This window comes from Pseudothioglobus sp. nBUS_23, from assembly GCF_051201565.1.
Lineage (GTDB): Bacteria > Pseudomonadota > Gammaproteobacteria > PS1 > Pseudothioglobaceae > Pseudothioglobus.
Genome location: NZ_CP179200.1, coordinates 1086773 through 1144443, shown reverse-complemented (window position 1 = coordinate 1144443; position 57671 = coordinate 1086773). Strand labels below are relative to the sequence as shown.

The following is a 57671-nucleotide window of genomic DNA, read 5'->3' as shown; positions in this document are numbered from 1 at the left end:
ACAATAACAATCCAATAGGATTTGATGTCTTTATGAACCTAGCTTTATACCATCCAGAGTTTGGTTACTATCGTTCCAATAAAACAATCTTTGGGCATAAAGGAGACTTTATTACCTCCCCAGAGGTCTCAGACCTTTTTGGCTTTAGTCTCGCAAAGCAATGCAAGCAAGTCCTTCATGGAAGAGACATACTAGAATTTGGCGCTGGGACTGGCATTCTTGCAGCGCAGATACTATTTGAGCTAGGAAGATTGAAGTCTCTTCCAAAAAGATATTTTATTATTGAACTGAGTGCTCAGCTTAGGCAGAACCAAAAGGAAACAATCAAAAAAATCTTACCTGAGCTTCTTGGTCGTGTTGAGTGGCTTACCGAACTTCCAAAAAGATTTAAAGGCGTTGTGATTGCAAATGAAGTACTAGATGCCTTTCCAGTAAAGCGTATCAGCCTCATAAAAGATAACTTCTATGAATTGGGCGTTGGTTTTAAAGAGGGAAAGTTTGATTGGGAGAGATTTAATAAACCCTTTATGGATTCAAACGTTCCATCCTCTATGAATCTTCATGAAGGCTATACGACGGAAATAAACCTACAGGCAAATGCTTGGGTTAAATCGCTCTATGATTTCCTGGATGATGGAGTCGTTTTCTTAATTGATTATGGCATGACAGAATCTGAGTATTTTCATCCACAGAGAAGTCAGGGGACTCTCAAGTGCTTTTCTAATCATAAATCAAATGATGATCCATTTATTAATATCGGGAAACAAGACATCACTGCATCAATTAATTTTAGTCATGTCGCTCAAAGTGCTGAGGATTGTGGTTTTGAAGTTTCCGGTTATACCACACAGTCAATGTTTTTAATTTCATTGGGTATAGAGAAATATCTAAATAAAGAAGAGAATGAAGAAAAAAGAGTCAAAATTGCTCAAGAAATTAAGCAGTTAGTCTTGCCAGGGACTATGGGTGAGGTCTTCAAAGTCATGGCTTTAACCAAGAAACAATCAGTAAAATTGGATGGTTTTAAAGAGCTAGATTTAACGAATAGGCTTTAGCATTAATTTATGGATATTTTTCAAGCAGTCATCTTAGCTTTTATTCAAGGTTTGACGGAATTCTTGCCTGTATCCTCATCAGCACATCTGGTTATTTTTCCGCAGTTTTTTGATTGGCCTGACCAAGGACTTGCTTTTGATGTTGTTCTTCATTTTGCTTCCCTCTGTGCAGTGATAATCTATTACAAAGACTCGATTGTTTTACTCTCTCAAGATTTCTTTTCATCTGTCTCGACCAGAAAAATGCAAGGCGATTCATTTCTAGCTTGGGGCGTTTTATTGGGAACAATTCCAGTTGGTTTGGCAGGCCTCTTTTTTAATGACTTTGTTGAAATCAATCTCAGGAGCTTTCATGTTGTAGCCTACGCAACAATTTTATTTGGGATTCTGCTAGGTTTGTCAGATATAGTCCACAGAGCCAGAGACATTAATCGTGAGTTGATTCGGGGGAGCGATATTCTGATTATTGGGTGCTTTCAAGCCTTAGCATTGATTCCTGGAACTTCCCGAGCGGGCATTACAATTACTGCGGCACTCTTGATTGGACTATCTAGAAAACTATCCATTAAATTTGCATTTCTGCTCTCAATACCGGTCATAACTTTGGCTACCATAATGAAACTATTCGAGTTGACTAATGAGCCCCAACAGGTTAACTGGTTATTCTTATTGCTAGGTTTTGCTATTGCATTTCTAACATCTTATTTTACAATTGTATTTTTTATAAAACTGGTCGAGAGAATTGGCTTTCTTCCGTTTGTTGTATATAGAATTTTTCTTGGAGCACTACTATTTCTAATTTAATGCCGCAACCTATCTTTAGGAAAGACTATGAACCAAGCTCTCATTTAATTAAAACAACAGAGCTCGATTTCAATCTAGGGGATCACGAGACAATTGTCAGCTCTAGGATTATTTTTTATAAAAATCCTATCGTCACAAAGACCGTTGATGAGTTATTTTTGAATGGCGAGTCACTAGAGCTTTTATCAATCAAAATTGATGGATTGAATGCAAACTACGTATTGAAAGATAATGGAATTTTTCTAGTGAGTCCTCCTGAAAACTTTGTTTTAGAGGTCAAGGTTAAGATTCATCCGGAGAGCAAAACAGACTTAAATGGGCTTTATCAGTCCAGCGGTAATTTCTGCACTCAGTGTGAGGCTATGGGCTTTAGGCAAATCACCTATTATCTCGACAGGCCTGATGTTTTAAGTGTTTTTACTACCAAAATTAATGCCGATCGAGACCAATACCCTGTTCTACTCAGCAATGGAAACTTAATAGAGGAAACGAAAAATTATTCAACCTGGCATGACCCTGCTCCAAAGCCATGCTATCTCTTTGCATTGGTTGCTGGAAAGCTTGATTATCTTCAGGATGAATATAAAACTGCAACTGGAAGACTGGTAGATTTGAGGCTCTATGTGGAGCCTCACAATATGCACAAAACGGCTTTTGCAATGGAGTCACTAAAAAAGGCGTTTAGGTGGGATGAGGAGCGATTTAATCTGAGCTATGATCTAGATATTTACATGATTGTTGCGGTTGATGATTTCAATATGGGTGCGATGGAAAACAAGGGGCTCAATATATTTAATTCAGATTGCGTCTTGGCAAATAAAGAAACATCAACTGATTCAAGTTTCGTAAGAATTGAATCTATCATTGGTCATGAGTATTTTCATAACTGGACTGGCAACAGGGTAACCTGTAGAGACTGGTTTCAACTCAGCTTAAAGGAGGGCCTGACAGTCTTTAGAGATCAAGAGTTTTCTTCAGACTTAAGGTCTAGGGCAATTCAAAGAATCTCAGATGTCATTCAACTTAAAACTAGGCAGTTTGCAGAGGACTCAGGACCTATGTCTCATCCAGTCAGGCCTGAATCTTATATTTCAATGGACAACTTTTATACCTCAACGGTTTACGAGAAAGGGGCTGAAGTTATTCGCATGATTCATACTATTCTTGGAGAAGATGGCTTTCAAAAAGGAATGAAACTATACTTTGATAGGCATGACGGCGATGCAGTCACAATTGATGATTTCGTATCAAGTATGGCTGATGCCAACAACACTAATTTTGAAAGTTTTATGCCCTGGTACTCTAAGGCAGGAACCCCAGGGGTCACTGTGGAAGATGAATATGACTCAGAAACAAAAGTCTATAGCGCGACATTCACTCAAAAAAATCAAAACACTCCGTTTATGATTCCTAATGAGTTCGGGTTAATAGCAAAAGATGGCTCTGAGATTAAATCAGGCATGGTGGTTATTGATGAACTTATCAAGACGATTTCTTTTGAAAATATGCCGAGCAAGCCAATCCCTTCTTGGTTCAGAGGCTTTTCTGCTCCGATTAAGTTTAAAAACGGTTTGTCATCTGAGGAAAAGATTTTTTTGGTAACAAATGACTCTGACCCGTTTAATCGATGGGATAACGTGCAAAGCCTTTGGCTTAATTATATTCTTAGTCCAGAACTTATCTCTAAAATGGAAATATTTACTATGATTGAAAACCTTATGACTAAAGAGAGTGACCTTGCTCTTTTGTCAGAGATGATGAGTCTTCCTTCAGAGCAAATCATCCATCAAAATGTAACTGAAATCGATGTTGAGGATGTTCATAGTAAACGAAACAATACCCACCTTGAAATTGGCAGTAAATTTAAAGACGTCTTTTTGGATACCTATGAAAAATTAAACTTTAAGAAGGCTTTTGATTTATCTTCAGCCTCAGTCGCTGAGCGTGCACTTAAAAATACATGCCTTGCTTATCTCACAAGACTCGGTGAATTTGACATAGCATATAAGCAGTTTATGAACTCAGAGTGTATGACAGATCAGTTTGGAGCATTTCAACCCCTTTTAAACAATCCAAATCCATACCGAGATGAGGTAATAGAGCGCTTTTATAATGAACATCATTCAGATGTCCAGGTGATGGATAAGTGGTTCAGTGCTCAAAGTGTATCTTCTCTGACTTCAGTTGACGATGTCAAGAGTCTTATGAAGCATGAGTTATTTACGATGAAAAACCCGAACAGAGTTCGCTCCGTTATCGGATCCTTTAGTCAGAACACTAGTCAATTTCATTGCCAAGAGGGCTATGAGCTATTGAGTGAGGTTATTGTTGAGCTGGATGAACTGAACCCTCAAATTGCTGCAAGGTTTGCAGGTATTTTTAATCACTGGAGGCGATTTGCTCCAAGATACTCTGAGCTACAAGAGATCCAGATTCAATCAATCATTGATAGAGAAAAAATTTCAAAAGACGTTTTTGAAATTGTTCAATCTGCAATTTCAGGGAAGCATTGATGTCCTACCTAAAAGCTAAAAAATTAACTGAATTATTGACATCAAAAAATATGTCGATTGCTATTGCAGAGTCCTGCACTGGAGGCTCATTGTCAAGCTCCCTGACATCAATTCCGGGTGCATCGAGCTACTTTAATTGCGGATTTATTACTTACAGTAACGAGTCCAAGGTCAATATGCTAAACGTCGATTCTCAAACCATCGAACTCTTTGGCGCGGTTAGTGAAAAAGTTGCCTATGAAATGGCAATGGGTGCTGGTCAAAACTCTAAGAGTCATTTAGCTATTTCTGTTACTGGAATAGCTGGACCTTCTGGGGGTACACCAGAAAAACCTGTTGGAATGGTGTGCTTTGGATTTTATGTAGATGGGAATGTGACGACGACGACTCAATTCTTCTCAGGAGTTAGATCTGAGATTGTATCTGAGAGCATTGCTTTTGCTTTAACTGAACTGACATCCAAAATCGAATGAATCATTCCCTAGTCTCCGTTGCACCAATGATGGATTGGACGGATAAGCACTGTCGATTTTTCTACCGCCTCATTAGTAAAAATGTTCAGTTGTACACTGAAATGATTACGACAAAGGCCATTCTACGAGGAGATAAAAATCGATTATTAGATTTTAATGCTGGCGAAAATCCTTTGGTTCTCCAATTGGGTGGAAGCGACCCTAGAGAAATGGCTGAGTGCGCCTTAATTGCCCAGGAGTGGGGCTATGATGAGGTTAATATTAATGTCGGCTGTCCATCTGACAGAGTGCTCTCTGGAAGCTTTGGAGCATGCCTGATGAAAGAGCCTAACCTTGTAGCTCAGTGCGTTGAGACGATGATTGAAAGGTGTGATGTGCCTATTACTGTAAAGCATAGAATAGGGATTGATGATATGGAGAGTTACGAGCAGTTATCAGAATTTGTCGATCTTATCAGTCAAAAGGGCTGTCAACATTTCATTGTCCACGCACGCAAAGCTTGGCTTACGGGCTTGAGTCCAAAAGAAAACCGAACCATCCCGCCATTAAACTACCCTTGGGTTTATCAACTCAAAAAAGATTTTCCAAATTTAAAATTTTCAATTAACGGCGGTATAGATAGTTGCGAGGATATTGTAGGACATTTAGAGTATGTGGATGGCGCCATGCTTGGAAGATCAATCTACCACAATCCATTTTTGCTTGAGCAGATTGAATTAGAGATCTTTAAGAGTAATGAGCGATCATTGAATAGAGAGCTTATTCTTTCAAAATACATGTCCTATATATCAGCTCAGCTACAACAAGGCGTCCCAATCAGGTCTATGACAAGGCACATATTAGGTTTGTATCATGGCGAGGCAAATGCCAAGCTTTTTAGAAGATTACTAAGCGGAAAAGTTGTAGAGTTGGATCATTTAAATGAATGGCTAGATTTTAAAAAAATAGTTTAACTGAGATTAAAAGCGTTTAATAGTTTGGTAAAATTTTTGTAATACTTCTTGAAAAATACTATGGCAGGCAACCACTTTGTAGCAAGCATCGATATTGGAACTGAAAAGATTGCTTTACTGGTTGCTGAGAGAGAGGATGATGACCATCTGAGAATCATTGGACATAACGTTTGCCCATCAAAAGGAGTCAGAAGAGGGTCTATTTTTTCGATTGACTCTTTGTCCAGAGAAATTTCAAAACTAATCAAGAAGACTGAAGAAAGCTTTGGAATTAGTCTTGCGCTTTTTCGCGTCAATATTTCTGATACTCACCTCACCTGTATCGATGGAAAAGGCAAGGTCCCTGTCAATGAATTTGTAAGCTCTGAAGATTTAGATGCAGTGCTTGAATCAGCAATGGCGATTTCAACGCCAACCAACAAAGAAAAACTCCATATTATTAAAAAGAAGTTTACGATCAACGAGACCGTCGTTGTGGACGATCCGATGGATATGGAGGCTCAAGTTTTAGAGTCTAAGGTTCATATCATTACTGTTTCTAGTTCAAGCGTAAGAAATGTTGAAAACTGCCTCAAGCAGAGTGACCTTGAGGTCGATAAAATTGTACTCAATTCGGTTGCTAAATCTCAGGCATTGCTTACACAAGAGGATAAGAATAGTGGTGTTTGTCTTCTTGATATAGGTGCAGGTGTGACGAGTTATTCGGTTTTCAAAGAAGAAGGCATTATACAAAGTGGAATCATAGCAATGGGTGGTGACGAGGTTACGCAATCCATTGCATATGCATTTGATACCTCTCTTGAAGAAGCTAAAAGACTTAAAGAGAGCTACGGAGTAGCCAAAACTTTGCCTGAGTCCGATGATAAGTTTATTGATTTCACTCAGGCCAATAGCAAAGAAGAGCGACAACTCTCTAGCTTAGATTTGAGCGCTGTCATTGAGGAGTCTTACAGGGAAATTTTTGAGGAGCTCAAAAATGAGCTCAAGCATCGCAATTTAGATTCGATTATCAAGTCTGGATTTGTTCTTAGTGGGGGTGGCTCAGAGATAGGTTCTATTGAAGAACTGGTCCGCGATTGTTTTTCTAAGCGAGTAAAGCTTGGTAAAATTCAGAGATCAAGAATTTCAGGTCTTGAAGCTATTCTGACTGACTATCGCTATACTGGAAGTATCGGCTTACTTTTGCATGAGGGTGATTTGAATAAAGCTAAATTTATTGTTTCAAACGGAAACAAAGGCGTAATGGGTAAACTAAAGAATGCAATTGTAGGTAATTTCTAAATTATGGTCAAACAAAGAACAATTAAGAAAACGGTCAAAGCGCGTGGTGTTGGGATTCATAGTGGGAAAGTTGTTAACTTAACCTTAATCCCTGCTGCAACTGATCATGGCGTTGTTTTTAAAAGACTGGATGCTGGAGGCAGACAGGTTCATGCACATAGCGCATTCGTCAATGAGGTGGTTTTATCTACTGGACTAGAAAATCAAGGGGTAAAGGTTTCAACAATTGAGCACCTTATGTCAGCCCTCTCAGCACTAGGAGTTGATAATTTGTTAGTTGAACTCGACTCATTTGAGGTGCCTATCATGGACGGCTCATCTGCGCCATTTGTTTTCCTAGTTCAATCGGCCGGAATAGAGGAGCAAGAAGCGCCCAAAAGATTTATCGTGATTAAAGATAAAATTAGAGTAGAAAATGGTGAGTCATGGGCACAAGTCTCTCCACACAATGGCTTTAAAGTTTCATTAGAAATTGATTTTGAACACAAAAAAATAAAAGAAAGTGGGCAACAACTTACCATTGATTTTTCTGAGCAATCTTATTTAAAAGAAATATCCCGAGCCAGAACATTTGGTTACGAGAGAGATGTTGAGATGCTTCAAAAACAAAACCTTGCTCTTGGTGCTAGCATTGATAATGCAATTGCTCTCTCAGATGACGACATCCTGAATGAGGATGGTATGCGCTATCACAATGAATTTGTGAAACACAAAATTTTAGATATTGTTGGTGATCTGTTTCTTTTAGGGGGTAACGTTATTGGGCACTATGAAGGTTTCAGGACTGGTCACATGCTTAATGACCAACTTTTATCTGCCATTCTATCTCAGCCAAAAGCTTTCAGTATTGAAACTTTTGAGGAGAGTGATTCGCCAATACAATTCTATTCAGAAGATTGGCAAAATGATCTATAAGTTAGACTTAATTTTTAAAAATAAATAATCCTAAGCTTGCCTTCTTGTAGCCTGTTTTTAAAGCAAATTTTGCATCCAACGAAGTGTTTTGACCCCAAATTCTTTGGGTATAATCGAAAACTTTTAAATTACCGTATTAAGTGATGGAATTAAATGGTGCTGAAATCCTAGTAGATTGTCTTCAGAAAGAGGGCGTTGATCACGTTTTTGGATACCCAGGCGGCGCTGTCCTTCATATTTATGATGCGATAGAGGCTCAGGATAAGATTACTCATGTATTAGTTCGTCACGAGCAGGGCGCTGCTCATGGTGCTGATGGTTATGCTAGAGCTAATGGAAAGCCAGGTGTCGTTTTGGTTACATCAGGACCCGGAATTACGAATGCTGTCACAGGTATCGCAACCGCTCATATGGACTCAATACCTATGGTAGTAATATCGGGTCAAGTTCCTTCACCGCTGATAGGTATGGATGCTTTTCAGGAGGTTGACGCTACAGGAATTACGCGTTCATGTGTGAAGCATAATTTTCTTGTAAGAGATATTAAGGATATTGCCACTACTGTCAAAAAAGCTTTCCATATAGCGACTACTGGAAGGCCAGGTCCTGTTGTCATTGATATACCTAAGGACATTACCATTGCCAAAATGGAGCAAGAGGAGTATCCAGAGTCAATAGAGATACGCTCTTATAAGCCCACAACTAAGCCGAGTAATCGTCAAATTAGAAAAGCGGCAGAGCTCATTACAAAATCAAAAAAACCGATCCTTTATGCAGGTGGAGGATGTGTCATTGGAAATGCGTCTGAAGAGCTCAGAGAGTTTACAAGAATGCTTGGATTTCCAATTACTCAAACATTGATGGGGCTTGGTGCATATCCAATGACAGATAAACAGTCTCTTGGTATGCTAGGCATGCATGGAACCTATGAAGCCAACATGGCAATGCATGGTTCTGATTGCGTAGTTGCCATTGGCGCAAGATTCGATGACAGGATTACAGGCAACCTAGCAAAATTTTGTCCTACAGCTAAGTTTATTCATATTGATATTGACCCATCACAGATTTCTAAAAATGTGGTTGCCGATATTCCAATAGTTGGGCAAACTGCCCAAGTTTTGCAGGCACTTATCTCTGAACTAAAAGATAAAGATTTATCTGACATTTCTAAATGGTGGTCGCAAATTGAAGAGTGGAGAAAGGTTGACTCGTTAGCCTATAAAAAATCACCTGGCGTCATTAAGCCGCAGTCAGTTATTGAGGCATTGTACGAGGTCACTGAAGGTAAGGCCATTGTAACGTCTGATGTTGGGCAGCATCAAATGTGGGCTGCGCAATACTACTTGTTTGATGAACCAAGACAATGGATTAACTCAGGTGGTCTTGGAACAATGGGTTTTGGTCTTCCAGCTGCCATGGGCGCTAAACTGGCAATGCCAGAAAAAGATATCGCTTGTGTTACAGGTGAGGGAAGCATTCAAATGATGCTCCAGGAGCTTTCAACTATGCTCCAATATGCCACCCCAGTAAAAATTATTAACCTCAATAACGGCTATCTTGGAATGGTTAGACAGTGGCAAGAGTTTTTCTATGAAAAGCGATATGCAATGTCCTACATGGATGCTTTGCCTGACTTCATTAAGTTAGCTGAGAGCTATGGTCATTTGGGAATCAAGGTTGACAAAGAGGAAGATCTTAAGCCAGCTTTAATAGAGGCGTTTAAACAAAAAGATCGTACCGTTTTTCTAGATATCATTACTGATCCATCAGAAAATGTATTTCCAATGATTCCAGCAGGTGGCGCGCACTGCGATATGCTTCTTGCAGGAAGGGATGAGATGGTATCCAAAGATGAAACAGACTTTAACGCGGTATAGATTATGAGACATATTATTTCAGTTATATTAGAAGATGAGGCTGGAGCACTCTCAAGAGTCTCTGGACTCTTTACTCAGCGTGGCTTTAATATCGAATCACTGACCGTTGCGCAAACTACTGATCCAACTCTCTCAAGGATGACTATAGTCTCTTCTGGGAGTGAGAGAGTGTTAGAGCAAATCGTCAAACAGCTCAACAAACTAATAGAGGTTGTTAAAGTGACTGACTTGACTAGCCAAGATCACGTCGAGAGAGAGCTGATGCTTGCTAAGATTTCTTCAACCTCAAAAGAGGGTGTTGATTTAAAAGAGCTAGTGGAAATTTTTGGCTGTAAAGTTGTTGATGTTAAAGACAAGATCTACACGATTGAGGTATCAGGAAAGACCAAGAAGATTAATGCATTTTTGGATGCAATAGAGCCATCAAATATTATTGAAATCTCAAGAACGGGAGTAACTGGGATTTCAAGAGGAAAAAAATTAATATAAATTATAGGAAAAAAAATGAATAGATATTACGATAAAGACGCAGACCTTTCAATTATTCAAGGCAAAAAAGTAGCCATTATAGGTTATGGGTCTCAAGGACATGCTCATGCAAATAACTTAAAAGACTCAGGGGTTGAGGTAGTTGTTGGGCTTAGAGAAGGGTCATCTTCAGCCACAAAAGCTCAAGAGGCTGGATTGGGAGTTATGTCTGTAGAGGAAGCAAGTGGTTGGGCTGATGTTGTTATGGTTCTTGCACCAGATGAGTTCCAAGCGAGTATATATTCCGAAAATATAGAACCTCACTTGAAGCAAGGCGTTGCCCTAGCTTTTGCTCATGGCTTAAATATTCATTTTGATATGATTGTCCCTAGAAAAGATCTTGATGTCATTATGATTGCACCTAAAGCTCCAGGACACACTGTGCGTTCGGAATTTGTTAAAGGTGGAGGTATTCCTGATCTGATTGCGGTAGAGCAAAATGCAACTGGAAATGCTAAAGAGATTGCTCTCTCTTATGCCTCAGCAATTGGTGGTGGAAGAACAGGTATTCTTGAAACAAGCTTCAGAGAGGAAACAGAAACCGATCTATTCGGTGAGCAGGTTGTCTTGTGCGGAGGCACAACTTCACTTGTTCAGGCAGGATTTGAAACACTCGTCGAAGCAGGGTATGAGCCTGAAATGGCATATTTTGAGTGTTTACACGAGTTAAAACTAATTGTTGACTTGCTTTATGAAGGTGGAATAGCAAATATGCGTTATTCAATTTCTAATACAGCTGAATACGGTGATGTCACTCGAGGTCCAAGAATAGTGACTGATGAAACTAAGGCTGAGATGAAAAAGATTCTAAGTGAAATTCAAAGCGGTGCGTTTGCTAAAGAGTTCATTGGCAATGTTGGAGATTTGCCAGCTCGTCGTGATGTTCAGCGCAAACATCAAATTGAAACGGTTGGTGAAAGCCTTCGTTCAATGATGCCTTGGATTGCCAAAAATAAATTAGTTGACCAATCAAAAAACTAATTCAAACTGACCTGGTCTGCTTTGAAACTTAAAAGTAATGACTGAGAAAATACCAAGCAAAAGAGGAATTTATCTTCTGCCAAGCGTTCTAACAACGTTTGGCATGTTTGCTGGTTTTTATTCAATTATTTCTTCAATTAATGGTGATTTCACAATAGCTGCAATCTCAATTTTGATTGCCATGATGTGGGACACCCTTGATGGGCGGGTTGCTCGCCTTACAAATACTCAGAGCGCCTTTGGTGCTGAATATGACTCACTGGCTGATTTAGTGTCATTTGGCTTAGCTCCAGCTCTACTTGTCTATCAGTGGACTCTATATGAACTTGGCAGGTTTGGCTGGCTGGCAGCCTTTGTATATTTGGCTTGTGCTGCTCTTAGGCTTGCAAGATTTAATACTCAGGTTGGTACTGCCGACAAGAGGTATTTTCAGGGACTTCCCTCTCCCGCAGCAGCTGGCGTTATAGCTAGTATGATTTGGCTTAAAATATGGACATTCGCGTCTTTTGATTCAGATGTAATTTCAATGGGCTATTACCTAGGAGCGGGCATCACAATTTTGTGTGGCCTATTAATGGTGAGCAATATTCGCTACTATAGCTTCAAAGAATTTGATTCTAAAAAAGCTTCATTTAGATTCCTATTAATAGTAATTTTGAGCCTAATTATTTTGGTGTATAAGCCCAACATTATTCTCTTTACAGGCTTTTTTGTTTACTTATTGTCGGGTCCTGTCATAACCATCATTGGACTGAACAGAAATCGTCTAAAGAAAAAACAAGCTTAATCAGCTCAAGTTCCTCTATAATCTACCGCTATGAATAAGTTTCTTAATTTATTGACACTAACTTCACTGAGCAAGCTCTTTGCTTTGTTACGATTATTGCCGTAAGGCAATAATAATCATAGTAGACGAAAGTCTATCCATAAAACCTAAGTTAAAATGTGAGAAATAAAAGGAGCTAGCGATGTCCGAAAAACTAATAATATTTGATACAACTCTAAGAGATGGAGAGCAATCACCTGGCGCATCTATGACAAAAGATGAAAAGGTTCGAATTGCCAAAAGCTTAGAGAAAATGAAGGTAGATGTCATTGAGGCGGGTTTTGCTATAGCCTCTCAGGGAGACTTTGAGGCAGTTCAAGCTGTTGCAAAAGCAGTAAAAGACTCTACAATTTGCTCTTTAGCAAGAGCACTAGATAAAGATATTGATAGAGCAGGAGAGTCAATAAAAAAGGCAAATTCTGCTCGAATTCATACTTTTATAGCGACATCTGATATCCATATGAAGATGAAACTGGGGATGACCCCTGATGAAGTTGTTGATCAGGCAGTTAGGTCAGTTAAGAGAGCCACCAAATTTACAGATAATATTGAATTCAGTCCAGAAGATGCTGGAAGGTCAGATATTGATTTTTTGTGTCGAATAATTGAAGCTGCTATCAACTCAGGGGCTACAACCATTAATATTCCTGATACAGTTGGATACAATATTCCTCATCAGTTTGGAAAGACAATGAAAGAGCTTATTGAAAGAATTCCAAACTCTGATAAAGCTATCTTCTCTGCGCACTGCCATAATGATCTTGGTCTGGCAGTCTCTAATTCTCTATCAGCAGTTCTTAATGGCGCAAGGCAAATTGAGTGCACCATTAATGGTCTGGGTGAAAGGGCTGGAAATACCTCTTTAGAGGAGGTAGTAATGGCTGTAAGAACGAGACAAGATGTCTTTGGTTGTGACACAAATATAGATGCCACAGGAATTCTGGCTGCTTCTAGGTTGGTATCCTCAATTACTGGTTTTGTGGTTCAGCCTAATAAGGCGATCGTTGGTGCCAATGCTTTTGCTCATGAGGCAGGAATTCATCAAGACGGCGTCCTTAAACACAGAGAGACTTATGAAATTATGAAGGCAGAGGATGTTGGGTGGAATAATAATTCATTGGTCCTAGGAAAGCACTCTGGTCGAAACGCATTTAAATCTAGGCTGAGTGAGCTGGGCGTCGAGTTTGAGTCTGATGAGGATCTAAACGATGCTTTCTCAAGGTTTAAAACGCTTGCCGATAAGAAACATGACATCTTTGACGAGGACCTTCAGGCATTAGTCTCAGAAACTCAAACTGAGGATACTGAAATCATCCAACTAGTATCACTTAAGGTTTCTGCAGAGTCGGGCAAGGTGAATACAGCTGATGTGACTCTATCTATTAACGGAAGTGAGCATAGTGCTTCAGCAAATACCTCTGGCGCTGTGGATGCCACGTTTAATGCTATTTTGTCATTAGTCGACATCGAGCCAAAACTTCAGCTTTACTCTGTCTCGAACGTTACTCAGGGAACAGACTCGTTGGGTGAGGTGAATGTCAGACTTGAGCATGAGGGCAAGATTGTTAATGGCCAGGGAGTTGATACCGATATTATCACTTCTTCAGCTAAAGCATACGTACATGCACTCAATAAAGTTATGGCAAATGTAGAACGAGCTCACCCTCAGATTTGATGCGCCCAGATAGAAGCAATTATCTTGAGGCTCTTGGAATACCGGACTTTTTGTATTCCTCTGTCGGCTCTGAAGCAACAGAGAATGCTAAATTGTTGGTGCTTGAGGTAAGCTCTGAGGACTCGTTTTGTGAGTCTGGTGCTAGCCAAGATTTGTTATTCAAAATGTTGGCATCCATTGGCCTTAGTTTAAATGAATGTGATCTGATATCGATAGATAAATCTGATATTTATCTCTTTATACAAGATCACTCTTCGGATTTGATGTTAATTATGGACTCATCTCTTTCTGTAACAGGTGAATCTTTATTTGTGACGCATCATCCTAAAGAAATAATCAAAAATCCAATACTCAAGAGAGATTCCTGGGAGATTTTAAAGAAGGTCAAGTCATGTCTAAAGTAGATTATTCTCATGACTCCTATGAGAGGCCTAAGTTAAAAACCCCAAACGGCGAAAAGAAGCTTTTACTACATTCATGCTGCGCGCCCTGCGCAGGTGAAATTATGGAGGCCTTAGCAGCATCTGAAATTGATACTACGATATATTTCTATAACCCTAACATTCATCCTTTTGATGAGTATGAGCTCAGGAAAGAGGAGAATATTCGTTTTGCTGAAAAATTAGGCATGCCAATTATTGATGCTGACTATGATCGTGATGAGTGGTTTGCTAGAACCAAGGGGCAAGAGCATGAGCCAGAGAGAGGAGCAAGGTGTACAACTTGCTTTGATATGAGGTTTCAAAAAACTGCACAGTACGCTTCTGAAAATAATTTTGATATTATTTCCTCAACTCTTGGGATATCAAGGTGGAAGGATATGAGGCAAATTAACGACTCTGGTGCAAGGTCGTCAGAGCCTCATGATCTGCCTTATTGGGATTTTAACTGGCGCAAACAAGGCGGCTCATCTAGGATGCTAGAAATATCCAAAAAGGAAAATTTCTATCAACAAGAGTACTGCGGATGCGTTTACTCTCTGAGAGATACTAATAACTGGCGCATCTCAAAAGGCAGAGGCAAGATTGAAAGAGGTGTCAAATTTTATCAAGAGGCCAAATTAAAATTATCTCAGCTAGATTAAGCCTCAATTAGGTAAAGAAGCAGAGATTTTTGAACATGAAGGCGGTTCTCAGCCTCGCTCCAAACAACACTCTGACTCCCATCGATTACCTCAGAGCTGACCTCTACGCCGCGGTAGGCAGGAAGGCAATGCATAAAGACAGCATCATTCTTTGCATGATTCATCATCAACTGATTGACCTGAAAGCCACTAAAAGCAGTTTCTCGCTGTTTTTTTTCAGATTCTTGACCCATGCTGGTCCAAACATCAGTAACAACGATATCGGCCTCCCTGCATGCATCCATAGGGTTATTGAATAAAGTAACGTTTTTTTGATATTTTTGTATAAAAAGATCAGAGGGCTCATAGCCAACTGGGGTCGCAATTGATAACTCAAAATCAAATATCGACGCTGCTTGCATATAGGTCTGGCAAACATTGCATCCATCCCCAACCCAGGCAATTTTTTTACCTTGAATAGAGCCCTTTTCCTCTTGATATGTCATCAGGTCGGCCAGAATTTGACACGGATGTGATTCATCCGAGAGAGCGTTAATAACGGGTTTACTTGAATGCTTTGAGAATTCAACAATGTCTTCATGAGAAGAAAGCCTGAGCATTACTGCATCAACCATAGAGCTAATGACTATTGCGCTGTCAGTAATCGGCTCACCCCTGCCTAGTTGAATATCTTTTTCAGATAAAAATAGGGATTGACCGCCAAGCTGAGTCATTCCAGCTTCAAATGAGACTCTGGTTCTAGTTGAAGATTTATCAAAAATCATTGCCAAAGTTTTATTGTTTAGCGAGTCATTTATCTTTCCACTTTTATGTTCTTTTTTTAAAGTAATTGCGCGATCAATAATGCCTTGTAATTCCTTATGGCTTAGATCATCAAAATTAATAAAGTTTTTTGTCATGATTATTCCTAATTACCTATTAGTGTAACAAGTTTACCGATCAAGGTGTCTATTTCCTTTTTAGAGATTATTAATGGGGGTAGCATTCTTATTGAGGTTCCGGTAACGTTGATGAGTAGTTTATCTTGAAGTGCTTTTTTGACAAGTTGAGTGCAATCCACTTTGTCGCTATCCAGACCAATACCAATCATAAGCCCCTTGATCCTAATTTCCTTGACTGCAGGATTATTACTCAAGTGTTTATCAAATTCTGATTTAAAGTATGCGCTCATTTGATTGACATTATCAAGCACATCAGTATTCTGAAATACATCCAAGACGCCCAAAGCTGCAGCAGTAACCAACGGATTACCACCAAATGTTGACCCGTGCGTTCCTGGAGTAAGCATTTCAGATGCAACACCTTTTGCAAGGCAAGCGCCAATTGGGACACCATTGCCAAGTCCTTTAGCAAGACACAGTACGTCTGGAGTGATGTCGTTATGTTCGTGTGCAAAAAGTTTTCCAGTTCTTCCCATACAAGACTGAACTCCATCTAAGATGAGTAGCCAGTCATTCTTTTTGCAAATCTCTTGGACCTTATTGAGATAATCACTTTTCGGAATGATTACACCAGCTTCTCCCTGAATCGGCTCAACCATGACAGCAACTATGTCCTTGTTGCCTTTCAATTGTTGAATCCCTTCTAAATCGTCATACTTGACATGAATAAACTCACTCATGAGTGGAGAAAATCCTGCCTGAACTTTGGCTTGTCCCGTCGCTGACAAGGTTGCCATTGTTCTGCCATGGAAGCTTTGACTTGCAGTTATGATGACTGGATTTTCAATATTTTTGCTGCGCGCATACAGTCTTGCAATTTTAATTGCTGCCTCGTTAGCTTCTGCTCCAGAATTAGAGAAAAAGACTTTATCCATATTGGCCAAATTGCATAATTCTCTAGCTAGCTCCTCTTGGTTTTCAATACGATAAACATTAGAAGTATGCAGTAGCTTCTGTGACTGATCTACTAATTGTTTTGTTATTGTTGGGTGACAATGACCAAGGTTGACAACCCCAATACCAGATAAAGCATCAAGATATTCCACTCCGTTTGAGTCTGTTAGCCAGCAACCATCACCCTTAACAAAGGTGACATCAAGCGGAGAGTAGTTAGACATTAAGTTAGACATAAAATTATTAGGGTAGTTAAATAAAAAAAGCCCCAAATTGGGGCTTTTGAAATTAGGTATATTATTACATTCAAGACAAAACAGCCACCGCTTGGGTATAGGATTGAAGACAAGATCTTCGCGAATTAAGTCTTCTTTTTGTGCTTAATGAAACCATCTCTGTAAGAACTTATTTAAATAATAAACACAATATTATAACCTAATTTTGGTACTCATTCTTTCTGTAATTTAGTCAATATACAATATAAAAAAGTTAAACTATGAGTGCTTTTTATGACACAATATGGTTGCAAGAAAAACAATTTTATTTCATTAATCTAAGGAGTAAAAATGCAACTAAACCTTTCTGGTCACCATCTCGATATTACATCTGCCATCAGGCAACACACAAGCGATAAGCTTTCAAAAATTAAACACCACTTTGACAATGTTATGAACGTTAATATGATTTTAGAGGTACAAAAAGACGTTCAAACCGCAGAAGCAACAATTCACGTTAGGGGAGCTGACTTGTTTGCTAAAGCACAAAGTAACGACATGTATGTGTCAATTGATCAGTTAATTAACAAACTAGATACTCAAATAATAAAACACAAAGAAAAACTACATAACCACAGAGGTTAGTCCATATAAATTATAATATGTTGTAATAACTGCATAACAAGTCTTACTTGTTATGCAGGTCACGCAACGGATAAAAATTATGGCTGAGATAGAGCTTACTAGTTTCGAGGTAAGCCTTCAAAATTTAATGACTGCTCTAGAAGCATCTGACCATGATGAGGCCAAACATCAAATCAAAGAACTTCATCCAGGAGAAATAGCACTTCTCTTTGAGGCTATTCAGCCAAAAGATAGGTCCATCCTTTGGCCAAGCATTGAAATTTCTGTTCAGGGAGAAATCTTAAAGGAGGTCAACGAGGACGTACAGTCACAGCTGATTGCTGAGATGAGTGTGGATTCCTTAGTGAAAGCCACAGAGAAGTTAGATACTGATGATTTAGCTGACATTGTGCCAAATATGCCTGAGTCTGCAGTCCATAGTCTTTTATTAACCCTGGACTTTAAACATCGTGAGCGACTTAATAAGGTACTCAGTTATCCTGAAAATTCAGCTGGTGGACTTATGAATACAGACTTTATAACTGTCCGTCCAGATGTGTCTATTAGAGCAGTTATAAGATATCTAAGGCTTTTGAAAGAGATGCCAGTTGATACGGACCAGGTTTTTGTGGTTGATAGAAACTTTAATTACTTGGGCTCACTTCTCATCACATCACTTTTGACAGAAGAGCCAGAGCAATTGGTTGAAAAGTTCATCAGCAATGACTTTTCAAAACCGGTAAGCGCTGAGACAGATGAGTCAGAAGTGGCGCTATTGTTTGAACAAAGAAATCTAATTTCAGCGCCAGTTATCGATGAAGATAACCAACTGGTTGGAAGAATTACAATTGATGATGTGGTTGATGTTATAAGAGATCAAGCTGAGCACTCGGTGATGTCGATGGTTGGATTGGATGAGGATGAGGATGTATTTGCTCCTATCATTCACAGCTCAAAAAAAAGAAGTGTCTGGCTCGGCGTCAACCTAATCACAGCTCTCATTGCTGTGTATTTTATTGGGCTTTTTGAGGCGACACTGCAGCAGAAAATAGCGCTTGCAATACTTATGCCTGTTGTTGCCAGTATGGGCGGTATTGCTGGAACTCAGACGCTCATCATAGTCACTCGAGGTATTGCAACTGGAAAAGTCACAACAGCAAACATTAAGGCTTTAATCAATAAGGAGGTTGCTGTGAGTGGACTAAATGGAATTATTTGGTCCCTGGTAATAGGCCTTATTACATATTACTGGTTCTCTGACTTGCTTTTGAGTCTCATAATCGCGCTAGCAATAATCACTAATCTAATTGTTGCAGCTTTTTCTGGCGCATTTCTTCCATTGCTTCTCTCAAAACTGAGAATTGATCCAGCTCTTGCAGGTGGAGTTATTTTGACAACAATTACTGATGTCATTGGCTTTGTTGCATTTTTAGGACTAGCTGCGCTCTTTATCTAGAGAGGTTTGAGTTAGCAATGAGACTTATTTACACTAATGAAAATCGTATCATGGTTCTTAATGTTAAAAATGTACTCATGAGTCATGATATTGACGTGACACTGAATAACGAGTTTGCATCAAGTGCATCTGGTGGACTGGCCCCCTTTGACACCTGGCCAGAAGTTTGGTTGCTGAATAAGGATGACTTTGATAAAGCAAAACAAATCATCGACTCTATATCCCATGAAGGCAACTTAGAGAGCTGGCAATGCAACAACTGCAAAGAGGAGAACGATCAATCATTCGATTTTTGCTGGAGCTGTCATGCAGAAAATACTTAACTTTTTAAGATAACAGAACTATGGAACTTACTGTCTGGCTTGGGTTGTTAGCATCAGCTCTATTCATAAGCATTTCGCCTGGTTCAGGGGCTATATTTTCAATCAGTCAAGGAACCCAGTATGGATTCAAAAGAGCTATGTTTTCAGTTGCTGGACTACAATTAGGGCTAATCAGTCAAATTCTGTTTTTGCTATTTGGTTTGGGCGTTCTAATCAATCAATTCCCTTCAGTATTCATAATTATAAAAATATTGGGAATGCTATATCTAATAGTTCTAGGAATTATGCAGTGGCTAAAAAAAATTGAACAGATAGATACTAATGAAGATCACGGCAGCCTTACCTTTAATCCTATAAAGGCTCTTTTACAAGGCTTTTTTGTAAACTTAACTAATATCAAGGGCACTGTATTTTTTCTTGCACTAATACCATTATTTATCGACTTAACTGCTCTCAAGCTATCTACTTGCATTATCTTTACTGCAACATTAATTGTTATTGACCTACTCGTTATGGCTGGGTATGTAACCCTTGCTGAAATATCAAAGACTTTACTGGCTGATCCCAAAAAAATATTATGGCAAAATAGATTGACAGGTTCAACTTTAATTGTTGTTGGATTGATTATGGGTACCACTTAACACTCTGTATTTATGCAAATTTTTCATTTAGCTTTCACAGTCAAAGATTTAGATTCAACAAGACAGTTCTACGGAGAGTTGTTAGGTTGCGAGGAGGGTAGAAGTACGGATACCTGGGTTGATTTTAACTTTTTTGGTCATCAGCTCTCGCTTCACGTTGGTGGGGTCGTACAAAGATGTAAAACTAATTCAAGTGTTGATGATATCTCTGTCCCAATGCCACACTATGGGTGCGTTATAGAGTGGGGCATTTTTTATGACTTGGCGGCCAAACTTCAATCTAAAGGAATGACATTTATTGTTGACCCTCATGTCAGATTTAAGGGGCTTCCTGGGGAGCAGGCCACCATGTTTTTCGAAGATTATTCAGGGAATGCCCTTGAATTTAAAGCCTATCGAAACCCCTCTGAGGTTTTTACTTTTTAATAAATGAAAGAATTGAATGATGTTTGAGATCCTTGGTATAGAAACGATTATCGCATTTGTTATGGCTTCAGTTGTCCTAAGCCTTGTTCCGGGTCCAGATAATATTTTCGTCATGACCAATTCAGCACTAAAGGGCTGGAAGGTTGGTTTCTTCACCACATTAGGTTTGTGCACCGGGCTTATCGGCCACACAATCCTCGTTGCTATAGGTGTTAGCGTCATATTTCAAACCAGTGCACTTGCGTTCAATGGTCTGAAGATTCTTGGTGCATGCTACCTTGTGTATTTAGGTTGGCTTTCCCTTCAGAGTAATGAGTTAAAGATAGGTTCAAGTGGAGCTGACAATGTCAACCGATCCTATTATATTACTGGGATAGTGATGAATTTGACCAACCCAAAGGTTGCACTTTTTTTCTTGGTTTTTCTGCCTCAGTTTGTTAACCCTATAGATGGGAGCGTAACAATACAAATCTTTATTCTAGGGTTTCTATTTATTTTGAGTGCTTTATGCGTTTTTTCATCTGTAGCGTTTCTTGGAAGCTTCCTTGAGGACTATCTAAAGAAATCTAGCACCATAAATAAAAATATAAATAAGCTTGCAGCTTTGGTATATTTTGCTCTAGCAATTAATCTATTTTTTGTCTGAGCATAACTCAACTTATTAAATGAATACTAAATCAATTATTTGCAGCTATCAAGACAACGAAAAGGACATCTGTAAAATCAGGTTTGAAGTCTTTGTCGATGAGCAGAATGTACCTGAAGAGCTTGAAATTGATGGTCTCGATGATGAAGCAAAACATGTTTTGGTATATTTAGATAATGAAGCAATTGGTACGGGCAGGATTCTGAGTGATGGCCATATTGGAAGGGTTGCAGTGCTTAAGAAGCATCGAGGACTAGGTATTGGTAAATTAATGATGCAAGAACTCATTCAATGGGCAGAGGAGGCTAAATTAGAAAAGCTATGGCTTTCATCACAGTGGCATGCACACGGATTCTATTTAGATCTTGGTTTTGATTGTGAAGGTGATATATATGAAGAGGCTGGTATCGATCACATCAAGATGTCAAAAAAACTTAGTTAGATTGTCTATCTAGGTCTAGAATTAAATCGACACAATCCATTGTCTTTTTTCTAGAAAGAAAGTACTCTTCGCATTCTCCTATCTCTATGAAACCAAGTTTGTTAAGAACATTTGCAGATGCTTTGTTACCCTTAACGTAGCATGCAGTGATAGCTTTAAAGTTTGTTTCTTTTTTTATGTATTCAATTAAGCCCATTGATGCTTCAGTCGCAAATCCATAGCCCCAATAATCCTTTGCAATCCAATAACCAAGATCCAGTTGATTATGGTCTTCAAAACTTACCCCAACTCCCCCAACCAATATGTTGTCATAAAAGACACTAAATCTTAAATCATCAGGGCTTGACCTTTTTATAAATTTTTCAGCATGCTTCTCGGTATAAGGATAGGGCACATCAGATAACCATTTAGCAATATCCCAGTCGCCTACAAGAGAAGCAAAAAGAGCATTCTTAATTGACCTGTCAGGTCTTTTTAATACCAGTCTGGCTGTATTAATTGCTAGCAAATTATTTTTTACTAGCCCAATTACAAAGCTCAATGAGAACTGGGATTCCAGATTTTCCAAAAGCAGTTAAAGAGTATTCAACTTTAGGTGGAATGACTTCATAAACCTTTCTTTTGATTAGATTGTCTTTTGACATTTCTTTTAATTGCTTCGAGAGCATTTGTTGAGTAATGTCACCAACAGCTCTTTGTAGCTCTCCAAAACGCATTTTCTTTTGTGATAATTGCCAAAGAATACAGAGCTTCCATTTTCCTCCAATAAGCTTAATAGCAGCAGTTGTAGGAGATTCATTTTCATTAATTTTACTCATTATAGTATGTTTTATATTAGTAGTATAAATTTCGTGTGTACTTGTAATTATAGTACATACAACTAAAATAATCATTTTTTTTAATTTAGTTAATTTAGAGGCAAATATGAAATCATTAATGATCACAAAATACGGAGACATCAATTCAAGCCTAGAGGAGCAAGATATTCCAAAACCATTAGTAGAAGCAAATCAAATTTTAATTAGGACTTATTCTTCAAGCTTCAACCCTATTGACCACATGATAGTTAAAGGTGATTATAAAGCCATGGGCAAGGTTTCCTTTCCAGCAGGAATTGGGAGAGATGTAAGTGGCATCGTTGAGGAGGTCGGCAAAAATGTAAGAAAATTTAAGATTGGAGACAAGGTTTATTCGAGAATCAACGAGAGCTTTGTTGGAACTATGGCCGAATATGTTCTGTCAAATGTTAAAGATACTGCACTAATACCATCAAACCTAAGCTTTGATGAGTCTGCAAGTATTCCACTTGTTGGTCTTACAACTTACCAGGCACTTGTAGATATAGCAAAACTCTCAAAAGGAGAAAACGTATTAATTCATGCAGGATCTGGAGGAATTGGTACTTTCGCTATTCAGCTCGCTAAGCATCTTGGGGCAAATGTGACTACCACAACCAGCACTAAAAATATTTCATTTGTGAAAGAATTAGGGGCTGGTAAAGTGATTGATTACACTTCACAAAACTACCTCGATGAAGGTTCTGTTTTTGATGTGGTCTATGACACTCTTGGAGGAAATCACACTATGGATTCTTTCAAGGTGTTAAAAGATGAAGGAAGGGTGGTATCTATTAAGGGTACTGTTGATAGTATTACTGCTAAACAATTAGGATTAAATAAGCTAATTCAGATGATCATAGCTTTTCAAGCAAGAAAAGTATTTAAAGCAGCATCAAAAATGAATGCATCATATAGGTTTTTGTATATGTCTCCAAATGGTGAGCAGTTAAAGAAGATTGCAAAGTTGTATGAATCAGGTGCAATCAAGCCGATAATAGATAAGACTTATAAATTTTCTGAAAGTATTCAAGCTCTTGAATATCTATCTAAAGGGCACGCAAAAGGTAAAGTAGTTGTAAAAATTCGTGAATAGACTTCATTTATGACCAGTAATTTTGTATGGGTATAAATTAAACTATTTTGATAGAATAAGAGGCTAAGGTTAAATTATCATATATATGAAAACATATATATCTATTTCTAGATAGTATGATAAAATTCTATTGTGTTGCTGAAAAAAATAAGTGGCTGAAATGGGATTGTTAATAAAAATTCTATTGAGTATCTAATAGAAACATTTTAATACGGTGAAAGACCGCGTCATAAAAGGACGAAAATTATGAAAATTGGGGCTTTAAAAGAAACTACTAAAGGTGAACAGCGCGTTGCCCTAACTCCTGAAAGTGCAGCACAGCTGCAAAAGCTTGGCCATAACTGCCTAATTGAGAAAGGTGCAGGACTATCAGCTGGCTTTAGTGATGAAAAGTACAAAGCTGAAGGCGTTGAAATTTTGACTTCTGCAGATGCGCTCTCTGAGGCAAGTGATTTAATTGTTAAGGTTCGTTCTCCAAGTGAGCATGAGCTAAGCAATCTCCCTTCCAAAAAAACCCTTATTTCATTCTTTAATCCATCAGCAAATGAATCACTGATGGATCTGGCAAAGTCCAAACAGATTAGTGTCATCGCCATGGACATGGTTCCTCGCATTAGTAGAGCACAAAAAATGGATGCGCTGTCATCTATGGCAAATATCGCAGGGTATCGCGCTGTGATTGAGGCTGGTAACAACTTTGGTCGATTTTTCACAGGTCAAGTGACCGCTGCGGGTAAGGTGCCACCGGCAAAGGTTTTGGTTGTTGGAGCCGGCGTTGCTGGACTTGCAGCGATTGGAACTTCAACGTCACTTGGGGCAATCACTTATGCATTTGACGTAAGACCAGAGGTCGCTGAACAGGTTGAATCTATGGGCGCTGAATTCGTTTTCCTTGAGTTTGAGAGTGAACAAGAAGATGGTGCATCGACTGGTGGATATGCCTCTGTATCATCACCTGAGTTTTCAGCAGCGCAATTGTCAAAGTTTCGTGAGATCGCGCCTGAAATAGATATTGTCATTACAACAGCATTGATCCCAAATCGAGAGGCGCCTGAGCTTTGGACACCAGACATGGTTGCTAGCATGAAGCCGGGTTCTGTAATAGTCGATTTAGCTGCTGAAAAAGGCGGCAACTGTAAGCTTACTGAGATGGATGAGCGCATCGTTACTGATAATGGCGTAGTCATTATTGGTTACACCGACTTTCCAAGTCGAATGGCTGAGCAAGCCAGTATGCTTTATGCTAGCAATATTAGACACATGATTGCAGATTTAACTCCAGAAAAAGATGGCGTGATTGTGCATAACATGGAGGACGACATTATCCGCGGGGCTACAGTAGTTCATGATGGTGAAATTACCTATCCACCGCCTCCACCAAAAGTTCAGGCTATTGCAGCAAGGCCAAAAGAAAAAATCCAAGAAAAAACCCCAGAAGAAATTCGTGCTGAGGAAGTTGCCGCCTTTAAAAAACAAACCAAAAATCAAGTCGCCTTATTGACTATTGGAGGCATCCTAATATTCCTGGTTGGTATCTATGCACCGGCTAGCTTTATGCAACATTTTATTGTATTTATTTTGTCAGTTTTTGTGGGATTTCAGGTGATCTGGAATGTCAGCCACTCACTGCATACCCCTCTTATGGCTGTCACCAATGCCATTTCGTCAATAATTATATTGGGAGCACTTCTGCAAATAGGATCAACAAGCTATACAGTTTTCATACTCGCAGCAGTTTCTTTATTTTTAGCTGGCATCAATATATTTGGTGGTTTCTTAGTAACAAAGCGTATGCTTGCCATGTTCCAAAAATCTTAACGAGAGCGATATTATGGAAATGGGATTCACTACAGCTATTTACGTTATTGCAATTGTGCTGTTCATACTCTCACTTGGTGGGCTCTCTGGTCAAGAAAGCGCAAAACGTGCGGTTTGGTATGGCATTGCTGCTATGGCATTGGCTGTTTCTGTGACCTTGGTTGGCCCTGGATTTGGATTATGGTGGCTATCCCTTATACTCATCGCTTCGGGTGGCCTTGCAGGTTATCAGTTAGCCTCAAAAGTCGAAATGACTCAAATGCCAGAGTTAGTTGCTGGGATGCATGCACTTGTGGGCCTTGTTGCAGTATTTGTTGGATTTAATACACATTTTGAACTCATCAATGTAGCGTCAATGGATGATTCGATTCAAAAAACACTTGAAGGGTTCTCCGCACTTCTTGCTAAAAAATCAGATGTTGAGATTAGCATACTCCGAGTTGAGTCTTCATTGGGTATCTGGATTGGTGCTGTCACATTTATGGGTTCAATCATTGCTTATGGTAAGTTGGCAGGCAAAGTAACTTCAGCAGCCACTAAACTGCCAGGGGGTAACTATCTAAATGCAACTGCTGCTATTGTGTCAGTAATAGCAATGATTTGGTACTTAAATTCAGGCGGACTTTTGCCAATAATTGTCTTAACGATTCTTGCGATTTTTATTGGTTATCACCTGATCATGGGAATTGGTGGCGCAGATATGCCAGTAGTTGTATCAATGTTGAATTCCTATTCTGGATGGGCCGCTGCTGCAATTGGATTTAGTCTTGGAAATGATCTTCTGATTGTTGTAGGGGCTCTTGTAGGATCATCTGGTGCTATTTTGTCTTATATTATGTGTAAAGCTATGAACAGGTCTTTTGTGAGTGTTATTCTCGGTGGATTTGGAGAGTATTCGGGCCCACAAATGGAGATTGAGGGTGAACAAAATGCTATTGAGGCTGATGAAGTGGCTTCTGTTCTAAATGATGCTGACAGCATCATAATAATTCCAGGCTATGGTATGGCTGTAGCACAAGCCCAACAGTCAGTCTCTGAATTAGTGCGTAAGTTAAGAGCTCAAGGCAAAGATGTGCGTTTTGCCATTCATCCAGTTGCTGGACGTTTGCCTGGTCATATGAATGTTCTTTTGGCAGAGGCGCGAGTGCCATATGATATTGTTTTGGAGATGGATGAGATTAATGATGATTTCCCTAACACAGATGTAGCTATAGTAATTGGATCAAACGATATTGTGAATCCTGCCGCTCAAGATGACCCAAACAGTCCTATAGCTGGAATGCCTGTTCTAGAATGCTGGAAGGCTAAGCATGTGTTTGTCTCTAAAAGAGGTCAGGGAACTGGATACTCTGGGATTGAAAATCCTTTATTCTTTAAGGAGAATACAAGAATGTTTTATGGGAATGCTAAAACATCCATTGACAAACTCTTACCAATGATTAGTTAATTATGGTTTTAGTTCTAGATATAGTAATTTATTATTCCGAACGAATATAACCCAGTAAAGATTATATTGATCCATTTCAATTGCTTCTCAGTATGAAGCCAAGCACAATAGACCCATATTAAGCAAAAAGGGAGCCCAATAAACATTGTGTAAGGATATAAGTCATTGATAATAGCTATGGTGCTAAGGATACCAAGGAATAGCGCGAACCACTTTAAGTGTTGTTCATATTTAGCGAATCGCATCAATTTAGTTCTTCCTGCTAAATTAATTAAAGGGAATCGAAGTCACTTTTGCAGATCTTAAACCCCATGGTGTTTCAACAGTGACCTCGGAGTCAATTGCATTATGACCACTATCTATTGTCGCCATAGCCATATTAATTTTTAATCTTGGAGAGTAAGCAGCACTAGAAACTTTGCCACACATTTGATTATCACTCATGACCTGCCATGGGCTGGCACAACCGCCAATAAATGGATCGCCATCGACAATCAGTCCAACAAGTTTTTTGGTGACACCTTCAGAGCGTATCTTATGAAGAGCTTCCCTGCTTAAGTAATCAGCCTCTTTATCCAGTTGACAAAAATTACCTAATGGGAGCTCTAACGGGTTACTATTGATATCCATATCATTTCCCCATGAGAATAGTCCCGACTCTACCCTTTCGATATTATTTGGGGTTCCTGGCTTAATGTCATATTTCTTTCCTGCACCAGCAACGATGTCCCATAACTTATCACCTTGTGATCCGTCACGAAGATAGAGTTCAAAGCCTCCTTGTTTGCTCCAGCCTGACTTTTGAACAATAAGAGGGATTCCCTCTAGCTCACACTCTTTAAAAAAGAAATACTTAACATCTTTAACCCATTCACCAAATAAATCAATCATTAAAGGCAAATGGTTAGGGCCCTGAATTGCTAAAGGAGAAACATCTGGCTCACAAATATTAACGTCCCATCCAAGTCCACAGGCAAGCCCACGTGTCCAAAGGAGTACGTCGCTGTCTGCAATCGATAGCCAAAAATGACTTTCGCCTAGTCTTAAGATAATAGGGTCATTAATAATCCCTCCATTTTCGTCTGTAATGAGGGCATATTTTCCTTGGCCAATCTGAAGTTTTGAGAGGTCTCTCGAAGTAATATATTCTACAAACCTGTAGGCGTCACTTCCAGTAATCTCAACCTGGCGTTCAGCAGCAACATCCCACATGGTGACGTTATTCATAAGGTTCCAGTAATCCGCTTCAGCTCCCTCATAAGAGGTGGGCATAATCATGTGGTTATAAACTGTAAAGGTTTTGGCTCCCGCTTTCAGCGTAGATTCGTAATAGGGCGACTTTCGTAAGCGATCCGATAGCGTAAAGTTGACATGTCCTTCCATCTACAAACTCCAAAAAAAATGAACTGAACAGGCAGTATCTGTTCAAGGATAAAAAATTCGTATTTTATACCTATTTTTTTAGAATTTCCAACTATAAATTCTCTGCTGGAATGCCGCTCCCCTCAAGCCATTTTTTAAATCTTTCTTGGATTTTGTTGAGTTCAGCTACACCAATTCCTTCAAAGCGCAATACCAGGCAAGGGGTGGTGTTTGATGGCCTAACGAGACCCCAACAATCCTCATAGTCCACTCTGAAGCCATCAATAGTGTTAACGCTTGCATCAGGGAAGTCTATGTTGTTTGATAATGATTCCATCGCTTCATATTGTTGACCGTGCTTCTCAAAGTTGATATTAATTTCAGGCGTGCTCAGATTGACAGGCAATTCATCAAAAATCTCAGAGCATGTCTTGTCACTATTTGAGACTATCTCTAACAGTCTTGCGCCAGTATAAAGGGCATCATCAAAGCCATACCAACGCTCTTTAAAAAAGATATGGCCTGACATCTCTCCAGCAAGCTCAGCATTGGTTTCTTTGAGTTTCTTTTTGATAAAGCTATGACCAGTTCTAGATAGGATTGGATTGCCACCATTCTCAGAAATAAGCTTTGGGAGAAGAGAGGTGCATTTAACATCATAAATTATTTGTGCTCCCTTATTCCGGCTGAGAACATCCTTTGCATAAAGCATCATTTGATGGTCAGCCCAAATCACCTTTCCCTTGTTGTCTACAACGCCAAGTCTGTCACCATCGCCATCAAACGCAAGCCCTAAATCAGCATTCGATTCGATGACTTCTTGGATCAGATCCTCCAGGTTTTCAGGCTTTGAGGGGTCAGGATGATGGTTAGGAAACCTGCCATCAACAAGGCAGAATAATTTAGACACTTTCATTCCTAAGGCTTCGAAGAGTTTAGGTGCGATACTACCTGCAACACCATTTCCACAATCAATGACTACCTTGAGCTCTTTCTTTATCTGTATGTCTGACTTGATGGTATCAATATAGTCTTGATCGATATTGATAGAGGTCGATGTTCCGTGACCATTCGAAAAGTCACTCTCTATGATTCTTGAGTACAAATCTTGAATTCTTTCTGCTGAAAGTGTTTCCCCAGCAATCATAATCTTTAATCCGTTATATTCAGCTGGATTATGGGACCCAGTAATCATGACTCCTGAAGAAGCTGCCTTTGTATGAGTCGCGAAATAAACAACTGGAGAGGGCACCATACCAATATTTACAACATGGCAACCACTCTCGATAAGACCGGAAATAAGGGCCTCAGAGAGTTCAGGGCCAGATAATCTTCCATCTCTTCCCACAACAACACCTCTTTCACCTTTTTTGATCGATTCGCTGCCAACTGCTCTGCCTATGAGCTTTACAATTTCGGGCGTTAATTCAGTTTCTACAATACCCCTAATATCATAGGCTTTAAAGATTGAACTTGGAATTTTCATGAATAATTTTATTGATTGAGAAGAACAATATTTTACAGTATCTAAACTTTAAAAATATAGCTCGACCTGATTGGTTTTTTGGGTCTTTTTAAGGGATAATAAGATTCTTATTTTTTACAAAAAATGATATTTTATGTCTGAAAAAGATATTGACCCCCAAGAAACTATTGAGTGGCTAGAAGCATTTAGATCAGTGGCTCGTTTTGGGGGTGAAGATAGAGCTAAATACATTCTGCAAAAGCTGATGGACATGGCACATGAGGATGGCATGGATCTGCCTCAGGGAGTCAATACAGCCTATTTAAATTCGATTCCTGTTGAAAAGGAGAGCGAACTTATTGTTAAGCATGATGTTGAGCACCGTATTAAATCTATTATTAGATGGAATGCAATGATTATGGTTGTTAAGGCAAATCAAGTCTCTTCAGAGCTGGGTGGTCATATTGCCTCGTTTGCCTCCAGTGCGACTTTATATGAAGTTGGCTTTAATCATTTTTATCGTGGCAACGATTTAGACCAGGGCGCAGATCTTATATTTTTTCAGGGACATATCGCTCCTGGTATTTATTCAAGGGCTTTTCTAGAGGGGCGTATATCTGAAGATCAAATGTTGAACTTTAGACAAGAGGCTAACAAAGAAGGTTTGTCTTCATACCCGCACCCATGGCTCATGCCAGATTTTTGGGAATTTCCAACGGTTTCAATGGGTCTTGGTCCAATTATGTCTATATTTCAAGCGCGATTCATGAAGTATTTGCAGCACCGAGATATTGTTAAAACTGACAAGAGGACCGTATGGGCTTACTTGGGAGATGGTGAAACTGATGAGCCTGAGTCGCTTGGAGCTATATCCCTTGCAGGAAGAGAGAAGCTTGATAACCTCATATTTGTTATTAATTGCAATCTTCAGCGTCTTGATGGACCAGTCAGAGGTAATGGCAAAATTATTCAAGAGTTGGAGGGAATGTTTCGCGGCGCAGGTTGGAACGTGATTAAAGTTATATGGGGCAGAGGATGGGATAAATTACTCGCAAATGATACATCTGGACTTCTTAAGCAAAGAATGGAAGAGGTAGTAGATGGTGAGTACCAGGCCTACAAAGCGAAAGATGGTGCTTACGTAAGAAAACACTTTTTTGGGAAATATCCAGAAACCCTCAAACTTGTTGAACATATGTCAGATGATGAGATTTTCGCCTTAACTCGGGGAGGGCATGATCCAAATAAAGTTTACCAAGCCTATAAGGCTGCTAAAGAGCATAAAGGTCAACCTACTGTCATTCTAGCTAAGACTGTTAAGGGTTATGGAATGGGTGAGGCTGGAGAAGGAAAAAACACGACTCATAGTCAAAAAAAATTAGGTGTAGATGCGCTAGTTAAAGTGGCTCAAAGATTTGATATTCCAGTTACCAAAAAAGATGCTGAAGAGTTAAATTTCTATAAGCCAGCTGAGGACAGTGAGGAGCTAACTTATTTAAGAGAGAGAAGAGAAGCTTTGGGAGGTTTTCTTCCTACCAGGAGCTTCCAGCTTGAGTCTTTTAACATCCCCCAATTAAACACCTTTGAGCCTCTTCTAAAGTCGACCGAAGAAAAAGAAATGTCTAGTACCATGGCTTTTGTTCGTTTCTTATCGTTATTAATTAGAGACAAGGAAATTGGACCAAGAGTTGTTCCTATTGTTCCTGATGAAGCTAGGACTTTTGGAATGGAAGGCCTTTTCAGGCAAATGGGTATTTACTCATCGTCAGGTCAGCTTTACGAGCCAGAGGATTCTGACAAAGTAATGTGGTACAAAGAGGACATTAAAGGTCAAGTTTTACAAGAGGGTATTAATGAGGCTGGAGCAATATCAGATTGGATAGCTGCAGCAACTGCCTATGCATCCCATAACGTTACTATGATTCCTTTTTATATTTATTACTCTAAGTTTGGCTTTCAGCGAGTTGGAGATCTTGCTTGGGCTGCGGGCGATATGCAGGCAAAAGGATTCTTAATGGGGGGGACAGCAGGAAGAACAACCCTCGCAGGAGAAGGACTACAACACCAAGACGGCGACTCTCTGATTGTTGCTAATACGATACCCAATTGCGTATCTTATGATCCGACATATGCATATGAGCTAACCGTTATTATTAGAGATGGTATGTATCGCATGTACGAGAAGATGGAAAATATTTTCTATTACATTACTCTGATGAATGAGAATTACGCCCATCCTAAGATGCCTAAGGGCGTTGAAGAAGGAATTATTAAAGGAATGTACCCTTTAAAAACTGTAGGGAAATCAAAAATAGAAGTCCAGTTACTTGGAAGTGGTGCAATTCTTCGCGAAGTCGAGAAGGCTGCAGATATGCTCGAGAAGGACTGGGGCGTAATGTCTCATGTTTGGAGCGTAACAAGCTTTAATGAGGTAACCAGAGAGGCTCAGAACATAGATCGAGAGAACCTTTACAGCCAAACCCAAAAAGCTCCCTATGTCACTCAATGTTTAAGCAAATCCAAAGGACCAGCAATCGCTGCAACTGACTACATGAGAAACTATGCTGAACAAATCCGTAAATATGTTCCTATGCGTTATGAAGTATTGGGCACTGATGGATTTGGAAGGTCTGATTCTCGTCAGGAGCTTAGATACTTTTTTGAGGTGAATGCCAATTATATTACCTATGTCACCCTAAGCAGCCTAGTAGATGAGGGCAGTTTAGATGCCAAAATCTTAAATAAGGCAGCAAAAAAACTGAAGATTGACTCTGGTAAATCTAATCCAATGCATACCTAGTTATTAATGAATACAAAGGAGTATCTGAACAAACTAAAATCAGGGGCAGGATTTGAATTCTCTGATTTTATTGAGTTAATTGATGCGGAATATCATTTTTCAAATATAGCATTTGAGAATGGTGAAATTATCAACTCGAAATCTGAAAATCAGGGCTCTGCCAAAGTATTCTGTTTTGGTCATATGCATTCACTTTCAGAGTCAGAGGTGCTTCATTGCTTTGCTGAGCATTATCAGTCAGTATTAAATAGCCCTGAAGATGATAGCTCACACTTAAACATTCGAAGTTTTATGAAACACGGCTGGAAAGGGCTTTTGATTGATTTTGACGCCTTAAAAATTAAAACATAGTCCAGTGGAACAAGCAATTTCTAAAGAAGAGACCAAGGCATACGACAGAGGCATCTATGCAACATTCCTGGGGGCTTTCCTTGTTTTATTCCAGATTGGTATATACTTTGTTTATATTCCATGGAATGCTGAAAGACTCCAAATAACAGAAGCAGAAATTGGACTAGGTTTATTTGCTTTTGGGCTATTAAATTTAATTGGTAACCAAGTTTCAGGCAGACTTATTGTTCCTAAAATAGGAACGAAGAATTCAATTGTAATCGGTTTGTTGGGAATAGCTTACTGTCCATTACTATTAATCTTAGCTCCAAGTTATCATTGGTTTTTGATTGCTTTCATGCCGTTCGGTTTTTTTGTTGGCCTTTTTAGTCCCTCATCCCAATCTCAAATATCTATGATTGAGAGTAAAACTTCTCGTGTCCTTACTCCACTCTACCATGCAGCCTTTAGTTTTGGTTCTCTTGTGGGCGCTTTTAGTGCTTTTTTTACTATCAAATACATAGAGAGCCCTGTATTAATTTTTTCAATAACAGGAAATATGCTTATCTTAGGAGCTTTTTTAATTAACAAATTTGGTCTTGATAAGTCCTATGAGAATTTAGAAAAAACTCCTAAATTCAAATTACCCAAAAATTCAATACTTGCTTTTGGAATTTTGATGATGCTTAATTACGCAACGATGGGTATTATCTTAGATTGGTCTGCGCTTTGGTTAACAAAAGATTTGTTGGTTCCTTTGTATCTTGGTGGTGCAATCATCTTTGCATTCAATATTGGTGAAATCTCTGCAAGATTGATTGCATCAAAAATGATTAAAAAGGCAGGTGAAAAGGTTGTTGGCGGGTATTTGAGTATTGCAGCAGGATTGATTATGTTTGCATCTATACTAACTTCAAATTTCTATATTATTGTTTTTGGTATGCTTCTTTTTGGTTTTGGAACTGCGAACTTTATTGCGATAATATTTAGGCTAGCAATCAGAGTTACCGATGAACCAATAAATCTAACAGTTGCAAACTTAATTACCCTTGGATTTTCTGGCTTTATATTTGGGCCAGCTCTGGTAGGCTATTTGGCTGAATACTTAAGTCTAACCTTTAATATGTATTTACTGAGCGTTGTTTGGGGGCTGAATGGAGTTGCACTAATTATTATGATGAAACGCATTAATTCAAACGCTTAGTAATGAGGCGGTTTATCATCTGAAGCCTCATTTTGAACAGATATTGATTCAGATTGATCCAGTAATTTGTTATGCGTATCTTTGAGTTTTAAGTTGAGTTTCTCAAGTTTTTCACCCTGACGAAAAACCACCATATTCAGTTCATCAATCATATTTTGAAGAAACGCAATTTTTTCTTCTAGCTCAACTATTTTTTCATCTGACATAATTAATTCTCATTAAAAAAGCCACCTTACGGTGGCTTTCATTATTACTTTTCGATTAAAACTTTTCTAGAAAGTTTAATTCTTCCTCGATCAATTCCAAGAACCTTTACCTCAACTTCTTCACCTTCTTTAAGGTAGTTTTCAACCTTCTCTACTCTTTCGTGAGCAATTTCAGACACATGTAAAAGGCCATCTTGGTTCGGCATGATTGTCACAAAAGCACCAAATTCAACTATTTTGGCTACCTTGCCCATGTAAACTTTATTAACTTCAGGAACAGCAGTTACATCTTTGACCATCTGAACCGCTTTTTCAAAGCTTTCAGAATCGTTTGCAAAGATATTTACATTGCCATCATCATCAACATCAACGCTTGCACCAGACTCAGAAACAATTCCTCTAATAGTTTCCCCGCCTTTACCAATAACATCTCTAATTTTATCAGTAGGTATTTTTATGACCTTAGTTTTAGGGGCATTTTTAGAGGCTGAATTTGGTTCTGAAATAACCTGATTCATTTGACCTAATATATTAAGCCTTGCATCTTTTGCTTGCTTAAGTGCTATAGACATAATGTCTTCGGTAATCCCATCAATCTTAATATCCATTTGAAGGGCGTTTATTCCTTTTGATGTTCCAGCAACCTTAAAATCCATGTCGCCTAGATGGTCTTCATCTCCAAGAATATCTGTTAAGACAGTAAATCGATCTTCGTCTTTAACTAATCCCATTGCAATTCCAGCAACTGGAGCTTTAAGAGGAACACCTGCATCCATTAAAGAAAGAGATGATCCGCAAACACTTGCCATAGAGCTAGAGCCATTAGATTCAGTAATTTCAGACACTACACGGATCGTGTAAGGAAATTCATCAAGGTTTGGAAGGCAAGCTGAAATACCTCTTCTTGCTAGTCTTCCATGTCCGACTTCACGTCTTTTAACACCCATTACGCGACCTGTCTCACCTACACAGTATGGGGGAAAGTTATAGTGAAGCATAAAATGATCTTCGATGCGATCATTTGACTCAAGTGTTTCAATAAGCTGTGCATCTCTCTTTGAGCCAAGAGTCGTAACAACTAAGGCCTGCGTTTCACCTCTTGTGAAAAGTGCAGAACCATGAGTATTCTCCAGTACTCCAGTTTCAATAGATAACTCCCTAACAGTAGAGTTGTCTCTTCCATCAATTCTAGGTTCACCAGCTAAAATCCTCTCTCTAACTGTTGATTTTTCGATTTTTTTAATGTAATTTTTAACCTCATCATCACTAATTGAATCCTCTTCACTAACAAACTCTTCGAGTGCAGCGTCTTTAATTTCACCCATTTTTTCGTAACGATCCATCTTATCAACTGTCTGATATGCTTCAGAAATTTGACTTTCAAACTTGGATTTAATAGAGGTTAAGAGGGATTCATTTTCTTCAGGTGCAATCCATTCGCGTGGCGATACTCCAACTTCTTTAGCAAATTCAGCGACACTATCGATAACAACTTGGAATTGTTCATGTGCATACATGACAGCACCTAACATTACCTCTTCAGATAATTCACTTGCCTCAGACTCAACCATCAGGACCGCATCTTTAGTTCCTGCAACAACCATATCCAGCTCTGATGACTCAAGGTCACTATATGTTGGATTGATTGTGTAGTTACCATTTTGATAGCCAACTCTTGCAGCACCAATTGGTCCCTTAAATGGAACCCCAGAGATAGCTAAAGCCGCAGATGTAGCAATCATTGCTAAAACATCAGGATCAACATTTTTATTTGATGATATAACCTGAATCATTACTTGAACTTCATTCATGTAGCCATTCGGAAATAGCGGTCGAATAGGGCGGTCAATCAGTCGTGATGTAAGAGTTTCTTTCTCACTAGGTCTGCCTTCCCTTTTAAGAAAACCACCGGGGATTTTTCCAGCAGCGTATGTTTTTTCAATGTAATCTACAGAAAGTGGAAAAAACGATTGACCTGGCTTCGCCTCTTTCGCGCCAACTACCGATACCAGTACCTGGGTGTCGTCCATACTAGCTAAAACTGCTCCATGAGCTTGCCTAGCGACTCTTCCCGTTTCAAATGAAATTTGGCTGTTGCCAAACGTAAAACTTTTTTGAACTATATTCATGTCCATTGTGTTACTCCAATAAAATTAAAAGTGTTTTATGGTTTAACGCAATAAGCTTTATATAAAACATACCATATAAGTATGCTTGAGATAAAACTTACCAAAATCCACAAAACAGTTGAATTATCCCCTAATTCTATCTACAAATATACAAATTTAGTAGATGTAATCATGCCTCAAAACAGCATGTTTTTAACTGAATTGAGGCTATTTAGAAATTCAAAAATGATTGGAAATTTTTTCTAATAGATAAAGGGAAGAGAGTTTTTTAGCTAGTGAGATGTTTTGGTTATTAACTGTTATCAATCTCGAGTTACAAAATTTTACTAGTAAGTCACTATCAAAGTTTTCGCTATCAAAAGACTCTCCGTTAATAAAAACATGAATCTCGTTCTTAATCATTTGGTAAGCAATGCGACATATGGGAGATAAAATATAGGATACAGATTCTTGAATTTCTATCGGCTCCTCAAAAAGCATCATTTCGCTAATTTTTTGCTGATCAAAGAGATCTAATTTTGTTACGAAGCACCCAAAAAACTCAGTTGGTAATTGATCTAAATTTAAAAGCTCTAATGCTTGATTAACGGCTGAATTAGAAATTTCTGCATTACCTAGTTCTGTTGGCCAATTAGGGTCAATATAATAGTCAATATTGCTTTTATGGGGCTTTAAGTTAAGCGCCTCCATCATTTCATAGGCCGAATAAGATCTGTAGCCAAATGACAGTGTAATGCATTCAGTATCAAGACTTGTTCCGTGGTGAGCAATTCCTGGGGGTACATATAAAATATCACCAGGTTCGGTAATAAATGTATCCTCCTCCCGAAAGCTTTCCATAATTCTTAGCTCACTGTTTTTAACATAATTATTAGAATGACAATCCAGCGAACTAATCTGCCAATGCCTGCTTCCAAGGCCTTGAAGTAAAAAAACGTCATAGTGGTCATAGTGTGGTCCAACACTTCCTCCTTGGGCAGCAAATGAAACCATAACATCGTCAAAGCGCCACCTAGGTATAAAGTTGAACTCTTCGATTATTTCATAGACTTCAAGAATATGTTTGTCAACACCTTGAACAAGAAGCGTCCAATCATTTTTGGGCATATTTTCAAAATAATCATCTTTAAAAGGACCGCTCTCGAGAGTCCAATCGTTTCTTTGAGTTGAGCCTTTGACTACTCTTGATTCGAACTCTTCCTCGCAAGAGAGTCCAGCCAGCTCATCTGGAGAAAAGGGAGAAATAAAATTCGGTATTGCATGCTTAATGAGTAATGGCTTTTTTTGCCAATACTCAGCTAAGAACTCTTCACTAGATATCTGTCCAAAATGAATCATTTGATTGCTAATTTTTTTTGTTTAATTATCTATTAACATGTCGACTCATTCCGACCAATTATCTTTAAAATTATATTTAAAACAAATAGTCTAATTTTTGATTTGAATAACCAAACCAATAAACTCACTTCAATTTTAAATACCAAGAGTCATCCCATTGATGATCAGGAGTATAGATCAAAATGTAAATCAATGCTTGAGCAGGATGGAGTCTTAGTTCTTAAAAACTTTCTTTTGTCAGACTCTATTCGAAGTATTCTTGAAGAGGCCAAACAGCAAGAAAGATTAGCTTATTATTGTGTAAATGAACACAATGTTTACTTAGACCCTTTTGACAATAATTACCATAAGAGTCATCCAAGAAATAGAACAGTAGTCTCCTCAAAGGGGTGCATAACTGATGATCAGATTCCAAATGGCTCAGCATTGAGAGCTCTTTATGATTCAGAGGACTTTAAGGAGTTTCTTTGTAGTGTTCTTAATGAAGAGAGTCTATATAAATATGATGATAATTTATCTTCAATCAATATACACTATGCAAAGACTGGGCAAGAGCTTGGTTGGCATTTCGACAACTCATCATTTGCAATTACCTTGCTCATTCAGAAGCCTGAGGCGGGTGGTGAATTTGAGTATATAAGGGATTTTAGAAACTCAAAAAATAATGATAACAACTATGATCAAGTTTTGAATTTAATAAATGGGCAATGCAAACCTAAAAAACTAGCGATGGAAAATGGTTCGCTGGTTCTTTTTAGAGGCAAAGATGCAATTCATCGTGTAACCCCAACTGTTGGAGATAGAACCAGAATATTGTCAGTCTTAGCTTACAATTCAGAGCCAAATATAGAGCTTTCAGAGACTGCTAGAATGTTATTTTTTGGCAAATTAAAGTAGAGATCAATAATTTTTAAGTGGAGGAGTTCAACCAATCAGGAGGCTCATTATTAACAAAACCAGTTAAAGCGGCGATTGCACAGTCGTATAAACTTCCAAACCTGATATTTCGACCTGTTAAACCTTCACCATAGTGAGCATATTTGCCAGAATTAGTAATTAACGATTGTGTCTTTGATGGAAAAACTGGTTCAGTAATTGAGCACCAACAAATATCAGGGATAATTTGAACTTCTAATTTGGAAAGTTGATTTAAACTCCCATAGTCTTTTAATTTAGATAGGGTTTCTCGCCCAACAGTCAAAATAGTTGGAACAACAACAGGTTGATTTTTTTCCAATAACAATTTCAAAAACTTCTCACACTCAACAGGAGATGCATGAGGACTCCCAATTGCAACTAAATCTATTTTGTTACTGCCAGTATTGAATTTTTGCCACAAATTTAATAAATCATTAGGCCTTATAGTTGAAGTGACAGCATCTAAAGTGGATGGCAATTCACCCTCTGGCGTATGTCCTTTAATGTGCAACATTGGAGAGGCAGATGTTGTACCAAATGCTGCACATAAAGCTTTTAAATCATCATTACTCAGTACAGTATCTTCAAGGCCAATTAAAACTGGAATTCCATTTGGTGATTTATAGCCAGCCAACCAACCTATCATTGGCCAAATAGACTCATCAAATTTCAAAGGTAGTGATATTCTAATTTCGCAACTAGGCTTTCGATTATCTTCCAAATAAACACCAGTATTTGGAGTGCGCCCAGTCATGGCTATGAATAAATCTAAATAATCTGGATGCTTTTGAGTCCGAGCTCCGATTACAGAATTTGCATAAATAACAGCATTTGACTCAGACCATCCAATAACTTCGCCTTGAGTTGGTTTTTCACTTAAAAAATAAGGCGCACATGTAAATGTTGGATAAGCACCCATTTTGACATAGGCATCAGCAAGTCGGCTAGCTTTATCACCCAGTTCAGGAGCTACAGCTTGTGACTGCCAATTTTCCCTGTCTACTGAGATTGCATTAATTGTAGTTGGGATAATAACACGCGCGCCCATATCAAGCATTTTTTCTGCAAAATTGAGATTAGCATCATGTGCCAAGATACATCCATCAATATGACCCCTAGAAACATCGATTAATTTATCTGCATTCTGAGAAGCAGCCATCAAACATAATATTTCCATTGCAATTTTTGTGGCTTTACCATGATTACCAGACAACATTTTTTTATCTGAATCATTTAAGTAAATTCTATTTAAATCAGGCTGACATAAATTAATTGAGGTACTTGAGAAATATAATTTAAGATTATCAATTTTTACAGATTTCTGTAAAGATAATAAATTATAAATGTTAGGCTTCAGACGCAATATTGCAATTTTTTTGTTAAAGAGTCTTTCAGCAATCATTGCTCCAAGAGTTAAGATGTTTTCATTTTCTTTAAATATAAGTGCAGCTGGCGCATTTCCATTTTGCGCTAGCTGCAGCAATACCCCACTTCCACTGCATGAGCCTCGAGAAGTGGGCATAAGTAAAATTTTTCCAGAAAGCTGTTCTCCACAATTAGGGTGGTGAATATCAATAATTACTCCTGTATTAGGATCAACACCCCCCCAGAAACTCAACCCTTCATTACAGACTACAACATCCCCTTCCACATTATTTTGTACAAAGATAATTGCGTCGTTATTGGAAAGTTTTCCCACAGATAAATTCCGGTAAGTAGTAAATAGTCCTAGGTTTTAACTTTTGATAGAAATTTTTGTAAATACTTAGATTTAGCTGAGCCAAATATTTCTTCTGGTTGGTTGATTTCTTCAATTTTGCCCTCATGAAAAAAAGCCACTCTATCAGAGACTTCTCTAGCAAATCCCATCTCATGGGTAACACAAATCATAGTCATGCCCTCATCAGCAAGAAGTCTAATTGTATCTAGAACTTCTCCTACAAGCTCTGGATCCAGAGCAGATGTAGCTTCATCAAACAACATGCATTTTGGCTCCATTGCTAAAGCACGAGCAATAGCAAGACGTTGTTGCTGACCACCTGAAAGTGCAGATGGATATTGAGTTAGCTTATCTCCAAGTCCAACATGAAGCAGCTGTTTTTCTGCAACTTCTAGTGCTTCTTTCTTTGAAAGTTTACTAACAATTTTTGGTGCAAGTGCTACGTTTTCAAGAACTGTTAAATGCGGAAAACTATTCCACTGTTGAAAAACCATTCCCATGTTTTGGCGAACCGAGTTAAGATTTGTATCACTAGCATGAACATCAATATCATCTACAATAATTTGACCTTTTTGGATTGGCTCTAGGCCATTAATACAATATAGTAATGTTGATTTTCCTGAGCCAGAAGATCCTATAACACTTAGCACTTCTCCTTTTGGCACGTCAAGGTCAATTCCCTTTAATACTTCAAGTTCACCATATTGTTTATGAAGATTCGTAATTTTAATCATTCAGACCACCTTTTTTCAAGTCGAGTTGCATAATAAGAAATTGGATAAGATAAAGCAAAATAGAATGCACCAGCAATTGATAATATTAGGATTGCCTCTTGAGTTCGCGTCATAAGTATTTGAGAAGCTTTTAAAAGCTCTATATATCCAAGTATTGAAACTAATGCACTATCTTTTAGAACTCCTAAAGCAACGCCCACCCAAGCAGGAAATACAGCACGGAGTCCAATTGGCCATACAACATAACGTAAATCTTGCCAATAAGTCATACCTAAGCTTCTTGCAGCTCTTCTCATAGGAATTCCAACAGCTTCAATTCCTCCTCTTGCAACATTGGCAACATAAGCTGAAGTATAGATAATAAGAACAATTAAGCCAGCTTCAAATGGGTTAAGCCTTAGACCAATAATAGGCGCAAAGTTAAAAAATAATACTAACTGAATAATTAGTGGAACGGACCGGAAAACATCTAAAATTGCACCCAGTGTATATGCTATAAACCTTGAAACACTTAACGCCAATCCTAGAAAAATTCCAATAAAAGATCCAATACTGATAGCCCAGAATGAGATCCATAGAGTTCTTAAAGCAGCTTCACCAAGATACAATAAATCATTAATATTAAATCCTGAAAAGTATGTAGAAGCTGATTCCATGAAGACTCTCCTAATACTTAAAAAGACGTGAAGCTAATAATCTTGAAAGACCAAGAATAATCTTTACTATCACGTAGTAAATAATTGCAGTTGCAGCAAAATACTCAAAAATACGGTATGTTTTAGATGCAAAAAATTGTGTTTCACCTGAGAGTTCACGAAAGCCAACTAGCATTCCTAAAGAAGACATCAAAACAGCCCAAACCATTTGGTTAGTCATTGGGTGATATACAACTCTAAGAACTTGAGGAATTATAATTCTTGTGTAAGTTTGAAAATTATTCATTCCAAGGCTTAGTGAGGCTCGAATTTGCGTATCTGGAATAGAATTAAATCCACCTCTAAAATTTTCAGCTAAGTAGCCGGAGTTATTAAAGGTTAAGCCCAATAATACTATTAGAAAGGGGCTAAAGTGAATTCCAAATGCACCGAGTCCAAATCCAAAGAAAAATAATTGTAATAGTGCTGGTGTGTTTCGAGCAAGCTCAATCCATGAGACAGCAAACCACTTTAAAGGACCCGTCATTTTAATTCTAATTAAAGAGAGGCCTAGACCAAATAATATTCCTAATATCATTGAGAGGATTGCAACCTCTAATGTTACTAATGCTGATTCTAATAAATCAGGCAGAGATTTAAATACTGGTCTCCAATGGAAGTTGTAATCCATAATTGATTTTAAAAAAAAATGGCCGGCAAGCCGGCCATATTGAAATTATCTATTAGTAGTAAACACCAGGAATGCGTAATTCAGGTGCTTCGCCACCAACAAACTTACCCCAAAGCTCTTGATAACGCCCAGAACGAACTTGTTGCGTTACAAAAAGATTAAGGTAGTTTAGCCAAGTAACATCCATACGTGGGCCAACTACAGAAGTATAGTCAGTGCCCCATGGCATACGTGGACCAGCGATAACCGTATCAAACTGCTGAGTAATTGGAAGAACTGTTGTATTAGTTGTTATACCTGCATCAGCTTTACCTTGAGCTACTGCTAAGAACACTTCATTCTCAGACTGATAGCCTTGATAGTTACCTTCAATTCCTAATTCTTCAGCAATTTTAAGCCATTCCTGTTCAGGGACAGTTCCAACAGCTGCAGCAACTTTTTTGTCATACATATCTTCAACAGTAACAATTCCACTATTTGCCCCTACAACTGCCTGAGCATAATAAATTGCATAAGGTATGGTAAAGCCAACTGTCTTGGCACGAGATAGAGTATCAGAAGTACCTCCAAAAACAACATCACCACGATTAGTAACGATTAATGGGAGGCGCTCAGCCCAAGTCACAGCAATAATTTCATAATCAACTTCTAGGGCTGCTGCAAGGTCTTTACAGTACTCAACATCAAAACCTGCTGGCTCATTATTTGCATCTCGATATCCAATAGGTGGAAAGTCAAGAACTACTCCACATCTTAATACACCTGCATCAATTACATCATCTAACTTATCTGCATATGCAGTTGTCGCTCCTGTAAGCATAACTGCTGCAGCAGTAAGCGACACTAATGTTTTAGAAAACATTTTCATTTATTTCTCCTTTTTAAATTTAAACAAAACACTGAATATTTAAAATAACCTAGTTCAATGTTGGCAACATCTTATCACTTTTAACCAAAAAATGTAAGTTCAATTTTTGACATATTTATTAAATAACCTTCTAAGATTTTCATAGCTTAAATTGATTACAAAGTTCTGTCAAAAGTTTAAATTAGTATATTATTTTCATTTTAAAAGTTTTCTAATTGGAGAATAGAAATGAGATTTGAAGGAATATATACGCCTATTATTACCCCTTTTAATGATAGTGGTGAAATTGATTGGGATATGTATGCAGAGGTCATTGATTGGCAAATTGAGAATGGTGTTACTGGGATTATTGTTGGAGGCTCAACTGGAGAATTTTATGCTCTTTCTAAAGAAGAGCGTATTCAGCAATTTAAATTTGCAGCAGATCGAATCAATAACCAAGTCGAATTTATGGCGGGAGTAAACGATATTAGAGTTGACGAATGTCTAGAAATCTCATCAGCTGCAGTTGATGCAGGGGCTAAATCGCTTTTAGTAGCTGCTCCCCCTTATTCATTGCCGTCAGAAGAAGAGTTAGCAAGTCATGTACTTGAGATAGCTAATAAAACAGGTTTACCAATAATGCTTTATAACTACCCAGGAAGAACTGGAGTTGAGATGGGTGAGGATTTTCTATCAATAGTATCGAAAAATCCTCTGGTTGCAGCAATAAAAGAGTCAAGTGGTGACTACTCTAGGCTACCGCTATTATCGAATAACTATCCTTCAATTGAGTTAGCTGTTGGTGGCGAAGAACAAGTTCTTGAGTTTGCTGCTTGGGGGGCAAAATCTTGGGTATGTGCTACAGCTAATTTTTTCCCTTCAGAGTGTGTTCAATTAATGGATATACTTGGAAAACAGTCTGATTTTGAGAAAGGAAGAGCTCTTATGAGTGCTTTTATGCCTCTCATGGAGGCTTTAGAGCAAGGTGGTAAATTCCTGCAATGTGTTAAATTAGGTTGCGAGCAACAAGGCCGACCAGCTGGAAAAGTTAGGCCACCATTGCTTCCTATTGACGATTCACTAAGAAAGGAGATGATCGGTGTTATAGATAAGACTCGTTCCTCACTTCATTCAATTTTAAATTAACAGGAGAATATAAATGTCAGATCTTCTTAGTAAAAATGAATATGCAGATATTGCTGCAAAAATCAAATTTCCAATTGATCCTTTTATAAATGGTAAGTATCAAAAAACCAAGGCTGGAAACATTATGGAAACTATTAATCCTGCAGATGGGAAAGTTTTAGCCAAAGTAGCTGCCTGTGATTATAACGATGTTAATTATGCTGTAGAGGTTTCCAGAGATGCTTTTAATTCAGGTGAGTGGTCCACTAAACATCCTAGTGAGCGTAAGGAGCTATTGCTGAAGTTAGCAGACCTTATTGAGAAAAATCAATTAGAACTTGCAGTTCTGGAAAGTTTAGAAAGTGGAAAGCCAATTAGTGAGTGTGTATTAACTGATCTTCCAGAAACAATTATTACTATAAAGTGGCATGCTGAGGCTATAGATAAGCTTTATGATCAAGTTTCTCCAGCAAATGCTGATGCTGTTGGTCTAATTACCCGTGAGCCTTTGGGTGTTGTGGGCTGTGTGCTGCCTTGGAATTTTCCTCTAATGATGCTGGCTTGGAAAATTGCCCCTGCATTAGCTGGAGGGAACAGTGTTATAGTTAAACCAGCCGAACAGACTTCAATGACAGCTCTTCGTGTTGCTGAGCTAGCTAGTGAAGCAGGAATTCCCCCAGGAGTTTTAAATGTTCTTCCAGGTGAGGGTCCAGATGTGGGAGAACCGATGGGACGGCACCAAGATATTGATGCGATTTCTTTTACTGGTTCAACTGAGGTTGGAAGGCTATTCCTAGAGTTTTCTGGGCAAAGTAATTTGAAAAAAATCATTCTTGAATGTGGAGGGAAAAACCCTGCAGTAGTGCTTTCAGATGCTACTAATATTGATGGTGTTGCAGAGCATGTAGTATTTGCTGCACTTTGGAATATGGGTCAGAATTGCACTGCTAATTCTAGATTAATTGTTCATAAAAATTTAAAAGATAAAATGCTTTCAAAAGTAAAAGAAAAAATGACAGACTGGCATACTGGTGACCCATTGGATCCAAAAAATCAGCTTGGTGCAATTATCTCACGTGAGCAGTATGATAAGATTTTAGGTTATATTGAGACTGCTAAAGAGCAGGGTGCTGAAGTTATTGTTGGTGGTAATTCGATTGCATCAGGCGATGGTCTATTTATTGAACCAACTCTTTTTTCAGGAGTAAATTCAGATATGGTCATTGCCAAGGAAGAGATTTTTGGCCCAGTATTCGCTATGATGGTTGTAGAAAGTGATGAAGAAGCTATTAAGCTTGCAAATGATACTTCTTATGGACTTCAAGCTTCATTATTCACTTCCAGTGTTACTAAGGCTCATAAATATGGCAGAGCACTTCAAGCGGGCACTGTTTCTGTAAATTGTTATGGAGAGGGTGATATATCAACTCCTTTTGGTGGGTACAAGCTATCAGGGTTTGGTGGCCGTGATAACTCCCTTATGGCTCATGATCAATATACTGAAACCAAAACCCTGTGGATCGACATTAGTGAAGATATTTCATGAGAAGTAGTAAATTAATTCATGTGGTTTCCTGCCATGCTGAAGGTGAAGTAGGCAATGTGATTGTTGGAGGAGTAGCGCCACCCAAGGGTGATACACTTTGGGATAAAGCACTATGGATTAATCAGGATCAAAAATTGCGTCAATTTGTTTTAAATGAGCCCAGGGGAGGCGTATTTAAACATGTAAATCTTCTAGTGCCAGCCCATAATCCAAAGGCTCATCAAGGTTTTATTGTTATGGAGCCTGAACATACCCCTCCTATGTCTGGATCAAATTCCATTTGCGTTTCAACTGTTTTGCTTGATACTGGAATGATTGAGATGAAGGAGCCAATTACTGAATTTGTACTCGAGGCTCCTGGCGGCCTTGTTCCAGTTAAAGCGTATTGTGAAAATGGTAAAGCAAAAAGCATAGAAGTTCACAATGTAGCCTCTTTTGCTGACCAGCTAGATGTTCATATTGAAGTTGAAGGCTTGGGCTCCCTTAAGGTTGACACTGCCTATGGAGGAGATAGCTTTGTTATTGTTGATGCTGCTGAACTTGGCTTTGAAATTAAGCCTGATGAGGCTAAAGATATAGCTGAAATGGGTTCAAAAATAACTGCTGCTGCTAATCTACAGCTTGACTTTAATCACCCGACTAATTCTGATTGGAGACATATTTCATTCTGCGAGCTTGCACTTCCATTATTTGAAGAAGAAGGCGTGAAAGTTAGTCGTAATAGTGTTGTAATAGACCCAGGTAAATTAGATCGCTCACCTTGTGGAACTGGCTGCTCTGCTCGTATGTCAGTTCTTCATGCAAAAGGAGAATTGAAAAAAGGTGACCGCATGATTGGCCGCTCAATCACTGATTCTCGCTTTGATTGCAGTATAGTTGAAGAGACAATGGTGGGTAAAAAGATAGCTATTATTCCCTCAATTCGTGGTAGGGCCTGGATTACTGGAACTCATCAGCTTATGCTTGATCCTGAGGATCCTTGGCCTGAAGGATATCGCCTTTCAGACACATGGCCGATTAAGCAATGAAATTACTTTTATTAAGAGTCTATAGCTAATGCGTTGGAAAAAAACTATAACGATGGTAGAGGCTCATGCAGAAGGAGAGGTGGGTCGAATAGTTACTAGTGGGGTAATTGATATTCCAGGTCAAACGATGCTGGAAAAAATGAATTATATCAATGAAGAAGATGATAGTTTGCGTCGTTTTTTAGTATTTGAGCCCCGTGGATATGCACAAATGTCAACAAATTTAATTTTTGAGCCTACTCATCAAGAAGCTGATATAGGTTTTTTAATTCTACAAGGTGATAAAGCACACGCAATGTCTGGTTCAAATAGTATTTGTTTAGTTACTGTTTTGCTAGAAACTGGAAAGATTGAAATGTTAGAGCCTGAAACGATTGTAACATTAGATACTCCAGCAGGACTGGTTCGTGCTGTTGCTAGTTGTAAAAATGGAAAATGTGAACGTGTCACATTGGATATGACTCCATCATATGCCGAACAGCTAGATACAATTATTGAAGTTGAAGGTCTTGGAGAGGTTAAAGTTGACATAGCCTTTGGAGGTATTTTTTATGCCTTAATTGACCCCATTCAGTTTGGTTTGAAAATTCTGCCAGAAAATGCCCGTCAGCTTGTTGATATAGGAAACAGTATTCATAGGGCGGTCAATAGCCAGTTAAATATAAGACATCCTGAGCTTGAAGACTTAAAAGGCATTTCTTACACAATGTTTGTTGGACATGATAGTGATGGAGTTATGAAAGGAGCAACAATTCTCCCACCTGGTCGAATTGATCGCTCCCCCTGTGGGACTGGTAACTCTGCGCGTCTAGCTGTAATGGAGGCTAGAGGTGAGGCTAAAGTTGGCCAGAGCTTCCTAGCTAGGTCAATAATAGATAGTGAGTTCAAAGTAGAAATACTTGAGAAAAAAACTATTGCTGGTAAATCTGGAATTATTCCAAGAGTTTCTGGTCGAGGCTGGATTCATGGAGTTCATCAAATTGGAGTGGATCCAAGTGATCCTTTCCCTTTGGGTTATAAAGTTGCAGATTGCTGGGGTGATGCGTTTGACTTGCTAAGTTAGTTTTAATAATGCTGACATCAAATATTCCTTTGGGGTCTTCAGTGGCAGTAATTGGGGCTGGTATTGTCGGTGTTTCAAGTGCCTGTACTTTGAATCAAAAAGGCTATCATGTAAGCATTTATGACCCTTCAAATCCTGGTGAAGGTGGAGCATCCAAGGCAAATGCAGGTCATATTGGTGCTTCAGATATTTTTCCTCTTAGCGTTCCAGGTATACACTTTAAGGCGTTAAAAATGTTATTTGATTCTGATGCTCCTTTAAAAGTTCCATTAAGTGATTTTTGGTCTCAAATTCCATGGTTTTGCAGATTTTTACTAACATCTCATGGAAGTCGTTTTCAAAAAGCAACAGATGCCATAAGTTTTCTTGGTAAAAATTCTCTAAATGATACTAAAACGCTATTAGAATCATATGGTCTGGGTGAGATGGTTGATTATGGAGGATGTGCATTTATATATGATACAAAAAAAAGTTTTAATTCAAGTAAGAAAGGTTGGAATGAGAGAGCCAAAAGAGGTTTTTCTAGTGAATCATTAAATGAAGAATCAATCGCTAAAATTACACCAACTATTAATAATAAATTCAAGCACGCCTTCTTATCTCATGAATGGGGGAAAGTAACTGAGCCATTTGACATAGTAAAAAATCTTTCGAATGAAGCTCAAAAGAGTGGAGTTGTTTTTTATAAAAATCAAGTTAAGAGAATTAGTGAAAGCTTAAATTCCGTTTTAATTGATGCTGAAAATGGAAGTTTTAAATATGATGCAGTAATTATAGCTGCTGGTATTGATTCAATTTCATTTGCTAAATCTTTGGGTGATTTTTTACCAATGACATCAGAAAGGGGATACAACCTAACTATTCCTTCTCCAAATATTAAAATAGACATTCCAATTGTTTTTGCTGATCGGGGAATCGTAGCAACAAGTTTGAGAAGTGGCCTTAGGATTGGTGGATGGGCTGAATATGCTAATCCTAGGCGTCCAGCAAATCAAGCTTATTTCGACTCTATTAGTCGAATTAGTCAAGAATTATTTCCTGGACTAAATATAGAGGGGGCAAATTTTTGGATGGGAAGTCGACCTTCAATGCCAGATTCATTGCCAGTAATTTCAAGATCTCAAAAATTAAATAGAGTGTTTTATAATTGTGGTCATGGTCATTATGGTTTGACTCATGCAGCAACTTCAGCTAAATTAATGTGTGATTTGATAACAAATAATCAAAATTTATCTAATAGTAGATTATTTTCAATCGATCGTTTTCTTTGATTTTTGTTTCTATTGGTGATAGTTTGGGGCTTCTTTAGTAATGGATACATCATGCACATGAGACTCAGTCATTCCTGCTGAAGTGACTTGTACAAATTCAACTTTGGTTCTCATGGCATCAAGATTTTTGCAGCCAGTGTAACCCATTGATGATCTAATTCCACCAACCATTTGGTGAATGATTGGTCTTATAGAGCCTTTATAAGGGACTCTACCCTCAATTCCTTCTGGGACTAGTTTTTCAGCGGCAAGTTCTGCCTGAAAATAACGATCAGATGATCCATGCGCCTGACCCATTGCACCAATTGAGCCCATACCTCGGTAGGCCTTATATGATCTTCCTTGGTAAAGTTCGACTTCACCCGGTGACTCTTCAGTTCCAGCAAGCATGGACCCTAGCATCACGCAGTGAGCTCCAGCTGCAAAAGCCTTTGCAGCATCACCAGAGTAACGTATTCCACCGTCTGCAATGACCGTAACATTTGTCTTTTTTAAAGCATCAGCAATATCAGAAATTGCACTGATTTGTGGTACACCTACTCCAGCAACGATTCGAGTTGTACATATACTTCCAGGGCCAATCCCAACTTTTACGCAGTCTGCTCCTGCTTTAGCAAGATCTTGGGCGGCCTTTGCTGTTGCAATATTGCCTGCAATTATCTCTAGGTTTGGAAAATCTTTTTTAGTTTTGACAACACGATCAATAACTCCTTGAGAGTGACCGTGAGCCGTATCTATGACGACAACATCGACTCCAGCATCAACCAAAGCACTTATTCTTTTACTAGAGCCTTTGCCAACTCCAACTGCTGCGGCTACGATTAATCTCTCTTGGTCATCTTTCGCTGCCTTGGGAAAGTCACTAGTCTTCTTGATATCACTGACTGTTATCATTCCGCCAAGCTTAAATTGATTATCAGTAACTAAAACACGCTCAATACGATGCTTTCTAAGAAGTTTTCTAACCGTATCCATTGACTCACCTTCTTTAACAGTAATGAGTGATTTTTGAGGGGTCATCACATTCTCAACAATCTCGTCAAGGCGAGTTTCGAACAGGACATCTCGACTCGTTATGAGGCCAACCAGAGTGTCATTTGAAACAACTGGCATTGCTGATATTCCGTGCTGAGCTTGAAGATCAAAAACGTCTTTTATAGTAGCTGAAGGATCAATACTAATAGGGTCTCTAATAATGCCTGACTCAAATCGTTTTACTTTTCGAACCTCCTTCGCTTGAGACTCAATAGACATATTCTTGTGGATAACTCCCATACCACCTTCCTGGGCAATAGCAATCGCTAGCTTGCCCTCGGTCACTGTATCCATCGCTGCAGAAATAATAGGTGTATTTAGGGTAATTTTATTGGTAAGTTTAGAGGTTAAACTTACTTCTTTTGGAAGAACTTCAGAGTGAGCAGGAACCAACAAAATGTCATCAAAGGTTAGTGCTTTTTTTAATTCTTTCATAAAGTTCTCCTATTCTTAAAACCGCTTTCTATTGAGAAGACCAGGAACAATAAACCCAATCATCATTCCAAAGAAAAGCACTATTGCTCCGACTATAAACCAATTTCTTGAGCTGGTATCTTTTTGAATTTGAGTGTTGTTTTCAGCGAGCTGAAGCTCTGCCTTTAATTGAAGTTTTTCCTGAATGAGTTTTTCATTTTCGTGCTCTAATTTGAGAGCATCTTGATATATTTGCTCAATATGCTCTTTCTCTGCTTGTGATTTTGAGCTTTGAACCACTAGATTTGTGTTTTCTTGTTTTAGTGAAGACAACTGTTTTTCAAGATCTTCCTTTTCAGTATTTAGTTTAGTTATTAAAAGTTTGTTAGCATTGTTTGATCTTGTCAACTTTTTTAATTTCTCTCGAGCAGAAGGATCTGGAGATAAGTAGAATGATTTAATCCATCCTATTGTGTCATCAAACTGAACTTGAGCCCATCCATCCTCAGTGCTCTGTAATAAAGAGAGCTCAGTTCCAGATGGAAGCAGACGAATTATATTGTTACCAAACTCTTTATCAGATCGGATTGGAAGGTCAAGTTGATCAGTAATGTAGACATAAGATTCCGCACTAACTTTAAAAGCTAGAATAATCAGTGCAATTGTAAGAATCTTGATTTTATTCATATTAATTTTTTAAGTTAGCCTATTGTGACTTTGTCTTAGATATTTAATGTACGTTTTATGTGTTTTTTCAATGAATTACAGTGATGATCCTATAGATTAGAAATTTTCTCGAGTTGCGCTTCGAGATCCTTCAAAGCGCTTTCAGTTGAAGCAAGCTTCTCTTTTTCATTCATTACAATTGCTTCAGGAGCCCCCTTAACAAATTTTTCGTTGCTTAATTTAGCTGAAAATTGTGATTTTAGTTTAACTAGTTTTTCGATCTCTTTATCAAGCCTTTCTTGTTCTGCTCGCTTGTCGATTAGGCCGGCTAATGGAATAAGTATTTTCATATCTCCGACTAGAGCTATTGCAGACTCATCTTCTTCATCTTCTGCTGATAGTAAGCTAATTGAGTCTAGCTTAGCAATTGTCGTTAGGATTGAATTGTTGTTATCGATATATGCCTTATCCTGGGAGCTAAAATTTTTTAAGAAGCATGGCAGAGGCTTGCCAGGAGATATATTCATCTCACCCCTAATTTTCCTGATGCCAAGAATAAAGTCCTTGAGCCAGGCTATCTCTGCTTCAGCATTGTTATCAAGTAGCTCATCTTGAGCTTCTGGAAAAGGTTGAGAAATCAATTTATCTTGGGAATTTGATAGTATTTTTTGAGACTGTTCAAATATCTCTTCAGTGATAAATGGAATTATTGGATGCAGCAAAACAAGCGTTTCAGTTAAAACCTTAATCAAAGTCAATTGGCAACCCTCTTTAGTTTGAGGGTTATCGAGAAGGGGTTTAGAGAGTTCAAGATACCAGTCGCAATAGTCATGCCATACAAATTCATATAAGGTTTGACTCATAAGGTCTAAACGATAGTCTGAGAGGTGTTTTTGAACTTCAATCTTTACCTGTTGTAATCTTGAGAGAATCCACTTATCCTGGCTTGAAAACTTTGCATCATTGTTAATGTTTTTTGACTCAAGGTTCATTAATACAAAGCGAGAAGCATTCCATAGTTTATTACAGAAGTTTCTGTATCCTTCCACTCGCTTGAGGTCGAATTTAATATCACGACCGAATGAAGCTAGAGCGGTAAAGGTAAACCTAATGGCATCTGTTCCAAATGATGGAATTCCATTAGGGAACTCCTTTTGGGTTTGTTTTTTTATTTTTTCAGCTAACTTTGGCTGCATCATGCCTTGGGTTCTTTTGTCTAGAAGGTCTTCAAGACCGATTCCATCAATAAGATCAATAGGATCAAGAACATTGCCTTTGGATTTGCTCATTTTTTGGCCGTTACCATCCTTGATGAGTCCGGTTATGTATATATCTCTAAATGGAACGTCTCCAGCGAATTTAAGCCCAAACATAATCATTCGAGCAACCCAGAAAAATATGATATCGAAGCCAGTTACAAGAACACTTGTTGGATAAAAACGTGATAGTTCGGGTGTCTCTTCAGGCCATCCAAGGGTTGAAAAAGGCCATAAGGCTGAAGAAAACCATGTGTCTAGAACGTCGTCATCCTGATTTAACTCAACACCTTTTCCGGCTTGAATTTGAGCCTCTTCAAGGGTATCTGCGACATAATATTTACCATCTTTGTCATACCAAGCTGGAATTCTATGGCCCCACCAAATTTGACGAGAAATGCACCAATCTTCTATGTTCTCCATCCAATTAAAGTAGGTCTTTTCCCAGTTTTCAGGAACAAATCGAATGCTTCCATTTTTGACTGCTTCAATAGCAGGCTCAGCCAGGGGCTTAACTTTAACGAACCACTGGTCTGTCATATAAGGTTCAATAATGCTGTTTGTCCTGTCACCGCGAGGCACCATGAGTGTGTGTGGATCAATTTTTTCAATTAAGTTTTGCTTCTCTAAATCTGCAACAATTGTTTTCCTTGCTTCAAAGCGATCTAAATTTTGATACTTCTGAGGGGCATTTGAATTTATTTTGGCATCATCTGTCAGAACATTGATAATTTCTAAGTTGTGCCGTTGTCCAATTTCATAGTCATTAAAGTCATGGGCAGGGGTTATTTTCACGCAGCCAGTCCCAAATTCCATATCAACATAATCATCAGCAATAATTGGAATTTTTCTCTTTGACAGTGGCAGGTCGATTGATTGACCAACCAGGTTCTGATATCGCTTATCATCTGGGTGCACGGCCACTGCAGAGTCTCCAAGCATTGTTTCAGGTCTTGTCGTTGCTACTACTAATGTCTCTTCAGAGTCAGAGACCTGGTATTTGATATGCCATAAATATCCACTTTCTTCCTTACTAATGACCTCTAGATCAGAGACTGCAGTTAACAGGACAGGATCCCAGTTGACCAGTCTTTTTCCCCTATAAATGAGTCCTTCATTGTAAAGCTGAACAAAGACTTTTCTTACTGCCTCAGAGAGAGGTTCATCCATCGTAAAGCGTTCTCTATCCCAGTCAACAGATGCTCCAAGACGTCTCATCTGAGAGGTGATTGTGCCTCCAGACTGTGATTTCCAATCCCAGACCTTTTCAGTAAATTTATCTCTTCCTAGGTCGTGTCTAGAGATATTCTTCATGCTGAGTTGACGTTCTACAACCATTTGAGTGGCTATTCCTGCATGATCAGTCCCAGGTTGCCAAAGAGTTTGATTTCCTTTGCTTCTATTGTATCGCGTATAAACGTCCATAATCGTATGCTGAAAGGCGTGACCCATGTGCAGGCTACCGGTTACGTTAGGCGGAGGCAAAACAATACTAAAAGCATCCTTACTGGATGAATTAGCATTTGAAGAGAAGAGGTCGCCTTTCTCCCACAATTCACGATACTTTTGTTCGATAATTTCTGGGTTATATGTTTTTTCCATGAAGGCAAGGTGTCGGATAAAACTGACATATTATACAATAAGTGAGTTGACTTGAATAAGCCTTTAAAGGTTGACTAGTTGTAATCTTTTCGCCCAGATAGAGCGTGTGCAATTGTATTAATATCAGTATATTCTAGCTCACCACCTAAAGGAATTCCGTGCGCGATTCTTGTCGTTTTAATTTGGCATTTTTTTGCTAAATTATGTATGTAGTGAGCGGTCACTTCACCCTCTATGGTTGCATTGGTTGCCAAGATGAGTTCTTTTACCTCCTCGTTAGTTAGCAATACTTCAAGTTCGTCAAGGCCTAGCTCCTTTGCGCCAATTCCGTCTATTGGAGAGAGATAACCGCTTAAAACGAAGTACTTCCCCTTATATACTCCACTTTGTTCAATCACGTGGATATCAGATGGCGTTTCGACGACGCAGAGCTGTGTGTTCTCTCGAGATTCATTAGAGCAAATTTCACAAACATTTTTTTCGGTCAATGTACGGCATTTTTCACAATTTTTGACGTTCTCCATTGCCTCTTTGAGTGCTTTTGAAAGTTCTAACCCGCCTAATCTGTCTCTCTCAAGGAGATGATAGATAAACCTTTGAGCGGTTTTAGAGCCAACTCCAGGTAGTTTGCTAAAAGCTTTATTTAATTTCTCAATCATCTTTATTTATAAATAGTTAATTAGAATGGTAGATTGAGTCCACCAGTCACATTTTTCATCTTATCCTTAGAAATTTTATTGACTTTTGAAGATGCATCATTGACAGCCATTATTATTAAATCTTCCAACATCTCTTTGTCTGAAGTCAATGATTCTGCTATAAAGATATTGGTGACCATGTAGTCTCCGTTCATCTCAACTTTTACTGCACCTGATGCTGCATCACCCTCACAGCTTAGTAGTTTGATCTCTCTTTGAACAGCCTCCATATCTTCCTGCATTTGCTTGGCTTTTTGCATCATTCCTGCCATACCGCCTTTAAACATTGTCTGACTCCTTGATTGATTTGATAGATTTGAGATCCACTTTCGAATTAAATACTTCTTGTAACTCTTTGAGACCATCATCACTTAAAAACTGACTTTCTGTTTCTTTGCGCTTTTGCTCTCTCTCGACAGACTCCTTTTGTGAAAGCGAATCACCATTAGTCTCACCCGGCTCAAAAATTAATTCGACTGCAGGGTATTGTTTATGGAGCCCATTTCTAATTGAGTCTTCTGTTTTGGGCGTAAGAAGATTAAGAAAATCTGAGCTTAGTGTCAATACTAGAGTTTGATTTTCAAGAGATTTGAATACAGTATTTTTTACTAGCATTTTTCCAGCACCATTGAAATCAAAAGTTTTAATAATATCTTCCCACTCTTTTTGATTTTTAATATCAAGTTTATTTATCTCTTCATTTGGCTCTCTTAGATTCGATGAAGACTCTGGAGATTCTTTTGGAGCAGCTGTGTCAATAACTTTTGATTTTTTATTTGGAGTGGGCTTTAGATTTTTTTTTTCTCTATCATCATAATCTGGATGAAAAGCAATCATCCTTAGTAGCGTCATTTCCAGGCCAATTTGTTCACTTGGTGACAGGTTCATATCTTTCTGACCGTTGATTGCAATTTGATAATAAAGCTGTAAATCTTGAGCTGAGAAACTGTTTGCAAGGTCAGCGATTTCAGAACTCATTTGATTGTTATCTTGGATAACTTGAGCTATGGAAATTTGATGAAAAATCGATGTCAAGTCTCTTAATGCATTTGCCAAGTTCTCACCCTTGTGAGCTAAATCCTTAACGAATGATAGAATTTTTTCAGCATCCCTGTTATTAATCAGCTTAGCGAGTTTGACGATTTCATTATGGTTGACTAGCCCCAACATCTCTTTTAAGTCTTCCTCTTTAACGCAACCGTTCCCATAGGAGATAGATTGATCGAGAAGGCTTAGTGCGTCTCTCATGGATCCATTACCGAACTCAGCAATCTTAGATAAAGCGCTCTCATCAAAATTAAGTTTTTCTTCATCCATAATAAACTTGAGATGGTTGAGAATTTCTTCGTGTGAAAGTTTATTCAGGTTGAACTGAAGACATCTGGAGAGGACCGTGATTGGTAGCTTTTTAGGGTCTGTCGTTGCAAGTAAAAATTTGATGTGAGCAGGGGGCTCTTCAAGTGTCTTTAAAAGGGCATTAAAGCTACTTTTTGAGAGCATATGCACCTCATCAATGAGGTAAATTTTATATAAATTCTTAGTTGGAGTGTACTGGGCATTTTCCAGAATCTCTCTCATGTGATCGACGCCAGTGTTCGACGCTGCATCTAGCTCTATGAGGTCAACAGATTGGCCTTTGTCAATCTCAAGACAGGTTGTACATTTGCCGCATGGGGTGGAGCTAACTCCTTCTTCGCAGTTTACTGATTTAGCAAAAATCCTAGCAATTGTGGTTTTGCCAACACCTCGGGTTCCTGTAAACAAAAAACCGTGATGAAGATTATTATTGTCTAGAGCATTAACGAGAGTTCTGATGGTATGAGTTTGACCTACTAGCTCTTGAAAATTATGAGGCCTGTATTTCCTTGCTAAAACTTCGTAGTGTTGACTCATCAGTGATCAAATTATTAAAAAAGGTAGTGCCGAGAATAGAATCCAACACATAAAAAAATTATTACCGTTGCTCCCTTCCAGGCCTGGCGGGGTTCATAACCATTTATTGCCGGTTTACCCTCGACACTAACCGAGATTTTACTTGAAATGAATATTCTAATTATTTAATATTAAATGTTTCAATATGATTTTTTATGACTTTAGGGATTGATATTCATCATAAAGCGTTGACCATATTGGACCCGCGCATCCATTAGAAATTTGAATGCCGTCAATAGTCGTGATTGGGATGATTTCTCTTGTTGAGCTAGTAATCCAAACTTCATCAGCTTCCATCAGTTGTCTCGTTGTAAATGGAGTTTCTTCAACACTCATATGATTAGCTTTTGCACAAAGAATGGTTTTCTCTCTGGTGATACCTGGAAGAATAATTGGTCCCTTTGGATGAGTATAAATACAGTTATTTTTGGCGATAAATACATTTGAAGTAGAGGCCTCAGTAATGATGCCATTTCTATAAAGAATGGTCTCTTCAGCGTCGTTATTTTTTGCCTCCTGTGCATAAAGCGTGTTCGCCAAGAGTGATGTAGCCTTAGTGTCGCTCTTAAGCCACCTGATATCTTCTCTTGTAATGGCGGACATGCCATTAAGGAGTGAGCTTTTATCTCTTTGTTTAATGGCACTTGATTGTATATAGACTGTAGGTTTTAATTCTTCATACGTGTGCTTTCTGTTCTCATCACTTCCTCTTGAAATTTGCAAATAGACTGCTTGGTTTTTATTAATCGAATCAAATGAGATGATCTTATCTATTAGATTTTTCCATTCATCTTTGCTGTGAGGATTCTTGATGTTGATTGCATCAAGGCCATCTTGCAAACGATTAAGGTGAGAGTCTAGTCCAATAATCATTCTGTCATAA

At 38.5% G+C, this 57671-nt stretch carries 55 protein-coding genes and 1 other RNA gene (2 of these 56 running past the window's edge); 33 read left to right on the top strand and 23 right to left on the bottom strand.

Annotated features, from left to right (window positions below; translation table 11 throughout):
• The 14 genes from ACMAZA_RS05805 to ACMAZA_RS05740 form a co-directional block, all read left to right on the top strand.
• Positions 1–1055, top strand: the 3' portion of a protein-coding gene (locus ACMAZA_RS05805) for a class I SAM-dependent methyltransferase (RefSeq protein ID WP_435187808.1). It extends 37 nt beyond the left edge of the window; 1055 of the gene's 1092 nt are visible here — the last part of the coding sequence; the start codon falls outside the window, past its left edge; the stop codon is at positions 1053–1055.
• A 9-nt stretch (positions 1056–1064) separates the two neighbouring features.
• On the top strand, positions 1065–1859 hold the full coding sequence (locus ACMAZA_RS05800; RefSeq protein WP_435187806.1) for an undecaprenyl-diphosphate phosphatase: 795 nt from the start codon (positions 1065–1067) through the stop codon (positions 1857–1859).
• Positions 1859–4372, top strand: coding sequence for an aminopeptidase N (gene pepN, locus ACMAZA_RS05795; protein WP_435187805.1), 2514 nt, complete (start codon positions 1859–1861; stop codon positions 4370–4372). The genes ACMAZA_RS05800 and pepN overlap by 1 nt, the downstream gene beginning before the upstream one ends.
• Complete coding sequence (locus tag ACMAZA_RS05790; RefSeq protein ID WP_435187803.1) at positions 4372–4845, top strand: CinA family protein; 474 nt, start codon at positions 4372–4374, stop codon at positions 4843–4845. The genes pepN and ACMAZA_RS05790 overlap by 1 nt, the downstream gene beginning before the upstream one ends.
• On the top strand, positions 4842–5798 hold the full coding sequence (gene dusA, locus ACMAZA_RS05785; RefSeq protein ID WP_435187801.1) for a tRNA dihydrouridine(20/20a) synthase DusA: 957 nt from the start codon (positions 4842–4844) through the stop codon (positions 5796–5798). Before ACMAZA_RS05790 ends, dusA begins: the two co-directional genes overlap by 4 nt.
• Positions 5799–5858: 60 nt before the next feature.
• Positions 5859–7079, top strand: coding sequence for a cell division protein FtsA (gene ftsA, locus ACMAZA_RS05780; RefSeq protein WP_435187799.1), 1221 nt, complete (start codon positions 5859–5861; stop codon positions 7077–7079).
• 3 nt (positions 7080–7082) lie between these two features.
• Positions 7083–7994: a UDP-3-O-acyl-N-acetylglucosamine deacetylase gene (gene lpxC, locus ACMAZA_RS05775; protein WP_435187797.1), complete on the top strand. Its 912-nt coding sequence runs from the start codon at positions 7083–7085 to the stop codon at positions 7992–7994.
• Positions 7995–8137: 143 nt separating this feature from the next.
• On the top strand, positions 8138–9871 hold the full coding sequence (gene ilvB / locus ACMAZA_RS05770) for a biosynthetic-type acetolactate synthase large subunit (protein ID WP_435190481.1): 1734 nt from the start codon (positions 8138–8140) through the stop codon (positions 9869–9871).
• Between the two features lie 3 nt (positions 9872–9874).
• The gene (gene ilvN, locus ACMAZA_RS05765) at positions 9875–10360 is read left to right on the top strand and encodes an acetolactate synthase small subunit (RefSeq protein ID WP_435187795.1); all 486 of its coding nucleotides are present in this window, start codon (positions 9875–9877) and stop codon (positions 10358–10360) included.
• Positions 10361–10375: 15 nt separating this feature from the next.
• Complete coding sequence (ilvC, locus tag ACMAZA_RS05760) at positions 10376–11380, top strand: ketol-acid reductoisomerase (protein ID WP_435187794.1); 1005 nt, start codon at positions 10376–10378, stop codon at positions 11378–11380.
• 37 nt (positions 11381–11417) lie between these two features.
• Positions 11418–12167 (top strand): CDP-diacylglycerol--serine O-phosphatidyltransferase, encoded by a 750-nt coding sequence (gene pssA, locus ACMAZA_RS05755; protein WP_435187792.1) that lies wholly within the window; start codon positions 11418–11420, stop codon positions 12165–12167.
• Positions 12168–12348: 181 nt separating this feature from the next.
• Positions 12349–13881 (top strand): 2-isopropylmalate synthase, encoded by a 1533-nt coding sequence (locus ACMAZA_RS05750; RefSeq protein ID WP_435187791.1) that lies wholly within the window; start codon positions 12349–12351, stop codon positions 13879–13881.
• The gene (locus tag ACMAZA_RS05745; RefSeq protein WP_435187789.1) at positions 13881–14285 is read left to right on the top strand and encodes a hypothetical protein; all 405 of its coding nucleotides are present in this window, start codon (positions 13881–13883) and stop codon (positions 14283–14285) included. The genes ACMAZA_RS05750 and ACMAZA_RS05745 overlap by 1 nt, the downstream gene beginning before the upstream one ends.
• Complete coding sequence (locus ACMAZA_RS05740) at positions 14273–14965, top strand: epoxyqueuosine reductase QueH (protein ID WP_435187787.1); 693 nt, start codon at positions 14273–14275, stop codon at positions 14963–14965. Before ACMAZA_RS05745 ends, ACMAZA_RS05740 begins: the two co-directional genes overlap by 13 nt.
• On the opposite strand, the gene argF is transcribed toward ACMAZA_RS05740, so the two are convergent.
• Positions 14962–15864, bottom strand: coding sequence for an ornithine carbamoyltransferase (gene argF / locus ACMAZA_RS05735; RefSeq protein WP_435187785.1), 903 nt, complete (start codon positions 15862–15864; stop codon positions 14962–14964). The two genes, ACMAZA_RS05740 and argF, sit on opposite strands and share 4 nt — an antisense overlap.
• A gap of 8 nt (positions 15865–15872) precedes the next feature.
• On the bottom strand, positions 15873–17036 hold the full coding sequence (locus tag ACMAZA_RS05730) for an aspartate aminotransferase family protein (RefSeq protein WP_435187783.1): 1164 nt from the start codon (positions 17034–17036) through the stop codon (positions 15873–15875).
• 330 nt (positions 17037–17366) lie between these two features.
• Between ACMAZA_RS05730 and hpf the strand changes: the two genes are divergently transcribed.
• From hpf to ACMAZA_RS05695, 7 genes are all read left to right on the top strand, one after another.
• Complete coding sequence (gene hpf / locus ACMAZA_RS05725) at positions 17367–17660, top strand: ribosome hibernation-promoting factor, HPF/YfiA family (protein WP_435187781.1); 294 nt, start codon at positions 17367–17369, stop codon at positions 17658–17660.
• A gap of 79 nt (positions 17661–17739) precedes the next feature.
• The gene (mgtE, locus tag ACMAZA_RS05720; protein WP_435187779.1) at positions 17740–19095 is read left to right on the top strand and encodes a magnesium transporter; all 1356 of its coding nucleotides are present in this window, start codon (positions 17740–17742) and stop codon (positions 19093–19095) included.
• Positions 19096–19112: 17 nt separating this feature from the next.
• Positions 19113–19418, top strand: coding sequence for a DUF2007 domain-containing protein (locus tag ACMAZA_RS05715; protein ID WP_435187778.1), 306 nt, complete (start codon positions 19113–19115; stop codon positions 19416–19418).
• Positions 19419–19438: 20 nt separating this feature from the next.
• Positions 19439–20059 (top strand): LysE family translocator, encoded by a 621-nt coding sequence (locus tag ACMAZA_RS05710; protein ID WP_435187776.1) that lies wholly within the window; start codon positions 19439–19441, stop codon positions 20057–20059.
• Positions 20060–20071: 12 nt separating this feature from the next.
• The gene (locus ACMAZA_RS05705) at positions 20072–20485 is read left to right on the top strand and encodes a VOC family protein (RefSeq protein ID WP_435187775.1); all 414 of its coding nucleotides are present in this window, start codon (positions 20072–20074) and stop codon (positions 20483–20485) included.
• 19 nt (positions 20486–20504) lie between these two features.
• A complete protein-coding gene (locus tag ACMAZA_RS05700; protein WP_435190479.1) occupies positions 20505–21131 on the top strand; it encodes a LysE family translocator in 627 nt (208 codons plus the stop codon).
• Positions 21132–21150: 19 nt separating this feature from the next.
• Positions 21151–21573 carry a GNAT family N-acetyltransferase gene (locus ACMAZA_RS05695; protein WP_435187773.1) on the top strand — a complete coding sequence of 141 codons (423 nt, stop codon included), beginning with the start codon at positions 21151–21153 and terminating at the stop codon, positions 21571–21573.
• Here ACMAZA_RS05695 and ACMAZA_RS05690 read toward each other — a convergent pair.
• Both ACMAZA_RS05690 and ACMAZA_RS05685 read right to left on the bottom strand, forming a co-directional pair.
• Positions 21566–22081 carry a GNAT family N-acetyltransferase gene (locus ACMAZA_RS05690; RefSeq protein ID WP_435187772.1) on the bottom strand — a complete coding sequence of 172 codons (516 nt, stop codon included), beginning with the start codon at positions 22079–22081 and terminating at the stop codon, positions 21566–21568. The two genes, ACMAZA_RS05695 and ACMAZA_RS05690, sit on opposite strands and share 8 nt — an antisense overlap.
• Before the next feature lies 1 nt (position 22082).
• A complete protein-coding gene (locus ACMAZA_RS05685) occupies positions 22083–22391 on the bottom strand; it encodes a winged helix-turn-helix transcriptional regulator (RefSeq protein WP_435187771.1) in 309 nt (102 codons plus the stop codon).
• Between the two features lie 106 nt (positions 22392–22497).
• Between ACMAZA_RS05685 and ACMAZA_RS05680 the strand changes: the two genes are divergently transcribed.
• From ACMAZA_RS05680 to ACMAZA_RS05670, 3 genes are all read left to right on the top strand, one after another.
• Positions 22498–23505 (top strand): NADP-dependent oxidoreductase, encoded by a 1008-nt coding sequence (locus tag ACMAZA_RS05680; protein WP_435187769.1) that lies wholly within the window; start codon positions 22498–22500, stop codon positions 23503–23505.
• A 246-nt stretch (positions 23506–23751) separates the two neighbouring features.
• Positions 23752–25323, top strand: a complete 1572-nt coding sequence (locus ACMAZA_RS05675; RefSeq protein WP_435187767.1) for a Re/Si-specific NAD(P)(+) transhydrogenase subunit alpha — start codon at positions 23752–23754, stop codon at positions 25321–25323.
• Positions 25324–25336: 13 nt separating this feature from the next.
• Positions 25337–26770 (top strand): NAD(P)(+) transhydrogenase (Re/Si-specific) subunit beta, encoded by a 1434-nt coding sequence (locus ACMAZA_RS05670; RefSeq protein WP_435187765.1) that lies wholly within the window; start codon positions 25337–25339, stop codon positions 26768–26770.
• A 14-nt stretch (positions 26771–26784) separates the two neighbouring features.
• Here the strand turns inward: ACMAZA_RS05670 and ACMAZA_RS05665 are convergent, their stop codons facing one another.
• The 3 genes from ACMAZA_RS05665 to ACMAZA_RS05655 form a co-directional block, all read right to left on the bottom strand.
• Positions 26785–27015, bottom strand: a complete 231-nt coding sequence (locus tag ACMAZA_RS05665) for a peptidase (RefSeq protein ID WP_435187763.1) — start codon at positions 27013–27015, stop codon at positions 26785–26787.
• A gap of 22 nt (positions 27016–27037) precedes the next feature.
• Positions 27038–28153 carry a dimethylsulfoniopropionate demethylase gene (locus tag ACMAZA_RS05660; protein WP_435187762.1) on the bottom strand — a complete coding sequence of 372 codons (1116 nt, stop codon included), beginning with the start codon at positions 28151–28153 and terminating at the stop codon, positions 27038–27040.
• 91 nt (positions 28154–28244) lie between these two features.
• A complete protein-coding gene (locus tag ACMAZA_RS05655; RefSeq protein ID WP_435187760.1) occupies positions 28245–29618 on the bottom strand; it encodes a phosphomannomutase/phosphoglucomutase in 1374 nt (457 codons plus the stop codon).
• A gap of 133 nt (positions 29619–29751) precedes the next feature.
• Here ACMAZA_RS05655 and aceE point away from each other — a divergent pair, with 133 nt between their 5' ends.
• Genes aceE through ACMAZA_RS05640 form a run of 3 tightly spaced genes read left to right on the top strand, consistent with a single transcriptional unit; the run spans position 29752 to position 33931 of the window.
• Positions 29752–32397 (top strand): pyruvate dehydrogenase (acetyl-transferring), homodimeric type, encoded by a 2646-nt coding sequence (gene aceE / locus ACMAZA_RS05650; protein ID WP_435187759.1) that lies wholly within the window; start codon positions 29752–29754, stop codon positions 32395–32397.
• A 6-nt stretch (positions 32398–32403) separates the two neighbouring features.
• Entirely contained in the window at positions 32404–32748 is a 345-nt protein-coding gene (locus ACMAZA_RS05645) for a HopJ type III effector protein (RefSeq protein ID WP_435187757.1), read from the top strand.
• A gap of 4 nt (positions 32749–32752) precedes the next feature.
• On the top strand, positions 32753–33931 hold the full coding sequence (locus tag ACMAZA_RS05640; RefSeq protein ID WP_435187755.1) for an MFS transporter: 1179 nt from the start codon (positions 32753–32755) through the stop codon (positions 33929–33931).
• On the opposite strand, the gene ACMAZA_RS05635 is transcribed toward ACMAZA_RS05640, so the two are convergent.
• The 3 genes from ACMAZA_RS05635 to ACMAZA_RS05625 all read right to left on the bottom strand — a co-directional run bounded on the left by ACMAZA_RS05635 (position 33928) and on the right by ACMAZA_RS05625 (position 37604).
• Positions 33928–34137, bottom strand: a complete 210-nt coding sequence (locus ACMAZA_RS05635; protein WP_435187753.1) for a SlyX family protein — start codon at positions 34135–34137, stop codon at positions 33928–33930. The two genes, ACMAZA_RS05640 and ACMAZA_RS05635, sit on opposite strands and share 4 nt — an antisense overlap.
• A gap of 44 nt (positions 34138–34181) precedes the next feature.
• Positions 34182–36266, bottom strand: a complete 2085-nt coding sequence (pnp, locus tag ACMAZA_RS05630) for a polyribonucleotide nucleotidyltransferase (RefSeq protein WP_435190477.1) — start codon at positions 36264–36266, stop codon at positions 34182–34184.
• 219 nt (positions 36267–36485) lie between these two features.
• On the bottom strand, positions 36486–37604 hold the full coding sequence (locus ACMAZA_RS05625) for a cupin domain-containing protein (protein ID WP_435187751.1): 1119 nt from the start codon (positions 37602–37604) through the stop codon (positions 36486–36488).
• A gap of 102 nt (positions 37605–37706) precedes the next feature.
• On the opposite strand from ACMAZA_RS05625, the gene ACMAZA_RS05620 reads away from it, so the two are divergent.
• Positions 37707–38501 (top strand): HalD/BesD family halogenase, encoded by a 795-nt coding sequence (locus ACMAZA_RS05620; RefSeq protein ID WP_435187749.1) that lies wholly within the window; start codon positions 37707–37709, stop codon positions 38499–38501.
• 13 nt (positions 38502–38514) lie between these two features.
• On the opposite strand, the gene lhpI is transcribed toward ACMAZA_RS05620, so the two are convergent.
• The 5 genes from lhpI to ACMAZA_RS05595 are packed head-to-tail and all read right to left on the bottom strand — an operon-like array spanning position 38515 to position 43170.
• The gene (lhpI, locus tag ACMAZA_RS05615) at positions 38515–40221 is read right to left on the bottom strand and encodes a cis-3-hydroxy-L-proline dehydratase (protein ID WP_435187747.1); all 1707 of its coding nucleotides are present in this window, start codon (positions 40219–40221) and stop codon (positions 38515–38517) included.
• Between the two features lie 29 nt (positions 40222–40250).
• On the bottom strand, positions 40251–40976 hold the full coding sequence (locus ACMAZA_RS05610; RefSeq protein ID WP_435187745.1) for an amino acid ABC transporter ATP-binding protein: 726 nt from the start codon (positions 40974–40976) through the stop codon (positions 40251–40253).
• Entirely contained in the window at positions 40973–41632 is a 660-nt protein-coding gene (locus ACMAZA_RS05605) for an amino acid ABC transporter permease (RefSeq protein WP_435187743.1), read from the bottom strand. Before ACMAZA_RS05605 ends, ACMAZA_RS05610 begins: the two co-directional genes overlap by 4 nt.
• A 10-nt stretch (positions 41633–41642) precedes the next feature.
• The gene (locus ACMAZA_RS05600; RefSeq protein WP_435187741.1) at positions 41643–42302 is read right to left on the bottom strand and encodes an amino acid ABC transporter permease; all 660 of its coding nucleotides are present in this window, start codon (positions 42300–42302) and stop codon (positions 41643–41645) included.
• 52 nt (positions 42303–42354) lie between these two features.
• Complete coding sequence (locus ACMAZA_RS05595) at positions 42355–43170, bottom strand: transporter substrate-binding domain-containing protein (RefSeq protein ID WP_435187740.1); 816 nt, start codon at positions 43168–43170, stop codon at positions 42355–42357.
• Between the two features lie 228 nt (positions 43171–43398).
• Between ACMAZA_RS05595 and ACMAZA_RS05590 the strand changes: the two genes are divergently transcribed.
• The 5 genes from ACMAZA_RS05590 to ACMAZA_RS05570 are packed head-to-tail and all read left to right on the top strand — an operon-like array spanning position 43399 to position 49185.
• A complete protein-coding gene (locus ACMAZA_RS05590) occupies positions 43399–44298 on the top strand; it encodes a dihydrodipicolinate synthase family protein (protein WP_435187738.1) in 900 nt (299 codons plus the stop codon).
• Between the two features lie 13 nt (positions 44299–44311).
• Positions 44312–45823, top strand: coding sequence for an aldehyde dehydrogenase (locus ACMAZA_RS05585; RefSeq protein ID WP_435187736.1), 1512 nt, complete (start codon positions 44312–44314; stop codon positions 45821–45823).
• Positions 45820–46851, top strand: coding sequence for a trans-3-hydroxy-L-proline dehydratase (locus ACMAZA_RS05580; protein ID WP_435187734.1), 1032 nt, complete (start codon positions 45820–45822; stop codon positions 46849–46851). Before ACMAZA_RS05585 ends, ACMAZA_RS05580 begins: the two co-directional genes overlap by 4 nt.
• 28 nt (positions 46852–46879) lie before the next feature.
• Positions 46880–47914 (top strand): proline racemase family protein, encoded by a 1035-nt coding sequence (locus ACMAZA_RS05575; protein ID WP_435187732.1) that lies wholly within the window; start codon positions 46880–46882, stop codon positions 47912–47914.
• 8 nt (positions 47915–47922) lie between these two features.
• Positions 47923–49185 (top strand): NAD(P)/FAD-dependent oxidoreductase, encoded by a 1263-nt coding sequence (locus ACMAZA_RS05570; protein WP_435187731.1) that lies wholly within the window; start codon positions 47923–47925, stop codon positions 49183–49185.
• Between the two features lie 9 nt (positions 49186–49194).
• On the opposite strand, the gene guaB is transcribed toward ACMAZA_RS05570, so the two are convergent.
• From guaB to ACMAZA_RS05530, 8 genes are all read right to left on the bottom strand, one after another.
• Entirely contained in the window at positions 49195–50655 is a 1461-nt protein-coding gene (gene guaB, locus ACMAZA_RS05565) for an IMP dehydrogenase (RefSeq protein WP_435187730.1), read from the bottom strand.
• A gap of 15 nt (positions 50656–50670) precedes the next feature.
• Positions 50671–51321 carry a TIGR04211 family SH3 domain-containing protein gene (locus tag ACMAZA_RS05560; protein WP_435187728.1) on the bottom strand — a complete coding sequence of 217 codons (651 nt, stop codon included), beginning with the start codon at positions 51319–51321 and terminating at the stop codon, positions 50671–50673.
• A gap of 89 nt (positions 51322–51410) precedes the next feature.
• Entirely contained in the window at positions 51411–54158 is a 2748-nt protein-coding gene (locus tag ACMAZA_RS05555; RefSeq protein WP_435187726.1) for a valine--tRNA ligase, read from the bottom strand.
• A gap of 74 nt (positions 54159–54232) precedes the next feature.
• The gene (recR, locus tag ACMAZA_RS05550) at positions 54233–54817 is read right to left on the bottom strand and encodes a recombination mediator RecR (RefSeq protein ID WP_435187724.1); all 585 of its coding nucleotides are present in this window, start codon (positions 54815–54817) and stop codon (positions 54233–54235) included.
• 20 nt (positions 54818–54837) lie between these two features.
• Positions 54838–55143 (bottom strand): YbaB/EbfC family nucleoid-associated protein, encoded by a 306-nt coding sequence (locus ACMAZA_RS05545; protein ID WP_435187722.1) that lies wholly within the window; start codon positions 55141–55143, stop codon positions 54838–54840.
• Positions 55136–56749 carry a DNA polymerase III subunit gamma/tau gene (gene dnaX / locus ACMAZA_RS05540; RefSeq protein ID WP_435187720.1) on the bottom strand — a complete coding sequence of 538 codons (1614 nt, stop codon included), beginning with the start codon at positions 56747–56749 and terminating at the stop codon, positions 55136–55138. Before dnaX ends, ACMAZA_RS05545 begins: the two co-directional genes overlap by 8 nt.
• 27 nt (positions 56750–56776) lie before the next feature.
• An RNA gene (gene ffs / locus ACMAZA_RS05535) (signal recognition particle sRNA small type) lies at positions 56777–56872 on the bottom strand.
• Between the two features lie 69 nt (positions 56873–56941).
• Positions 56942–57671: the 3' portion of an aminotransferase class IV gene (locus ACMAZA_RS05530; RefSeq protein WP_435190476.1), read on the bottom strand. Its footprint extends 50 nt past the window's final position; 730 of the gene's 780 nt are visible here — the last part of the coding sequence; its start codon lies off the right edge, out of view; its stop codon occupies positions 56942–56944.

Excerpts from the sequence above, each read along its gene's own strand:
- ACMAZA_RS05800 (WP_435187806.1), top strand. The coding sequence starts at position 1,065 with ATGGATATTTTTCAAGCAGTCATCTTAGCTTTTATTCAAGGTTTGACG.
- pepN (WP_435187805.1), top strand. The coding sequence starts at position 1,859 with ATGCCGCAACCTATCTTTAGGAAAGACTATGAACCAAGCTCTCATTTA.
- ACMAZA_RS05790 (WP_435187803.1), top strand. The coding sequence starts at position 4,372 with ATGTCCTACCTAAAAGCTAAAAAATTAACTGAATTATTGACATCAAAA.
- dusA (WP_435187801.1), top strand. The coding sequence starts at position 4,842 with ATGAATCATTCCCTAGTCTCCGTTGCACCAATGATGGATTGGACGGAT.
- ftsA (WP_435187799.1), top strand. The coding sequence starts at position 5,859 with ATGGCAGGCAACCACTTTGTAGCAAGCATCGATATTGGAACTGAAAAG.
- lpxC (WP_435187797.1), top strand. The coding sequence starts at position 7,083 with ATGGTCAAACAAAGAACAATTAAGAAAACGGTCAAAGCGCGTGGTGTT.
- ilvB (WP_435190481.1), top strand. The coding sequence starts at position 8,138 with ATGGAATTAAATGGTGCTGAAATCCTAGTAGATTGTCTTCAGAAAGAG.
- ilvN (WP_435187795.1), top strand. The coding sequence starts at position 9,875 with ATGAGACATATTATTTCAGTTATATTAGAAGATGAGGCTGGAGCACTC.
- ilvC (WP_435187794.1), top strand. The coding sequence starts at position 10,376 with ATGAATAGATATTACGATAAAGACGCAGACCTTTCAATTATTCAAGGC.
- pssA (WP_435187792.1), top strand. The coding sequence starts at position 11,418 with ATGACTGAGAAAATACCAAGCAAAAGAGGAATTTATCTTCTGCCAAGC.
- ACMAZA_RS05750 (WP_435187791.1), top strand. The coding sequence starts at position 12,349 with ATGTCCGAAAAACTAATAATATTTGATACAACTCTAAGAGATGGAGAG.
- ACMAZA_RS05745 (WP_435187789.1), top strand. The coding sequence starts at position 13,881 with ATGCGCCCAGATAGAAGCAATTATCTTGAGGCTCTTGGAATACCGGAC.
- ACMAZA_RS05740 (WP_435187787.1), top strand. The coding sequence starts at position 14,273 with ATGTCTAAAGTAGATTATTCTCATGACTCCTATGAGAGGCCTAAGTTA.
- argF (WP_435187785.1), bottom strand. The coding sequence starts at position 15,864 with ATGACAAAAAACTTTATTAATTTTGATGATCTAAGCCATAAGGAATTA.
- ACMAZA_RS05730 (WP_435187783.1), bottom strand. The coding sequence starts at position 17,036 with ATGTCTAACTTAATGTCTAACTACTCTCCGCTTGATGTCACCTTTGTT.
- hpf (WP_435187781.1), top strand. The coding sequence starts at position 17,367 with ATGCAACTAAACCTTTCTGGTCACCATCTCGATATTACATCTGCCATC.
- mgtE (WP_435187779.1), top strand. The coding sequence starts at position 17,740 with ATGGCTGAGATAGAGCTTACTAGTTTCGAGGTAAGCCTTCAAAATTTA.
- ACMAZA_RS05715 (WP_435187778.1), top strand. The coding sequence starts at position 19,113 with ATGAGACTTATTTACACTAATGAAAATCGTATCATGGTTCTTAATGTT.
- ACMAZA_RS05710 (WP_435187776.1), top strand. The coding sequence starts at position 19,439 with ATGGAACTTACTGTCTGGCTTGGGTTGTTAGCATCAGCTCTATTCATA.
- ACMAZA_RS05705 (WP_435187775.1), top strand. The coding sequence starts at position 20,072 with ATGCAAATTTTTCATTTAGCTTTCACAGTCAAAGATTTAGATTCAACA.
- ACMAZA_RS05700 (WP_435190479.1), top strand. The coding sequence starts at position 20,505 with ATGTTTGAGATCCTTGGTATAGAAACGATTATCGCATTTGTTATGGCT.
- ACMAZA_RS05695 (WP_435187773.1), top strand. The coding sequence starts at position 21,151 with ATGAATACTAAATCAATTATTTGCAGCTATCAAGACAACGAAAAGGAC.
- ACMAZA_RS05685 (WP_435187771.1), bottom strand. The coding sequence starts at position 22,391 with ATGAGTAAAATTAATGAAAATGAATCTCCTACAACTGCTGCTATTAAG.
- ACMAZA_RS05680 (WP_435187769.1), top strand. The coding sequence starts at position 22,498 with ATGAAATCATTAATGATCACAAAATACGGAGACATCAATTCAAGCCTA.
- ACMAZA_RS05675 (WP_435187767.1), top strand. The coding sequence starts at position 23,752 with ATGAAAATTGGGGCTTTAAAAGAAACTACTAAAGGTGAACAGCGCGTT.
- ACMAZA_RS05670 (WP_435187765.1), top strand. The coding sequence starts at position 25,337 with ATGGAAATGGGATTCACTACAGCTATTTACGTTATTGCAATTGTGCTG.
- ACMAZA_RS05665 (WP_435187763.1), bottom strand. The coding sequence starts at position 27,015 with ATGCGATTCGCTAAATATGAACAACACTTAAAGTGGTTCGCGCTATTC.
- ACMAZA_RS05660 (WP_435187762.1), bottom strand. The coding sequence starts at position 28,153 with ATGGAAGGACATGTCAACTTTACGCTATCGGATCGCTTACGAAAGTCG.
- ACMAZA_RS05655 (WP_435187760.1), bottom strand. The coding sequence starts at position 29,618 with ATGAAAATTCCAAGTTCAATCTTTAAAGCCTATGATATTAGGGGTATT.
- aceE (WP_435187759.1), top strand. The coding sequence starts at position 29,752 with ATGTCTGAAAAAGATATTGACCCCCAAGAAACTATTGAGTGGCTAGAA.
- ACMAZA_RS05645 (WP_435187757.1), top strand. The coding sequence starts at position 32,404 with ATGAATACAAAGGAGTATCTGAACAAACTAAAATCAGGGGCAGGATTT.
- ACMAZA_RS05635 (WP_435187753.1), bottom strand. The coding sequence starts at position 34,137 with ATGTCAGATGAAAAAATAGTTGAGCTAGAAGAAAAAATTGCGTTTCTT.
- pnp (WP_435190477.1), bottom strand. The coding sequence starts at position 36,266 with ATGAATATAGTTCAAAAAAGTTTTACGTTTGGCAACAGCCAAATTTCA.
- ACMAZA_RS05625 (WP_435187751.1), bottom strand. The coding sequence starts at position 37,604 with ATGATTCATTTTGGACAGATATCTAGTGAAGAGTTCTTAGCTGAGTAT.
- ACMAZA_RS05610 (WP_435187745.1), bottom strand. The coding sequence starts at position 40,976 with ATGATTAAAATTACGAATCTTCATAAACAATATGGTGAACTTGAAGTA.
- ACMAZA_RS05605 (WP_435187743.1), bottom strand. The coding sequence starts at position 41,632 with ATGGAATCAGCTTCTACATACTTTTCAGGATTTAATATTAATGATTTA.
- ACMAZA_RS05600 (WP_435187741.1), bottom strand. The coding sequence starts at position 42,302 with ATGGATTACAACTTCCATTGGAGACCAGTATTTAAATCTCTGCCTGAT.
- ACMAZA_RS05595 (WP_435187740.1), bottom strand. The coding sequence starts at position 43,170 with ATGAAAATGTTTTCTAAAACATTAGTGTCGCTTACTGCTGCAGCAGTT.
- ACMAZA_RS05590 (WP_435187738.1), top strand. The coding sequence starts at position 43,399 with ATGAGATTTGAAGGAATATATACGCCTATTATTACCCCTTTTAATGAT.
- ACMAZA_RS05585 (WP_435187736.1), top strand. The coding sequence starts at position 44,312 with ATGTCAGATCTTCTTAGTAAAAATGAATATGCAGATATTGCTGCAAAA.
- ACMAZA_RS05580 (WP_435187734.1), top strand. The coding sequence starts at position 45,820 with ATGAGAAGTAGTAAATTAATTCATGTGGTTTCCTGCCATGCTGAAGGT.
- ACMAZA_RS05575 (WP_435187732.1), top strand. The coding sequence starts at position 46,880 with ATGCGTTGGAAAAAAACTATAACGATGGTAGAGGCTCATGCAGAAGGA.
- ACMAZA_RS05570 (WP_435187731.1), top strand. The coding sequence starts at position 47,923 with ATGCTGACATCAAATATTCCTTTGGGGTCTTCAGTGGCAGTAATTGGG.
- guaB (WP_435187730.1), bottom strand. The coding sequence starts at position 50,655 with ATGAAAGAATTAAAAAAAGCACTAACCTTTGATGACATTTTGTTGGTT.
- ACMAZA_RS05560 (WP_435187728.1), bottom strand. The coding sequence starts at position 51,321 with ATGAATAAAATCAAGATTCTTACAATTGCACTGATTATTCTAGCTTTT.
- ACMAZA_RS05555 (WP_435187726.1), bottom strand. The coding sequence starts at position 54,158 with ATGGAAAAAACATATAACCCAGAAATTATCGAACAAAAGTATCGTGAA.
- recR (WP_435187724.1), bottom strand. The coding sequence starts at position 54,817 with ATGATTGAGAAATTAAATAAAGCTTTTAGCAAACTACCTGGAGTTGGC.
- ACMAZA_RS05545 (WP_435187722.1), bottom strand. The coding sequence starts at position 55,143 with ATGTTTAAAGGCGGTATGGCAGGAATGATGCAAAAAGCCAAGCAAATG.
- dnaX (WP_435187720.1), bottom strand. The coding sequence starts at position 56,749 with ATGAGTCAACACTACGAAGTTTTAGCAAGGAAATACAGGCCTCATAAT.